Annotated in this window: 44 protein-coding genes; 30 read left to right on the top strand and 14 right to left on the bottom strand. The window is 71.8% G+C overall.

Features of this window, described 5'->3' with window-relative positions:
* Positions 1 to 172: 172 nt before the first annotated feature.
* From ACZ7HT_RS31620 to ACZ7HT_RS31610, 3 genes are read right to left on the bottom strand one after another with little or no spacing between them, the layout of a single operon-like run.
* Positions 173 to 781, bottom strand: a complete 609-nt coding sequence (locus ACZ7HT_RS31620; RefSeq protein WP_471172095.1) for a TetR/AcrR family transcriptional regulator — start codon at positions 779 to 781, stop codon at positions 173 to 175.
* 19 nt (positions 782 to 800) lie between these two features.
* Positions 801 to 2,909, bottom strand: coding sequence for a YhgE/Pip family protein (locus tag ACZ7HT_RS31615; RefSeq protein WP_471172093.1), 2,109 nt, complete (start codon positions 2,907 to 2,909; stop codon positions 801 to 803).
* Positions 2,881 to 3,837 carry an ATP-binding cassette domain-containing protein gene (locus ACZ7HT_RS31610; RefSeq protein ID WP_471172091.1) on the bottom strand — a complete coding sequence of 319 codons (957 nt, stop codon included), beginning with the start codon at positions 3,835 to 3,837 and terminating at the stop codon, positions 2,881 to 2,883. The genes ACZ7HT_RS31615 and ACZ7HT_RS31610 overlap by 29 nt, the downstream gene beginning before the upstream one ends.
* Before the next feature lie 147 nt (positions 3,838 to 3,984).
* On the opposite strand from ACZ7HT_RS31610, the gene ACZ7HT_RS31605 reads away from it, so the two are divergent.
* The 3 genes from ACZ7HT_RS31605 to ACZ7HT_RS31595 all read left to right on the top strand — a co-directional run bounded on the left by ACZ7HT_RS31605 (position 3,985) and on the right by ACZ7HT_RS31595 (position 6,028).
* Positions 3,985 to 4,503: an SAV_6107 family HEPN domain-containing protein gene (locus ACZ7HT_RS31605; protein WP_471172089.1), complete on the top strand. Its 519-nt coding sequence runs from the start codon at positions 3,985 to 3,987 to the stop codon at positions 4,501 to 4,503.
* A 68-nt stretch (positions 4,504 to 4,571) separates the two neighbouring features.
* Positions 4,572 to 5,360: a class I SAM-dependent methyltransferase gene (locus ACZ7HT_RS31600; protein ID WP_471172087.1), complete on the top strand. Its 789-nt coding sequence runs from the start codon at positions 4,572 to 4,574 to the stop codon at positions 5,358 to 5,360.
* 269 nt (positions 5,361 to 5,629) lie between these two features.
* The gene (locus ACZ7HT_RS31595) at positions 5,630 to 6,028 is read left to right on the top strand and encodes a DUF3040 domain-containing protein (protein ID WP_471172085.1); all 399 of its coding nucleotides are present in this window, start codon (positions 5,630 to 5,632) and stop codon (positions 6,026 to 6,028) included.
* 117 nt (positions 6,029 to 6,145) lie between these two features.
* On the opposite strand, the gene ACZ7HT_RS31590 is transcribed toward ACZ7HT_RS31595, so the two are convergent.
* From ACZ7HT_RS31590 to ACZ7HT_RS31575, 4 genes are all read right to left on the bottom strand, one after another.
* Positions 6,146 to 8,542, bottom strand: a complete 2,397-nt coding sequence (locus tag ACZ7HT_RS31590) for a transglutaminase TgpA family protein (protein ID WP_471172083.1) — start codon at positions 8,540 to 8,542, stop codon at positions 6,146 to 6,148.
* The gene (locus ACZ7HT_RS31585) at positions 8,539 to 9,894 is read right to left on the bottom strand and encodes a DUF58 domain-containing protein (protein ID WP_471172081.1); all 1,356 of its coding nucleotides are present in this window, start codon (positions 9,892 to 9,894) and stop codon (positions 8,539 to 8,541) included. Before ACZ7HT_RS31585 ends, ACZ7HT_RS31590 begins: the two co-directional genes overlap by 4 nt.
* A complete protein-coding gene (locus ACZ7HT_RS31580) occupies positions 9,894 to 10,913 on the bottom strand; it encodes an AAA family ATPase (RefSeq protein ID WP_471172079.1) in 1,020 nt (339 codons plus the stop codon). Before ACZ7HT_RS31580 ends, ACZ7HT_RS31585 begins: the two co-directional genes overlap by 1 nt.
* Before the next feature lie 111 nt (positions 10,914 to 11,024).
* A complete protein-coding gene (locus ACZ7HT_RS31575) occupies positions 11,025 to 11,564 on the bottom strand; it encodes a beta-class carbonic anhydrase (protein ID WP_471172078.1) in 540 nt (179 codons plus the stop codon).
* A gap of 280 nt (positions 11,565 to 11,844) precedes the next feature.
* Between ACZ7HT_RS31575 and rsmH the strand changes: the two genes are divergently transcribed.
* The 16 genes from rsmH to ACZ7HT_RS31495 all read left to right on the top strand — a co-directional run bounded on the left by rsmH (position 11,845) and on the right by ACZ7HT_RS31495 (position 29,481).
* Positions 11,845 to 12,801: a 16S rRNA (cytosine(1402)-N(4))-methyltransferase RsmH gene (gene rsmH, locus ACZ7HT_RS31570; protein WP_471172075.1), complete on the top strand. Its 957-nt coding sequence runs from the start codon at positions 11,845 to 11,847 to the stop codon at positions 12,799 to 12,801.
* Positions 12,798 to 13,310: a cell division protein FtsL gene (gene ftsL / locus ACZ7HT_RS31565; RefSeq protein ID WP_471172072.1), complete on the top strand. Its 513-nt coding sequence runs from the start codon at positions 12,798 to 12,800 to the stop codon at positions 13,308 to 13,310. Before rsmH ends, ftsL begins: the two co-directional genes overlap by 4 nt.
* A gap of 5 nt (positions 13,311 to 13,315) precedes the next feature.
* Positions 13,316 to 15,310, top strand: a complete 1,995-nt coding sequence (locus tag ACZ7HT_RS31560) for a peptidoglycan D,D-transpeptidase FtsI family protein (protein ID WP_471172218.1) — start codon at positions 13,316 to 13,318, stop codon at positions 15,308 to 15,310.
* A 16-nt stretch (positions 15,311 to 15,326) separates the two neighbouring features.
* The gene (locus tag ACZ7HT_RS31555) at positions 15,327 to 17,000 is read left to right on the top strand and encodes a UDP-N-acetylmuramoyl-L-alanyl-D-glutamate--2,6-diaminopimelate ligase (RefSeq protein ID WP_471172067.1); all 1,674 of its coding nucleotides are present in this window, start codon (positions 15,327 to 15,329) and stop codon (positions 16,998 to 17,000) included.
* A gap of 4 nt (positions 17,001 to 17,004) precedes the next feature.
* Positions 17,005 to 18,429: a UDP-N-acetylmuramoyl-tripeptide--D-alanyl-D-alanine ligase gene (locus ACZ7HT_RS31550; RefSeq protein ID WP_471172065.1), complete on the top strand. Its 1,425-nt coding sequence runs from the start codon at positions 17,005 to 17,007 to the stop codon at positions 18,427 to 18,429.
* Positions 18,426 to 19,496, top strand: a complete 1,071-nt coding sequence (gene mraY / locus ACZ7HT_RS31545) for a phospho-N-acetylmuramoyl-pentapeptide-transferase (RefSeq protein ID WP_471172063.1) — start codon at positions 18,426 to 18,428, stop codon at positions 19,494 to 19,496. The genes ACZ7HT_RS31550 and mraY overlap by 4 nt, the downstream gene beginning before the upstream one ends.
* Positions 19,478 to 20,917 (top strand): UDP-N-acetylmuramoyl-L-alanine--D-glutamate ligase, encoded by a 1,440-nt coding sequence (gene murD, locus ACZ7HT_RS31540; RefSeq protein ID WP_471172061.1) that lies wholly within the window; start codon positions 19,478 to 19,480, stop codon positions 20,915 to 20,917. Before mraY ends, murD begins: the two co-directional genes overlap by 19 nt.
* Before the next feature lie 55 nt (positions 20,918 to 20,972).
* Complete coding sequence (ftsW, locus tag ACZ7HT_RS31535; RefSeq protein ID WP_471172059.1) at positions 20,973 to 22,313, top strand: putative lipid II flippase FtsW; 1,341 nt, start codon at positions 20,973 to 20,975, stop codon at positions 22,311 to 22,313.
* 6 nt (positions 22,314 to 22,319) lie between these two features.
* A complete protein-coding gene (gene murG / locus ACZ7HT_RS31530) occupies positions 22,320 to 23,405 on the top strand; it encodes an undecaprenyldiphospho-muramoylpentapeptide beta-N-acetylglucosaminyltransferase (RefSeq protein ID WP_471172058.1) in 1,086 nt (361 codons plus the stop codon).
* A gap of 36 nt (positions 23,406 to 23,441) precedes the next feature.
* The gene (locus tag ACZ7HT_RS31525; RefSeq protein ID WP_471172057.1) at positions 23,442 to 24,245 is read left to right on the top strand and encodes a cell division protein FtsQ/DivIB; all 804 of its coding nucleotides are present in this window, start codon (positions 23,442 to 23,444) and stop codon (positions 24,243 to 24,245) included.
* Between the two features lie 277 nt (positions 24,246 to 24,522).
* Positions 24,523 to 25,737: a cell division protein FtsZ gene (gene ftsZ / locus ACZ7HT_RS31520; RefSeq protein WP_471172056.1), complete on the top strand. Its 1,215-nt coding sequence runs from the start codon at positions 24,523 to 24,525 to the stop codon at positions 25,735 to 25,737.
* Positions 25,734 to 26,474: a peptidoglycan editing factor PgeF gene (gene pgeF / locus ACZ7HT_RS31515; RefSeq protein WP_471172053.1), complete on the top strand. Its 741-nt coding sequence runs from the start codon at positions 25,734 to 25,736 to the stop codon at positions 26,472 to 26,474. Before ftsZ ends, pgeF begins: the two co-directional genes overlap by 4 nt.
* Positions 26,471 to 27,190, top strand: a complete 720-nt coding sequence (locus tag ACZ7HT_RS31510) for a YggS family pyridoxal phosphate-dependent enzyme (RefSeq protein ID WP_471172051.1) — start codon at positions 26,471 to 26,473, stop codon at positions 27,188 to 27,190. The genes pgeF and ACZ7HT_RS31510 overlap by 4 nt, the downstream gene beginning before the upstream one ends.
* Before the next feature lie 122 nt (positions 27,191 to 27,312).
* Positions 27,313 to 27,933 (top strand): cell division protein SepF, encoded by a 621-nt coding sequence (locus tag ACZ7HT_RS31505; protein WP_471172049.1) that lies wholly within the window; start codon positions 27,313 to 27,315, stop codon positions 27,931 to 27,933.
* Positions 27,934 to 28,013: 80 nt separating this feature from the next.
* Positions 28,014 to 28,304, top strand: coding sequence for a YggT family protein (locus ACZ7HT_RS31500; protein WP_017238790.1), 291 nt, complete (start codon positions 28,014 to 28,016; stop codon positions 28,302 to 28,304).
* Between the two features lie 67 nt (positions 28,305 to 28,371).
* Positions 28,372 to 29,481: a DivIVA domain-containing protein gene (locus ACZ7HT_RS31495; protein ID WP_471172047.1), complete on the top strand. Its 1,110-nt coding sequence runs from the start codon at positions 28,372 to 28,374 to the stop codon at positions 29,479 to 29,481.
* A gap of 206 nt (positions 29,482 to 29,687) precedes the next feature.
* Here ACZ7HT_RS31495 and ileS read toward each other — a convergent pair whose 3' ends face one another.
* Positions 29,688 to 32,822 (bottom strand): isoleucine--tRNA ligase, encoded by a 3,135-nt coding sequence (gene ileS, locus ACZ7HT_RS31490; RefSeq protein ID WP_471172046.1) that lies wholly within the window; start codon positions 32,820 to 32,822, stop codon positions 29,688 to 29,690.
* 541 nt (positions 32,823 to 33,363) lie between these two features.
* Here ileS and ACZ7HT_RS31485 point away from each other — a divergent pair.
* The 6 genes from ACZ7HT_RS31485 (at position 33,364) to ACZ7HT_RS31460 (ending at position 38,612) form a co-directional block, all read left to right on the top strand.
* Complete coding sequence (locus ACZ7HT_RS31485; RefSeq protein WP_471172045.1) at positions 33,364 to 34,197, top strand: TraR/DksA family transcriptional regulator; 834 nt, start codon at positions 33,364 to 33,366, stop codon at positions 34,195 to 34,197.
* 80 nt (positions 34,198 to 34,277) lie between these two features.
* The gene (lspA, locus tag ACZ7HT_RS31480) at positions 34,278 to 34,934 is read left to right on the top strand and encodes a signal peptidase II (RefSeq protein ID WP_471172044.1); all 657 of its coding nucleotides are present in this window, start codon (positions 34,278 to 34,280) and stop codon (positions 34,932 to 34,934) included.
* Between the two features lie 17 nt (positions 34,935 to 34,951).
* On the top strand, positions 34,952 to 35,893 hold the full coding sequence (locus tag ACZ7HT_RS31475) for an RluA family pseudouridine synthase (protein WP_471172043.1): 942 nt from the start codon (positions 34,952 to 34,954) through the stop codon (positions 35,891 to 35,893).
* Complete coding sequence (locus ACZ7HT_RS31470) at positions 35,890 to 36,357, top strand: GNAT family N-acetyltransferase (RefSeq protein WP_471172042.1); 468 nt, start codon at positions 35,890 to 35,892, stop codon at positions 36,355 to 36,357. Before ACZ7HT_RS31475 ends, ACZ7HT_RS31470 begins: the two co-directional genes overlap by 4 nt.
* Before the next feature lie 55 nt (positions 36,358 to 36,412).
* Entirely contained in the window at positions 36,413 to 37,999 is a 1,587-nt protein-coding gene (locus ACZ7HT_RS31465; RefSeq protein ID WP_471172041.1) for a Na+/H+ antiporter, read from the top strand.
* Between the two features lie 43 nt (positions 38,000 to 38,042).
* The gene (locus ACZ7HT_RS31460) at positions 38,043 to 38,612 is read left to right on the top strand and encodes a dienelactone hydrolase family protein (protein ID WP_471172040.1); all 570 of its coding nucleotides are present in this window, start codon (positions 38,043 to 38,045) and stop codon (positions 38,610 to 38,612) included.
* Positions 38,613 to 38,687: 75 nt separating this feature from the next.
* On the opposite strand, the gene ACZ7HT_RS31455 is transcribed toward ACZ7HT_RS31460, so the two are convergent.
* The 5 genes from ACZ7HT_RS31455 to ACZ7HT_RS31435 all read right to left on the bottom strand — a co-directional run bounded on the left by ACZ7HT_RS31455 (position 38,688) and on the right by ACZ7HT_RS31435 (position 44,781).
* Positions 38,688 to 39,647: a zinc metalloprotease gene (locus ACZ7HT_RS31455; RefSeq protein WP_471172038.1), complete on the bottom strand. Its 960-nt coding sequence runs from the start codon at positions 39,645 to 39,647 to the stop codon at positions 38,688 to 38,690.
* 326 nt (positions 39,648 to 39,973) lie between these two features.
* Positions 39,974 to 41,623: an alkaline phosphatase D family protein gene (locus ACZ7HT_RS31450; RefSeq protein WP_471172037.1), complete on the bottom strand. Its 1,650-nt coding sequence runs from the start codon at positions 41,621 to 41,623 to the stop codon at positions 39,974 to 39,976.
* 218 nt (positions 41,624 to 41,841) lie between these two features.
* Positions 41,842 to 42,657 carry a thioredoxin domain-containing protein gene (locus ACZ7HT_RS31445; RefSeq protein WP_471172035.1) on the bottom strand — a complete coding sequence of 272 codons (816 nt, stop codon included), beginning with the start codon at positions 42,655 to 42,657 and terminating at the stop codon, positions 41,842 to 41,844.
* A 51-nt stretch (positions 42,658 to 42,708) separates the two neighbouring features.
* Entirely contained in the window at positions 42,709 to 43,395 is a 687-nt protein-coding gene (locus ACZ7HT_RS31440; protein WP_471172033.1) for a hypothetical protein, read from the bottom strand.
* Between the two features lie 60 nt (positions 43,396 to 43,455).
* Entirely contained in the window at positions 43,456 to 44,781 is a 1,326-nt protein-coding gene (locus ACZ7HT_RS31435) for a DUF2252 domain-containing protein (RefSeq protein ID WP_471172031.1), read from the bottom strand.
* A 157-nt stretch (positions 44,782 to 44,938) separates the two neighbouring features.
* Between ACZ7HT_RS31435 and dnaE the strand changes: the two genes are divergently transcribed.
* Entirely contained in the window at positions 44,939 to 48,478 is a 3,540-nt protein-coding gene (gene dnaE, locus ACZ7HT_RS31430) for a DNA polymerase III subunit alpha (RefSeq protein ID WP_471172030.1), read from the top strand.
* A gap of 69 nt (positions 48,479 to 48,547) precedes the next feature.
* Here the strand turns inward: dnaE and ACZ7HT_RS31425 are convergent, their stop codons facing one another.
* Positions 48,548 to 48,721 carry a hypothetical protein gene (locus tag ACZ7HT_RS31425; protein ID WP_471172029.1) on the bottom strand — a complete coding sequence of 58 codons (174 nt, stop codon included), beginning with the start codon at positions 48,719 to 48,721 and terminating at the stop codon, positions 48,548 to 48,550.
* 226 nt (positions 48,722 to 48,947) lie between these two features.
* Here ACZ7HT_RS31425 and ACZ7HT_RS31420 point away from each other — a divergent pair, with 226 nt between their 5' ends.
* Genes ACZ7HT_RS31420 through ACZ7HT_RS31405 form a run of 4 tightly spaced genes read left to right on the top strand, consistent with a single transcriptional unit; the run spans position 48,948 to position 52,806 of the window.
* Positions 48,948 to 50,273, top strand: coding sequence for an NYN domain-containing protein (locus tag ACZ7HT_RS31420; protein WP_471172027.1), 1,326 nt, complete (start codon positions 48,948 to 48,950; stop codon positions 50,271 to 50,273).
* Between the two features lie 11 nt (positions 50,274 to 50,284).
* Positions 50,285 to 51,265 carry an ABC transporter ATP-binding protein gene (locus tag ACZ7HT_RS31415; protein WP_471172026.1) on the top strand — a complete coding sequence of 327 codons (981 nt, stop codon included), beginning with the start codon at positions 50,285 to 50,287 and terminating at the stop codon, positions 51,263 to 51,265.
* A gap of 49 nt (positions 51,266 to 51,314) precedes the next feature.
* On the top strand, positions 51,315 to 52,133 hold the full coding sequence (locus tag ACZ7HT_RS31410; protein ID WP_471172215.1) for an ABC transporter permease: 819 nt from the start codon (positions 51,315 to 51,317) through the stop codon (positions 52,131 to 52,133).
* A 34-nt stretch (positions 52,134 to 52,167) separates the two neighbouring features.
* Positions 52,168 to 52,806: a DUF2567 domain-containing protein gene (locus ACZ7HT_RS31405; RefSeq protein WP_471172024.1), complete on the top strand. Its 639-nt coding sequence runs from the start codon at positions 52,168 to 52,170 to the stop codon at positions 52,804 to 52,806.
* Positions 52,807 to 52,917 lie beyond the last annotated feature (111 nt).

Below are 52,917 nucleotides of genomic sequence, written 5' to 3'. Positions count from 1 at the left end.
AAAAGGCGCCGCCAGACCCAACAAAACACACCCACCCCCCCCCCCCCCCCCCCCCCCCCCCCCCCCCCCCCCCCCCCCCCCCCCCCACCGGCCTTTCGTGCGTGCGCTTCGGCGGCCTTTCGCGCGCGTGCCACCGGCCTTTCGCCTGTGCGCCGGTCTTTCGTACGACCCGTCAGCGGCCGCCCACGCGCCCGTGCAGCAGTCGCGAGAGCGCCGCGTGCACGTCGTCGAGCGAGCGCTCGCTCTGGAAGGCCTGCCAGTCGAGCGCCGCCACGAGCACCATCCCGACGAGCGCGGACGCCGTCAGCTGGACGTCGATCTCGTCGCTCAGCTCGCCGGCCGCCACCCCCTCGCGGAGGACGCCCTCCACCACGGCGACGGCCTCCTGGCGGACCACCAGGAGGGTGGAGTTCCAGGCGCGTCCGGTGCGCCACAGCTCGGCCACGTACAGCTGGGTGAAGGCCGGGTAGCGGTCGATGAAGACGAGGCCCGCGCGGATCATCGCGTCCAGCGCCTCGACCCGGGTCCCGCCGCGCTCGGCGGTCTCCTCGGCCGCCGAGCGCAGGGAGGTGGTGAGCATCGACACCCCGTGGCGCAGCAGCTCCTCGAAGAGCTCGGTCTTGCTCTTGAAGTTGTAGTAGACCGTGCCCTTGGCCACGCCGGCCCGCTCGGCGATCTCGTCGACCGTCGTCGCGGAGAAGCCCTGCTCCGCGATGAGGGTGACGGCCGCCTCGTAGAGCTTCGTGCGCGTGGCCTGGCGTCGGGTGCTGCTGCTGTCCATGGCGTCGATTCTCACAGGTTCAGAGCGACAGTTCGGGGTGGAGGCGGTCGAGCGTCCACACCTGCTTCTGCCGCGCCGAGACGGCGGTCAGGGCCAGGGCGCCGACGGTGAAGGCCGCCAGGACCGCGCAGGCCTGCCAGACCGGTCCGAGCCCGCCGCCCGTGATCAGTCGGCGCAGCGCCTCGACCACGTGACTCATCGGCAGGAAGGGGTGGACGGCGTTGAAGAAGGCCGGGCTGGTCTGGACGGGATACGTGCCGCCCGCCGAGGTCAGCTGGAGCATCAGGAACGCGAGCACCAGGATCCGGCCCGCCGCGCCGAAGCGGGCGTTGAGCCACTGGATGATCGCGGCGAAGCAGCAGGTGACGAGGGCGAGGAAGCCGATCGTGCCGGCGGCCCGGGTCATCTGGAGGCCGAGGCCCCAGTGCAGCACCGACATCAGGGCCGCGACCTGGAGGACGCCGATGGCCGCCACCGGGAGCCAGCCCGCGAGCGCGATCCGCCAGGCGGAGCCGCCGGCGGCGAGGGCGCGCCGGTTGAGCGGCTGGATGATCATGTACGCGACCATCGCGCCGACCCAGAGGGAGAGCGGGATGAAGTACGGGGCGAAACCCGTGCCGTAGTTGGGCGCCTTGTGCAGGGACTGCGAGGCCAGCTTGACCGGGTCGGCCATGACCTCCGTACGCCGGTCGCGGTCCTGCCGGTCGTAGTCCGGGATCTGGTCGACGCCGTCCTTGAGGCCGGTGGCGAGCGTGCCCGAGCCGTCGGCCAGCTTGAACAGGCCGCCGTCCAGGTCGCCCGCGCCCTTCCTCAGCTTGCCGACACCCGTGTCCAGGCTGACCGAACCGGCCTTCGCCTGGGTGATGCCGGTGTGCAGCCGGTCCGCGCCCGCCGCGACCTTCTTGGCGCCGGTGTTGAGCTCGTTGATCTTCCGGATGGCGCCCTCGACGTCCTCGTCGAGGTGCGGGGCGCGGGCGGCCAGCTCGTCGGCCTGCTTCTGGAGCTTCTTCAGGCGCGCGTCGAGGGTCTTCAGGTCGTCGCTGTTGTCCTTGGTGAGCGTGTGGACGTCGTCGGCGATCGTGGCCACGTCGTCGGCGGACTGCGCGGCCTTCTTGAGCTCCGTGCAGATCCTCGGGTCGAGGGCGGGAGCGCCGGGGGCGGGCGCGGGGGCGTCCACGCAGATCTCGCGGTGGAGTTTCGCGAGACCGTCGTCCGCCTTGTGGGCGGCCGAGCGGACCAGGGGCGCGCGGCGCACCAGGTCGCCCAGGTTGTTGCGGGCGGCCGCGGCGGAGTCGGAGACGAGCCGGGCGGTGTCGCGGATCGACCTGCCGTTGTTCGCCAGGTACGGGCGGACCTGGTCGGCGGTGCCGTTCACCTTGTCGGCGAGGGTCTGCGTGCCGTTCGCGACCTTGCGGGAGCCGCTCTCCAGGTCCTTGGCGCCCTTGTCGAGCTTCTTCAGGCCGGCGGCGAGGTCGCCGCTGCCCGCCTTGGCGTCCGTGAGGCCGTCCGAGAGGCTCTTGGAGCCCTTCTTCGCCTTGTCCACGCCCGTCTTGAGGTCGGCCGCGCCCTTGGCGGCCTTCGCGGTGGCGTCGTGGATGTCGGAGAAGGAGATGAAGATCTTGTCGAGGAAGCCGCGCGAGGACTTCGTGGAGGCCGCGCTGCGCACCTCGGCGAAGACCGTCCGGGAGATCGAGCCGACGATGTAGTTGTTGGCGTCGTTCGTCCGCACCTGGAGCGCACCGGTCTCGGGGGAGTCGCCGGAGCTGGAGGCGATGCGGGTGCTGAAGTCGCCGGGCATGGTCAGGGACAGGTAGTACGTCCCGTCCTCCACGCCCTCGCGCGCCTCGGCGTCGCTCACCTGGTGCCACTCGAAGGTCTTGCTCTCCAGGAGCCTCTCGGTGATGTCGTCACCGGCGTTGATCTTCTTGCCGCCGGCGCTGGCGCCCCGGTCCTCGTTGACGAGGGCGACGGGGATCTTGTCGAGCCTGCTGTACGGGTCCCAGAACGAGTACAGGTACAGGGCGCCGTACAGCAGGGGCAGCAGCAGGATCGCGACGAGCGCGGCGCGCGGCAGCTTTCCCCTGCCGAAGCGCTTCAGTTCAAGCGCGGCCAGTTTCGGCGAGCGCATCGGCCGCCCCCTCCTCGGTCGTGGCATCGGTGGTGTCGTCGCCCGCGGTCTCCCCGACGGCGGGCGTGGTGTCCTGAGCGGCGGTCGCGGCCTGCGGGGCGTCGGTCCGCGTGGCGGGGGCCGCGTCTTCGGCGGCCTCCTCGGCGGTCTTCGCGGCGCGGGTCTTCGCGGCGGGCTCCTCGGCGGCCTTCGCGGTCGTCTCGCCGGAGCGCGTCGTGATGCGCAGGGCGTCCTCGGGGGCCTCGCTGCAGACGGCGAGGACCGTCGTCCCGGACGCGGCCAGGGAGCGCAGCAGCGCCCAGGCCTCGGCGCGGTCGGCGTCCGAGAGCTTCAGGTCCGTGTCGTCCACGGCGAGCAGCCGGGGACGGGCGATCAGGGCGAGGGCGATCGACAGCCGCAGCGCCTCGAGCCGCTCCAGATCCCGTACGGAGGTCCGCTCGCCCTTCGGCAGGGCGCCGAGGTCCAGGCCCGCGGCCGCCACGGCCTCGTCGATCCGGGCTCTCGTCGTCGCGGCCCGCTCGGCGGGGCGCCGCAGCAGCGCCCGTACGGAACCGTCGAAGCGGCGCTGGAGCAGCGCCCGCTCGCGCAGGTGCTCGGCGACCGTGAAGGCCGGGTCGAGCTCGCTGACGCCCGGGACCTGGCCGAGCGCGCTGATCCGGCGCACGGCGGCCATCTTCCGGGGCAGGGTGAGGCCGCCGACCTCGGCGTGGCCCTCCTTGGCCTTCATCCGGCCGGTGAGCGCGAGCAGCAGACAGGTGCGGCCCGAGCCCGAAGGGCCCTCGATGGCCACCAGCGCGCCGGGCTCGGCGCGGAAGGAGACCTCCCGGAACGCCCAGCCGCGCGGTCCCTTCAGTCCGAAGCCGTCCGCGACGACGGCGGCGCCGTGCGGCTGCTCCTCGGTTTCCGTGCCCACGGACTCACCCCCCATTCCCCTTTTTGAACTGACCAGTCAGTTCAAAAGTTACCCCTCGGTTGGGTTTCAGGCAAAACCCCAGGTCAGCGCGATTGTCAGTGGGGCACGGCACGATGAACACATACGGCCACCGCGCCGTCACGCGACGACAGGAGGCTCGTCATGGCCGGCCCATCCGCAGCAGCCACGCCCCGCCGCCGTCCGGCCGCCGGAGAGGCGGGACCCGGATCCGACATCCACCCCGTCCCGCGCCGCTCCGCCGCCCCGCCCGCCGCCCTCGACCTCCTCGCCAAGTCCCGCGCCGGACTTGCCGAGGCCGCCGTCCTCGACCGCCCCCACGAGCGGTACGCCACCGCCCACCTCGCCGCCCTGCGTGCCGCGGCCGCCGTGCTCGCCGCCCGGGCCAGACCCGACACCCGGCCCCGCCACCGGCAGCGGATAAGGAGCGCCTGGGAGCTCCTCCCCGACCTCGCCCCCGAGCTGACCGAATGGAGCGCCCTCTTCGCGGCCGGCGCCGGCCGCCGGGCCCGCGCCGAGGCCGGCATCGCCGCCGCGGCCACCCGCCGCGAGGCCGACGACCTGCTCAGGGACGCCGCACACTTCCTGCGCCTGGTCGAGCGCCTGCTCGCTATCCCGTCGACACTGCCCCGCCGGCCCGGGGCCGACGAGGCGGGAGGCTGATCCGAAAGCCGGGGGTGAGGCCATAGGGTGGGGGAGCGTCCACACCCGCCACCGAGGAGTCAACAGCCGTGCCGGACACTTCCCCTGTCTTCGGTCGAGAGGCGTCATCGCGCCCGTCGCGCGCCTCCCTGCGTACCGCCGTCGTCTGGGACGTCCTCAAAGACGCCCTCGACCGCCGGGTCGAAGCCACCGGGAAGGACAGCCTCGACGTCCTCGACACGGGCGGCGGCTCCGGGAAGTTCGCCGTGCCGGTGGCCGGCCTCGGTCACCGGGTGACCGTCGTCGACCCCAGCCCCAACGCGCTCTTCGCGCTGGAGCGCCGGGCCGCCGAGGCCGGAGTCGCCGACCTCGTCACCGGCGTCCAGGGCGACATCCGCGGCCTCTTCGACGTGGTCGGACGCGAGGAGTACGACGCCGTGCTCTGCCACGGCGTCCTGGAGTACGTCGACGACCCCGCCGAGGGCGTGCGGAACGCCGTCGCGGCCCTCCGCCCCGGCGGCAGCCTCAGCCTGCTCGCCGCAGGGGTCGGCGGCGCCGTCCTGGCCCGCGCCCTCGCCGGCCACTTCACCGAGGCCCGGCACGCGCTCGGCGACCCCGAGGGCCGCTGGGGCGCCGGCGACCCCGTACCCCGGCGCTTCACCGCCGAGCAGCTCACCGAACTGGCCGGCGCGGCGGGACTCGCGGTCAGTGCCGTGCACGGCGTCCGGGTCTTCGCCGACCTGGTCCCCGGCGTCCTCGTCGACACCGAGCCCGGCGCCGCCGAGGCCCTGCTCAAGCTGGAGGCGGCCGCCGCGGAGCTGCCCTCCTTCCACGCCATCGCGACCCAGCTGCACGTTCTCGGCGAGAAGCGGGGCTGAGCGGGACGGCCGCCCGTTCGGCGGTACGGGCCGGGGCGCCCATGGAGTACGCCACAGCCCGCCCGATATGGGGCTCAGCCCCGTATGATCGGGGGACACCATCCGGCATGACGGACAGGGGGCTGGGGAATCAACGCCTCAGCAACCGATCCGCATGGCGGCCCGGATTGGCTATCGGTATGGAGGCGGGTTTCACGGGGGCGATTCCCTGCCTATCCTGAAAGGGCCGCAAACCGGTCGCCCCCGCGACCGACGACTAGGAGGACTCCGTGCCGCTCTCGGAGCACGAGCAGCGAATGCTCGAGCAGATGGAGCGAGCGCTGTACGCCGAAGATCCCAAGTTCGCGACAGCGCTCGAGGGAAGCGGACTGCGTACGTACACCCGGCGACGGGTCTACCAGGCAGTCGCCGGCTTCCTGGTGGGTATCGCGCTCCTCATGACCGGACTGGTTTATTTCGAGGACGGCCTGATCTGGATCAGCATTGTCGGATTCCTCGTCATGCTGGGCTGCGCGGCCCTGGCGGTCACCGGATGGCGCAAGGCGCCGAAGCCCGGTGAGCAGCGGGCGGCAGGAGGCCGTCAGGCTCGGCCGCGACGCTCCATGATGGACCGGATCGAAGCGCGGTGGCAGCGCCGCCGCGACGAGCAGCAGGGCGGCGGCCACTGACGGCCCCCGCGCGGTAGCCCCGCCCCCCAACCGACCGAGCCCCGCAGGGCCGGCGCCCTCCAGCGCCACCCCTGCGGGGCTCGTTCCCGTTCCGGCCCACCCCCGTGTGGACAGGCCCTAGCTCGCCTCGCGCGGCCCCCGGCGGAAGGCCGATGCCGCTCGGGTCCTCAGCGCAGCCCGGCGGGTCGACCACCGCGCCGTCGTCGTCGCCCAGCGGGACGACCAGGACCAGCGGAGGCGGGCCGACGAGCGGGGGGCGAGGAGGGCGCGGAGGCGGGTGCGGCGGTCGGCGGCCGTGTGGAAGCCGGACCGGACCAGCGCCGCCGAGGCCGCGAGGCCCGCGACCGGCTGCGGCCGGGGCGCGTACAGCATCTCCTCGACCGCCGACGCCACCCGGTGCACCGCCTCCGCCGGCTCGCCCCGCAGCTCACCGAGGTGGACGATCCGCTCCGCGGACTTCCGGGGCGTCAGGGAGTCGGAAGGCTCCACCCCGTAGTCCCAGGCCGTGTCGTTGATCTCCTCCCAGACCGCCAGCGTGTCCGCGCCCGAACCGAGCCGCCGGGCTCTGGTCCGGGTCCGCCAGAAGAGGGGGAGGAAGGGGACGGCGAGTACCAGGACCGCCGCCAACGACAGCAGCGTCACCTTCAGCGGGTCCGGGCCCGAACCGTCCGTGGACGCCCCCGTCACCGCCTCCTCCGGGCCGCAGTCGCCGCGGCGGCGTTCCTGCGGGGTGCAGCTCGCCGAGGCGCTCGGCGCGGCGGACGGCTGTGCCGAGGCGCTCTGCTGCGGCTGCGCGGGCCCGGTGGCCGAGTCCGAGGGGGTGGTCTCCCGGGTGTACGAGGGGGTGGAGCCCCGCGAGGGCGTCGGCTCGAACCGGGTCCACCCGGCGCCCTCGAAGTACAGCTCGGGCCAGGCGTGCGCGTCCCGGATGCCGACGGAGACCGAACCGTCGCTCTGGGGCGTGCCCGGCATGAAGCCCACGGCCACGCGGGCCGGGATGCCGAGCGAGCGGGCCATCGCCGCCATGGAGAAGGAGAAGTGGACGCAGAAGCCCTCCTTGTCCTTCAGGAAGCGGGAGATCGCCTGCACACCGGTGCCGGACACGACGTCGACGTCGTAGCGGAAGCCGCCGTCGTGGGCGAACCAGTCCTGGAGCTTCACCGCCCGCTCGTAGTCGTTCCGCGCGCCCTTGGTGACCGACAGGGCCGTCGCCTTCACGTCGGCGGGCAGCGTCGCGGGCACCTTCGTGTACTCGCGGCGCAGCTTCTCCGGGGCGGGCCCGGCACCGGCCAGCTGCGCGGCCACCGGCTGCACGTCGAGGCTGGCGACCTGGTAGCGGACGCCCCCGGTGGTCTGCTTGTCGTCGCCGACGAGCATCCGGCCGGCCGGCTCGTACCGCCAGCGGCCGTCGATGTCGACCCGGCCGGCCGGGTACGGCATGGGCAGCCACTTCTGCTCGTACGCGTCGGAGGCGACGAAGTTGCTGGTCACCTCGGTGATCTTGACGCTCTGGGAGAGGCCGTCCGGCCAGGGCAGCTGCTTGGGCACGTCCTCGATCGGGCGGACGGAGGACTTCCACGAGGTGCCGTCGAACTGGTCGAGCGCGACGAGCCGCAGGTACATGCCGCTGGTGTCGCGGGCGTTGGTCCGGTAGCGCAGGATCTCCCGGTCCTCCGGCTGGCGGAGGTTGTCCTGCAGGGAGACCAGCGGGTTCACGGCGGAGATCGTGCCGCCCTTGCCCGCGCCGCCACCGCCCTCGCCGCCGCCGAAGAGACCGCCGGAGAAGCCCGGCAGTGCGAACGGCACCACCAGCGCGACGCCCATGGCGACGACGCCGATCCGGCGGCCGGTGCGGGCCGGGACGAAGGCGGGCCCGCCGCCGGCGGCGGCGGCGGAGCCGGGCCGGCCGGAGCGCTGGGCGCCGCCGAAGACCCGTCCCCACTGGGAGAGCCGGTCACGGCCCTCGGCGAGGAGGAGCAGCAGATAGCCGGAGGCCGCGAGGAGGAACCAGAGCCAGCCCGCACCGCCGCCGGAGAGCCCGGCGGCCACGGAGTACAGGGCGAGCAGCGGCAGGCCGGCCGGGGCCGCCTTGCGGAAGGTGACCGCGAGGGCGTCCACCAGGAGCCCGATCGCGACGACCCCGCCGACCAGCATGAGCCGGATGCCCTCGGTGTCGGGCGCGGGGATCGCGTACCGGCCGACGTCCTCGGCGCCCGCCTGGAACAGCTCGACGGCGTGCGTGAGGGCCTGCGGGCCGGGGACCAGCCACAGGAGGGCCTGCTCGCGGGCGAAGCACAGGGTCAGCGCGAGGAGCACGGTGACGGTCTGGGCGATCAGGGTCAGCGGCCGGGCCAGCGGCACCCGCCGGGCCAGCATGCCCACCCCGCTGACCAGCGCGAGGACGAAGGCCGCCGTGAAGATCCAGGTCGCCGGCTTCACCAGGGGGAGCAGCGCCCCGGCGGCCATCAGGGTGGCGCCCCAGGACGCGAGCGTCAGCCGTGTGCGGCCGCTCATGACCATCCTCCGTAGGTGTCGGCGGCGGCGGTCTCCGGACGGAGCCCGGCTGCCTGCTGCCACAGGTCGGCGAGCGAGGCGCCGGGCGGTACGGCGAGCGCCGTCCAGCCCGCCTCGCGCAGCCGGCGCACCCGGTCGTCGACGGCTCCGGCGACCGCGCCGCCGGTGAGCCAGGTGCCGGAGTCCAGGACGAAGGCGACGGCCGCGCCGTTCCGGCCGCGCATCCTGGCGGTGAGGGCGGTCTGGTCCTCGTCGAGGTCGCCGAGGAAGGCGATGAGCATCCCGTCGCCGCCGCCGCGCAGCACGTCGGAGGCGCGGGAGAGCCCGGCGCCCTCGGAGTGGTCGACGACCGCGAGGGTGTCCATCATCAGTCCGGCCGCCTCGGCCGAGTCCTGCGCCGAGTCGGCGAAGCCCTCGGACCCCTCGCCGGGGATCGCGCTGCCGGTGTCGGTGAGCAGCCGGACCGCGTAGCCGCGCTCCAGCATGTGGACGAGGACGGACGCGCTGCCGGAGACCGCCCATTCGAAGGCCGAGTCGGGCCCTCCGCCCTGGAAGGCGATCCGGCGGGTGTCGAGGAGGACCGTGCAGCGGGCCCGCTGGGGCAGCTCCTCGCGGCGGACCATCAGCTCGCCGTAGCGGGCGGTGGAGCGCCAGTGGACCCGGCGCAGGTCGTCGCCGTGGCGGTAGGTCCGCGGGATGACGTCGTCGTCGCCGGCGAGCGCGAGGGACCGCGACTGCCCGTCCCCGTACCCCGAGGCCTCGCCGAAGAGCTTGACCGGCGGGAGGGCCTCGGTCCTGGGCACGACGGTGAGGGTGTCGTACGCGCTGAAGGAACGGGTCAGCTCGCACATCCCGAAGGGGTCGTTGAGCCGCAGCTGGAGCGGGCCCAGCGGGAAGCGGCCGCGCAGGTCGGAGCGGACCCGGTAGGACACCTCGCGCCGCCCGCCGGCCTCGACCCGGTCGAGGACGAAGCGGGGGCGGGGCCCCAGCATGTACGGCACGTGGTCCTGGAGCATCAGGAGGCCGGTGGGCAGCTTGGAGACGTTCTCCATCCGCAGCTGGACCCGTGCCTCGGTGCTGGTCTCCACCCGCTGGGGGGTGAGCCGGCGGGAGGCGGCGACCCGGTAGCGGGTGCGGTGCAGCGTGAGGACGCAGATCAGCGGGAGGGCGGCGAGGAGCAGCCCGACGCGCAGCAGATCGGCCTGGCCGAGGACGTACGCGCAGGCGGCGGCCGCCACTCCGGCGGCGAGGAAGGAGCGGCCGCGGGTGGTGAGACCGCCGAGGGCGGCCCGCAGCCCGCCCCGGTCGTCCTCGTCGCCCCGCGGTCCGTCCGGCACGGCGGCGCCACTCATCACAGCCGCCGGGCGCCGGGCTGCTGCTGGCCGTAGAGCGGTCCGGCGGGCGGGGCCGCGGCCGGGACGGGGGTGCGCTGCAGGATCTCCTGGACGACCTGCTCGGCGGTGCGGCGGTTCAGCTGGGCCTGCGCCGTCGGCAGCAGCCGGTGGGCGAGGACGGGCGCGGCGAGGGCCTGGAGGTCGTCGGGAAGGACGTACTCGCGGCCGCTGAGCGCCGCGGAGGCCTTGGCGGCCCGCACCAGGTGGAGCGTGGCCCGGGGGGAGGCGCCGAGCCGCAGGTCGGGGTGGGTGCGGGTGGCGGCGACGATGTCGACCGCGTACCGGCGCACGGCGTCGGCGACGTGGACCCCGCGCACCGCGTCGATCAGCTTGAGGATGTCGTGGGCGTGGGCGACCGGCTGGAGGTCGTCCAGCGGGGAGACCGCGCCGTGCACGTCGAGCATCTGGAGCTCGGCCTCGGCGCTCGGGTAGCCCATGGAGACGCGGGCCATGAAGCGGTCGCGCTGGGCCTCGGGCAGCGGGTAGGTGCCCTCCATCTCGACCGGGTTCTGGGTGGCGACGACCATGAACGGGCTGGGCAGCTCGTACGTCTGGCCGTCGACCGTGACCTGGCGCTCCTCCATGGACTCCAGGAGCGCGGACTGGGTCTTCGGCGAGGCGCGGTTGATCTCGTCGCCGATCACGATCTGGGCGAAGATCGCGCCCGGCTTGAACTCGAAGTCCCGTCGCTGCTGGTCGAAGATCGACACGCCGGTGACGTCCGAGGGCAGCAGGTCGGGGGTGAACTGGATGCGGCGCACCGAGCAGTCGATGGACCGGGCCAGTGTCTTGGCCAGCATGGTCTTGCCCACGCCGGGGACATCCTCGATGAGGAGGTGCCCCTCGGCGAGCAGCACGGTCAGCGAAAGCCGTACGACCTCGGGCTTGCCCTCGATCACACTCTCCACCGATCGGCGGACTCGCTCCACAGTGGTGGTCAGATCAGCGAGGCTCGCTCGATCGTCATAGGTCGTCACCCCGGCCCTCCTCGGCCTTTCGGAACTGTCGTCCGAGCATTCTTGTTGCCGTGGCCGGGCCCTGTCACTTGCATGCGGACAAGTGCGGGGGAAATGCCGGGATTTGACGGTTTACGCCGGGTCGATCTCGCGCAGCAGACCGGTCGTCACGTCGAAGACGAAGCCGCGGACGTCGTCGGAGTGCGGCAGGAAGGGGGAGGTCCGCACCCGCTGCATCGACTGCCGGACGTCCTGGTCGACGTCGCGGAAGGCCTCGACCGCCCAGGCCGGGCGCTGGCCGACCTCGTCCTCCAGCTCGTGCCGGAAGTCCTCGGTGAGCGATTCGAGACCGCAGTTCGTGTGGTGCACCAGCATCACGCTGCGGGTGCCGAGGGCGCGCTGGCTGATGGTGAGCGAGCGGATCACGTCGTCGGTGACCACGCCGCCCGCGTTGCGGATGGTGTGGCAGTCGCCGAGTTCGAGGCCGAGGGCCGCGTGCAGGTCGAGACGGGCGTCCATGCAGGCGACGACGGCGACGCGCAGCACGGGACGCGCGTCCATTCCCGGGTCGCTGAAGTCGGCGGCGTACTGGGCGTTGGCCTCGACGAGACGGTCGGTGACCGTCGAGCCGGTGCGTATGGCGTCGGCAGAGGGGTGCGCGGAGGTCGACATGGTTCCGACGGTAATGGTCACACGCCTTTCCGGCCCGCTGTGAGAGCGGACAAAGAACATCAATGAGTCTTGTTGTGAGCTAACCCACAGATGGGGGCTCTCCGGGTCGCGCGGCGCGCCAGTCGGTTGATTGACCGGCGCGTCCCGTGGACTAAAGTGACGCGGAGTTCACGGAGACAACGAGCGATATCCGCGGTTTCTCCCCCCGTGTGTGCGGCGGTACCTACGGCTCGGCCTCCTCCCGCGGTACGTGCCTCCGCGCCGGATCTGAGAGGGCGCATTGAGCAACGACCGACACGTCCCGGTGATGCTCCAGCGGTGCCTGGACATGTTGGCCCCCGCACTGCAGCGCCCCGGCGCGGTCGTCGTCGACTGCACCCTGGGCCTCGGCGGCCACAGCGAGGCCCTGCTCACGCGCTTCCCCGAGGTGCGGCTCATCGCCCTCGACCGCGACAAGGAGGCCCTGCGGCTCTCCGGTGAGCGGCTCGCCCCCTTCGGGGACCGGGCCACCCTCGTCCACGCCGTGTACGACGAGCTGCCCGAGGTCCTCGACCGGCTCGGCATCCCCAAGGTGGACGGCGTCCTCTTCGACCTGGGCGTCTCCTCGATGCAGCTGGACGAGGCCGACCGCGGCTTCGCCTACGCACAGGACGCCCCGCTCGACATGCGCATGGACCAGACGACCGGCATCAGCGCCGCCGAGGTCCTCAACACGTACCCGGCGGGCGAGCTGGTCCGCATCCTGCGCGCGTACGGCGAGGAGAAGCAGGCCAAGCGGATCGTCTCCGCGATCGTGCGCGAGCGCGCGAAGGAGCCCTTCACCAACAGCGCCCGGCTCGTCGAGCTCATCCGCGACGCCCTGCCCCAGGCCGCCAAGCGCACCGGCGGCAACCCGGCCAAGCGAACCTTCCAGGCCCTGCGCATCGAGGTCAACCGCGAGCTCGACAGCGTCGAGAAGGCCATCCCGGCGGCCGTGCAGGCCCTCGCCGTCGGCGGCCGGGTCGTCGTCCTCTCGTACCAGTCCCTGGAGGACCGGATCGTCAAGGGCGTCTTCGCGGCCGGCGCGGCGACCACCGCCCCGCCCGGGCTTCCGGTCGTCCCCGAGAAGTACCAGCCCCGGCTCAAGCTGCTCACCCGCGGCGCCGAGCTGCCCACCGAGGAGGAGGTCGCCGAGAACCGGCGCGCCGCCCCCGCCCGGCTCCGGGGCGTCGAGCGCATCCGGGAAGACGTCCGGTGAGTACGGCGAAGGGGCCCCTCAAAGGGCGGGCCGCGCGGCTCGGACGGCTCATGCCGTCGGGGCCCAGCTCAGCCGCCCGCACCCCCTTCGTCCTGCTCGTCTTCGTGCTGCTCGGCGGCGGGCTGATCTCCCTGCTGCTGCTGAACTCGGCCCTCAACGAGGGCTCCTTCAAACTGAACGAGCTCAAGGACAGGACCACCGAGCTCACCGACGAGGAGCAGGCCCTCCAGCGGGACGTGGACGACTACGCGGCCCCCGACGCGCTGGAGCGGCGGGCCCGCGAGCTCGGCATGGTCCCCGGCGGCAGCCCCGCCTTCCTCGGCCCGGACGGCAAGGTCCTCGGCGAACCCTCGGTCGCGGTCGCCCCGAAACCGACCCCGAAGCCCCATCCGAAACCCACGGGCACCCCGAAGCCGCCGCCGAGCACGAGCACCGGCAACAACCCGGGCACCACGAGCAGCGCCACGGCATCGCAAGCGCCCCCTGTGACCCCTACTACCGGCAGGTGAACGCAGTGCCCCCCAAGGAGCCCCCGCGTCGCCGTGTCCCCGGGCCCGCGCGGCCCGCGCGTCCCCGGACCGCCTCCGCCGCCTCCGCCGGGGCCCGCGCGTCCGGAGCGCGCCCGGCCCGGCCCGCCCCGCGCCCGGCCGCGAAGCGGCCACCGGTGCGGCAGCAGCCCCGCACCATCCGGCTCGGCAGCCCCCGGCCCCGGCTGCGGCTCATCTCCCTCGGCCTGACGCTGGTCATGCTGGTCTTCGTGGTCCGGCTGCTCCAGGTCCAGGCCGTCGACGCCAGCGCGTACGCCGCCAAGGCCGACAAGTACCGCTTCCAGGAGTACACGCTCTCCGCCGAGCGCGGCGAGATCACCGACCGCAACGGCATCGCGCTCGCCGACAGCGTCGACGCGTACGACATCACCGCCGACCCCAAGCTCTTCACCCGCGAGGAGTCGAAGACCGCCGACGCCCCCGAGCAGGCGGCCGCGCTCCTCGCCCCCATCCTCGGCAAGAAACCCGCCGAGCTCGCCAGGAAGCTCCGTACCCCCAAGTCCCGCTACACCCTGCTCGCCCGCAAGCAGACCCCGCAGGTCTGGAACCAGATCAAGGACCTCAAGCGGGTCTACGGGCAGAAGGCGCAGGCCGTCGGCGGCAACGGGATCAACCTCCTCGGCGGCATCCTCAGCGAGCCCAGCACCAAGCGCGTGTACCCGAACGGCGAGCTCGCCGCCGGGATACTGGGATACGTCAACGCCGAGGGCCGCGGCGCCGGCGGCCTGGAGTCCATGCTCGACGAGGAGCTCGCCGGCAAGGACGGCAAGATCCGCTTCACCCAGTCCGGCGGCCGCCAGGTGCCCACCGCGGGCTCCCAGGGCACCCCCGCCGTCCCCGGCTCCGACATCGAGCTGACCATCGACCGGGACATCCAGTGGGCCGCCCAGCAGGCCATCACCGAGCAGGTGAAGAAGTCCAGGGCCGACCGCGGCTACGTCGTCGTGCAGAACACCAGGACCGGCGAGGTCCTCGCCATGGCCAACGCCCCCGGCTTCGACCCCAACGACCTCTCCGCCGCCAACGCCGCCGCCATGGGCAACGCCGCCCTCCAGGACGCCTACGAGCCCGGCTCCACCAGCAAGGTCATGTCCATGGCCGCCGTCCTGGAGGAGGGCAAGGCGGCCCCCGACACCCACGTCACCGTCCCCAACCGGCTCCACCGCGGCGACCGGCTCTTCAAGGACGACATCGACCACAAGACCTGGTACCTGACGCTCAACGGCGTCCTCGCCAAGTCCAGCAACATCGGCACCATCCTCGCCACCGGCCGACTCGGCGAGACCCAGGCCGAGTCCAACCGGGTCCTCTACACCTACCTGCGCAAGTTCGGCATCGGCAGCCCCACCGGCCTGCACTACCCGGGCGAGACCCCCGGCATCCTCGCCAAGCCGCAGGACTGGTCCACCTCGCAGCAGTACACGATCCCCTTCGGCCAGGGCCTCTCCGTCAGCGCCATGCAGGCCGCCTCCGTGTACTCGACCATCGCCAACGGCGGCGTACGGATCGAACCGAGCCTCGTGCGCGGCACCAACGGTCCCGACGGGCGCTTCGCCGCGGCCCCGGCGCCCAAGGAGTCCCGGGTGATCAGCGAGAAGACGGCCAAGACCCTGGCGCGGATGCTGGAGTCCGTCGTCAAGGACCGGGAGGGCACCGGCACCAGGGCCGCCATCCCCGGCTACCGCGTCGCCGGCAAGACCGGCACCGCCAACCGCGTCGACCCCGAGCTCGGCTACTACAAGGGCTACACCGCCTCCTTCGCCGGCTTCGCCCCCGCCGACGACCCGCAGATCACCGTCTACTGCGCGATCCAGAACCCCACCAAGGGCAGCTACTTCGGCGGCCAGATCTGCGGCCCCATCTACAAGAAGGTCATGGAGTTCGCCCTCAAGACCCTCCACGTCGCCCCCACGGGCAGCGCCCCCGCCCGACTGCCGGTCGACTTCGAACCCACCCCGTGACACTCCGGGAGCACCAGTGACAACGATCACCCCACATTCCGGGAACCGGAAATCGAACTTCGGCGAGGCCCAGGGCTCTTTTGGCCCCGCACAGGGTGCGCCCGGTACGCTCACCGCCGTGCCACACGCTGATCAGTACCGAAACACCCCACCCCGGCCGGAGCAGGCCCGCCCGACACCCCTGGGCGACCTGGCCGCGCAGCTCGGGGCCGACGTCGCGGGGAGTGCCGACATCTCGGGCATCACGCACGACTCGCGGGCCGTGCGCCCCGGGGACGTGTACGCGGCCCTGCCCGGTGCCCGCGCCCACGGCGCGGACTTCGTCGCCCAGGCCGCCGGACTCGGCGCCGCCGCGATCCTCACCGACCCGGCCGGCGCCGAGCGCGCCGCCGCGACCGGCCTCCCGGTCCTCGTCGTGGAGAACCCGCGCGGCCGGATGGGCGAACTCGCCGCCGCGATCTACGGGCGCCCCGGCGAGGACCTCCTCCAGATCGGCATCACCGGCACCTCCGGCAAGACCACCACGGCCTACCTCGTCGAGGGAGGACTGCGCGGCTCCGGGCGGAAGACCGGACTCGTCGGCACCGTCGAGATGCGGATCGGCGACGAGCGCATCAAGTCCGAGCGCACCACTCCCGAGGCCACCGACCTCCAGGCCCTCTTCGCCGTCATGCGCGAGCGGGGCGTCGAGGCCGTCGCCATGGAGGTCTCCAGCCACGCCCTCGTGCTCGGCCGGGTCGACGGCTGCGTCTTCGACGTCGCCGTCTTCAACAACCTCAGCCCGGAGCACATGGAGTTCCACTCCGACATGGAGGACTACTTCCAGGCCAAGGCCGGGCTCTTCACGCCCGGGCGCAGCCGCCTGGGCGTGGTCAACCTCGACGACGCGTACGGTCGCAGGCTCGCCACGGAGGCGACCGTCCCGGTCGTCACCTTCTCCGCCGAGGGCCGCGCCGAGGCCGACTGGCGCGCCGAGGACCTCGTCCTCGGCTCCCACGACTCGACCTTCACCGCCGTCGGCCCCGAGGGAGAGCGGATTTCGGCCACGGCCCCGCTGCCGGGCCCGTTCAACGTCGCCAACACCCTCGCCGCGATCGCCACCCTCGCCGCCGCCGGCCTCGACCCGAAGGCCGCCGCCGAGGGCGTCGCCGCCGTGCCCGGCGTCCCAGGCCGTCTGGAGCGGGTCGACGCCGGCCAGCCGTACCTCGCGGTCGTCGACTACGCGCACAAGACGGACGCCGTCGAATCGGTCCTGCGCTCCCTGCGCGAGGTCACCGAGGGCCGGCTGCACGTGGTCATCGGCTGCGGCGGCGACCGGGACACCACCAAGCGCGGCCCGATGGGCGCCGCCGCCGCCCGGCTCGCCGACACCGCCGTCCTGACCTCCGACAACCCCCGTTCCGAGGACCCCCTGGTGATCCTCAGCGCCATGCTCGCGGGCGCCGCCGAGGTGCCGGCGGGGGAGCGCGGCGACGTCCTGGTCGAGCCCGACCGGGCCGCCGCCATCGCCGCCGCCGTCGCCCGCTCGCGGCCCGGCGACACCGTCCTGGTCGCCGGCAAGGGCCACGAGCAGGGCCAGGAGATCGCCGGGGTCGTCCGCCCCTTCGACGACCGTCAGGTCCTGCGCGAGGCGATTCTCAGTCAGCAGAAGCAGCAGGACGCACACCGTCACGAGAACAGTCAGGGATGAAGCAGTGATCGCCCTCTCCCTCGCCGAGATCGCCGAAATCGTCGGCGGGCAGGCGCACGACATACCGGATCCGGCCATCCGGATCACCGGGCCCGTCGTCATCGACTCCCGCGAGGTGCGGGCCGGCAGCCTGTTCGCGGCCTTCGCCGGTGAGCACGTCGACGGCCACGACTACGCGGAGCGCGCCGTCGCCGCGGGAGCGGCGGCCGTGCTCGCCGCCCGCCCCGTCGGCGTCCCCGCCATCGTCGTCGACGACGTCCAGACCGCGCTCGGGGCCCTCGCCCGAGTCGTGGTCGAACGGCTCGGCACCGATGTCGTCGCCCTGACCGGATCGGCCGGCAAGACCTCCACCAAGGACCTGATCGCCCAGGTCCTCGACCGGCACGCGCCCACCGTGTGGACGCCCGGCTCCCTCAACAACGAGATCGGCCTGCCGCTCACGGCGCTCCGCGCGAGCGACGAGACCCGGCACCTGGTCCTGGAGATGGGCGCCCGCGGCATCGGCCACATCCGCTACCTCGCGGGCCTCACCCCGCCCCGTATCGGCCTCGTCCTGAACGTGGGCACCGCCCACATCGGCGAGTTCGGCGGCCGGGAGCAGATCGCCGAGGCGAAGGGCGAGCTCGTCGAGGTCCTGCCGTCCGCCGAGGACGGCGGCATCGCGGTCCTCAACGCCGACGATCCGCTCGTCCGCGCGATGGCGGCCCGCACCAAGGCCCGCGTGACCCTGTTCGGAGAAGCGGACGAAGCGGCCGTACGGGCCGAGAACGTCCGCCTCACAGAGACCGGACAGCCTTCTTTCAGGCTTCACACACCCACCGGGTGCAGTGACGTGACCTTGCGCCTGTACGGTGAGCACCACGTGTCGAACGCGCTCGCAGCGGCCGCCGTCGCGCACGAGTTGGGCATGCCTGTCGAAGAGATCGCCACCGCGCTCTCCGAGGCCGGCACCCTGTCGCGCTGGCGCATGGAGGTCACCGAGCGTCCGGACGGCGTGACGATCGTCAACGACGCCTACAACGCGAATCCCGAGTCCATGCGAGCCGCCCTGCGCGCGCTCGCGGCCATGGGCAGGGCCGCACAGGCCCGAGGGGCTCGTACGTGGGCGGTGCTCGGCATGATGGCCGAGCTCGGTGACGCATCGCTCGTCGAGCACGACGCGGTCGGACGGCTCGCCGTCCGGCTCAACGTCAGCAAGCTCGTGGCGGTCGGGGACAGGGAAGCGTCCTGGCTGCAACTGGGCGCATATAACGAGGGTTCGTGGGGTGAGGAGTCGGTGCACGTGTCCGACGCGCAGGCGGCTGTCGACCTGTTGCGCAGGGAGCTGCGTCCGGGGGACGTCGTCCTTGTGAAGGCTTCCAGGTCGGTCGGTCTCGAACAGGTCGCGCTGGCGCTCCTCGACACCGAGGGCGAGGTCACCGGCCGATGAGGCAGATTCTGTTCGCCGGGGCCATCGGGCTCTTCCTGAGCCTGGTCGGCACCCCGCTGCTCATCAAGCTGCTCGCCCGCAAGGGATACGGCCAGTTCATCCGCGACGACGGCCCGCGCAGCCACGCCGCGAAGAAGGGCACGCCCACGATGGGCGGCATCGCCTTCATCCTGGCCACCCTCGTCGCGTACGCCCTGACCAAGGTCATCACCAGCGAGGACCCGACGTACTCCGGCGTCCTGGTGCTGTTCCTGATGGCCGGCATGGGCCTGGTCGGCTTCGTCGACGACTACATCAAGATCGTCAAGGAGCGCTCGCTCGGCCTGCGGGCCAAGGCGAAGATGGCCGGCCAGCTGATCGTCGGCATCACCTTCGCCGTGCTCTCGCTGCAGTTCGCCGACCTGCGCGGCAACACCCCGGCCTCCACGAAGCTGTCCTTCATCACCGACTTCGGCTGGGCCATCGGCCCGGTGCTCTTCGTGGTCTGGGCGCTCTTCATGATCCTCGCCATCTCCAACGGCGTGAACCTGACGGACGGTCTGGACGGTCTGGCCACCGGCGCCTCGGTGATGGTCTTCGGCGCGTACACCTTCATCGGGCTCTGGCAGTTCCAGGAGTCCTGTGCCAACGCGGTGACGCTGACCAACCCCAACGCCTGCTTCGAGGTCCGCGACCCGCTCGACCTGGCGGTCGTCGCCTCCGCCCTGATGGGTGCCTGCTTCGGCTTCCTGTGGTGGAACACCTCGCCGGCCAAGGTCTTCATGGGTGACACCGGCTCGCTGGCCCTCGGCGGCGCGCTCGCCGGTCTCGCCATCTGCTCCCGTACGGAGTTCCTGCTCGCCGTGCTCGGCGGCCTCTTCGTGCTGATCACGATGTCCGTGGTCATCCAGGTCGGCGCCTTCAAGATGACGGGCAAGCGCGTCTTCCGGATCGCCCCCCTCCATCACCACTTCGAACACAAGGGGTGGTCCGAGGTCCTGGTCGTCGTCCGTTTCTGGATCATCCAGGGCATGTGCGTGATCGTGGGCCTGGGCCTCTTCTACGCGGGATGGGCATCGGAAAAGTGACAGAACAGCTCGACTGGAACGGCAAGAAGGTCACCGTCGCGGGGCTCGGGATCTCCGGCATCCCGGCCGCCCGCGTCCTGCACGCCCGCGGCGCGCTCGTGACCGTCGTCAACGACAGCGACGACGAGCGCTCCCGGGCGCAGGCCGCCGAGCTCGAAGCGGAGGGCATCACCGTCCGCCTCGGCGACGGGGCCACCCTGCCGGCCGGCACCGAGCTGATCGTCACCACCCCCGGCTGGCGGCCCGACAAGCCCCTCTTCACGGCCGCCGCCGAGGCGGGCGTGGAGATCTGGGGCGACGTCGAGCTCGCCTGGCGCCTGCGCGGCCCGGACTCGGCCCCCTGGCTCGCGGTCACCGGCACCAACGGCAAGACCACGACCGTGCGGATGCTCGCCTCCATCCTGGAGGCGGCCGGCCTGAAGACGGCCGCCGTCGGCAACATCGGGGTCTCGCTCCTCGACGCCGTCCTCGGCGAGGAGCGCTACGACGTCCTCGCCGTCGAGCTCTCCAGCTACCAGCTGCACTGGGCGCCCTCCGTCCGCGCCCACTCGGCCGCCGTGCTCAACCTGGCGCCCGACCACCTCGACTGGCACGGCACCATGGAGGCGTACGCCGCCGACAAGGGCCGCATCTACGAGGGCAACAAGGTCGCCTGCGTGTACAACGTCGCCGACAAGGTCACCGAGGACCTGGTGCGCGAGGCCGACGTCGAGGAGGGCTGCCGGGCCATCGGCTTCACCCTCGGCACCCCCGGCCCCTCCCAGCTCGGCGTCGTCGAGGGCATCCTCGTCGACCGGGCCTTCGTCGAGAACCGGCAGAAGAACGCCCAGGAGCTCGCCGAGGTCGCCGACGTCCAGCCGCCGGCCCCGCACAACATCGCCAACGCCCTCGCCGCCGCCGCCCTCGCGCGCGCCTTCGGCGTCGAGCCGAAGGCCGTACGGGACGGTCTCAAGGCCTTCCGGCCCGACCCGCACCGCATCGAACTGGTCGAGGAGGTCCAGGGAGTCACGTACGTCGACGACTCCAAGGCCACCAACACCCACGCCGCCGAAGCCTCGTTGGCCGCCTACGACCCGATCGTCTGGATCGCCGGCGGCCTCGCCAAGGGCGCGACCTTCGACGAGCTCGTCCAGCGCTCGGCGAAGCGGCTGCGCGGGGCCGTCCTGATCGGCGCCGACCGCGCCCTGATCCGCGAAGCCCTGGCGCGACACGCCCCGGAGGTCCCGGTGGTGGACCTCGACCGGACCGACACTGGGGCGATGTCCGAGGCGGTCCGCGAGGCGGCCCGGCTCGCCCACCCGGGGGACACGGTGCTGCTCGCCCCGGCCTGCGCCTCGATGGACATGTTCACCAACTACAACAAGCGGGGCGAGGCCTTCGCGGACGCCGTCCGCGCCCTCGCCGCCACCGGGGACGCCTGACCCGACCAGCGGGAGGGTCCGGCCGGACCGGGCACGACTGGAGGGGACAGCGACCATGCCGAGCAAGATCGCCGGGACACGCCGGCCTTCCGCCGTACGCGGCGGAGGGCGGGCCCCCGCGACCCCGCGGCGGCCGCGCGGCGGAGGCGTACGGGGGCTGTACGAGCGGCTCCGCAAGGCCTGGGACCGCCCTCTCACGGCGTACTACGTGATCATCGGCGCGGGGCTGCTCATCACCACGCTCGGCCTCGTGATGGTCTACTCCGCCTCGATGATCACGGCGCTCCGCTACGACCTGGTGCCCTCCTACTTCTTCCGGAAGCAGTTCGTCGCCGCGCTCCTCGGCACCGGACTGCTCCTGATCGCCTCCCGGATGCCGGTCAAGCTGCACCGGGCGCTCGCCTACCCGATCCTGGCCGGCGCGGTCTTCCTCATGGTGCTCGTGCAGATCCCCGGGATAGGGCACGCGGTCAACGGCAACCGGAACTGGATCTCGCTCGGCGGCCCCTTCCAGCTCCAGCCCAGCGAGTTCGGCAAGCTGGGTCTCATCCTGTGGGGGGCCGACCTGCTCGCCCGCAAACAGGACATGCGGCTCCTGACCCAGTGGAAGCACATGCTGGTGCCGCTGGTCCCCGGCGCGTTCATGCTGCTCGGGCTCATCATGCTCGGCGGCGACATGGGCACCTCGATCATCCTCGCGGCCATCCTCTTCGGCCTGCTGTGGACGGCCGGAGCGCCCACCCGGCTCTTCGTCGGGGTGCTCACGGTGGCCGGTGCGATCGGCGTGCTGCTCATCAAGACGAGCGCGAACCGGATGAAGCGCTTCGACTGCATCGGCGCGACCGACCCCGGCGGCGAGGGAGCCCCCTGTCTGCAGGCCGCGCACGGAATCTATGCTCTGGCCTCGGGCGGATGGTTCGGTTCCGGGCTCGGTGCGAGCGTCGAGAAATGGGGCCAACTGCCCGAGGCGCACACCGACTTCATCTTCGCGGTCACCGGTGAGGAACTGGGTCTCGCGGGGACGCTGTCGGTACTCGCCCTGTTCGCGGCTCTAGGCTATGCGGGTATCCGCGTGGCCGGAGGCACGGAGGACCCCTTCGTGAGGTTCGCCGCGGGAGGTGTGACCACCTGGATCACGGCTCAGGCCGTGATCAACATCGGTGCGGTGCTCGGCCTGTTGCCGATCGCCGGTGTCCCGCTCCCGCTGTTCTCCTACGGAGGGTCGGCCCTGCTGCCGACCATGTTCGCCGTCGGGCTCCTCATCGCCTTCGCGCGACAGGAACCCGCCGCGAAAGCGGCCCTGGCCATGCGCCGCCCCGGCTGGGGCAAGCGGGCCGGGAAGAGATGGAAGTCGATGCGACGGCGCGTCAAGAAGCGCCCGTCCGGAGAGCGGTGAATTTCGGTGCATGTCGTACTCGCCGGTGGGGGGACCGCCGGCCACATCGAGCCCGCGCTCGCCCTCGCGGACGCCCTGCGCAGGCAGGACCCCAGCGTGGGGATCACGGCGCTCGGCACGGAGAAGGGTCTGGAGACCCGGCTCGTGCCCGAGCGGGGCTACGAGCTGGCGCTCATCCCCGCCGTACCGCTGCCCCGCAAGCCCACCCCCGAGCTGATCACCGTCCCCGGGCGGCTGCGCGGCACGATCAAGGCGGCCGAGCAGGTCCTGGAGCGCACCAAGGCGGACTGCGTGGTCGGCTTCGGCGGCTACGTGGCCCTGCCCGGCTATCTGGCGGCCAAGCGCCTCGGGGTGCCCATCGTGGTCCACGAGGCCAACGCCCGGCCCGGCCTCGCCAACAAGATCGGTTCGCGGTACGCGGCCGGGGTCGGCGTCGCCACCCCGGACAGCAAGCTGCGCAACGCCCGCTACATCGGCATCCCGCTGCGGCACACCATCGCGACCCTCGACCGGGCGCGGGTGCGGCCCGAGGCGCGCGCCGCCTTCGGCCTCGACCCGAACCTGCCGACGCTGCTGGTCTCCGGCGGCTCCCAGGGCGCCCGCCGGCTCAACGAGGTGGTCCAGCAGATCGCCCCGGTGCTCCAGCGCTCCGGCATCCAGATCCTGCACGCGGTCGGCCCGAAGAACGAGCTGCCGCGCGTCGACAACATGCCCGGAATGCCGCCGTACGTGCCGGTACCGTACGTGGACCGGATGGATCTCGCGTACGCCGCGGCCGACATGATGCTCTGCCGCGCGGGCGCGATGACCGTCGCCGAGCTCTCCGCCGTCGGGCTGCCCGCCGCGTACGTCCCGCTGCCCATCGGCAACGGCGAACAGCGGCTCAACGCCCAGCCGGTGGTCAAGGCCGGCGGTGGACTCCTCGTCGACGACGCGGAACTGACGCCGCAGTGGGTGCAGGGCAACGTGCTGCCCGTACTGGCCGATCCGCACCGTTTGTACGAGATGTCCCGCGCCGCCGCCGAGTTCGGCCGCCGGGACGCCGACGACCTGCTCGTCGGCATGGTGTACGAGGCGATCGCCTCCCGCTAGCAGGCGCGGCGGGGCACTGAGGGCAGGAGGCGCCGGGTGGCAGCCGGACCGACGACCGCGGAGAAGAGCGGTACCAGCAAGTCGAAGGGGTCGTCGGGGCGGCCGTCCGGTGCCAACACCCGGAACCGTCGGTTCCGGGTGCCCGCCCCCCGGGTGCTCCTCGTGGCCCTCGGCCTCGTGGCGCTCGTGGCCGGCGGGGTCTGGGCGCTCTACGGCTCGACCTGGTTCCGTGTGGAACGTGTGAAGACTTCCGGCACCCGGGTCCTGACCCCGGCCGAGGTCGAGGCGGTCGCCGCCGTCCCGATGGGCGCCCCGCTCGTCACCGTCGACACCGACGTGATCGCGGCCCGGCTCCGGCAGAGGCTGCCGCGGATCGAGTCGATCGACGTCGTACGGTCATGGCCGCACGGAATCGGGCTGAAAGTGACGGAACGGCAGCCCGTTCTTCTGGTGGAAAAGGGCGGAAAGTTCACCGAAGTGGACGCGACGGGGCTGCGGTTCGCCACCGTCGACACCGCCCCCCGCGGCGTCCCCCGGCTCGTCCTCGACAGCGCCTCCTCGCCGAGCCTGCGCCGCTTCGGCGCCGACCGGTTGCTCCAGGAGGCGGTCCGCGTCCGGGGTGAACTCCCGGCGCGAATCGCCCGGGACACTCGTGTCGTGCGCATCACCTCGTACGACTCCGTCACTCTGGAGCTGACCGGGGGCCGAACGGTCTTCTGGGGCAGCGGTGAGCACGGCCCGGTCAAGGCCCGGGTGCTGACCGCCCTCATGAAGGCGAGCCCCAAAGCGGGGCACTTCGACGTAAGTGCCCCCACGGCGCCCGCTTCGTCCGGGAGTTGACGGTCATCTCCGCTGGCCAGCACCCTGGTTGGCCAGCGCTACGGGTGATCACATAGGGTGAAAAGAAAAACGGGAGGTTCGGCGTGTTCGTTGAACGTGCGCCACTTGTCGACTTAGTGTCCTGTTCGGAAGAGTCCAGCGAACAGCGACACTGGTAACCCTAAACTTCAACGTTAGGGTTCGGGTCGGCGTTCGGACCGTCCCAATCGGCATCCGTCGGAGCGGCGCGACCAACCGCGCAGCGACGACACGTAACTCGAGGCGAGAGGCCTTCGACGTGGCAGCACCGCAGAACTACCTCGCAGTCATCAAGGTCATCGGTGTCGGCGGCGGTGGTGTCAATGCCATCAACCGAATGATCGAGGTCGGCCTCAAGGGCGTCGAGTTCATCGCGATCAACACCGACGCGCAAGCGCTGTTGATGAGCGACGCCGACGTCAAGCTCGACGTCGGCCGTGAACTCACCCGCGGCCTCGGGGCCGGGGCCAACCCGGCCGTCGGTCGCAAGGCGGCAGAGGACCACCGTGAGGAGATCGAGGAGGTCCTCAAGGGGGCCGACATGGTCTTCGTCACCGCAGGCGAAGGCGGCGGCACCGGCACCGGCGGCGCGCCCGTCGTCGCCAACATCGCGCGCTCGCTCGGCGCCCTGACGATCGGTGTGGTCACCCGGCCGTTCACCTTCGAGGGCCGCCGTCGCGCCAACCAGGCGGAGGACGGCATCGCCGAGCTCCGTGAAGAGGTCGACACCCTCATCGTCATCCCCAACGACCGACTGCTGTCGATCTCGGACCGCCAGGTCTCCGTGCTCGACGCCTTCAAGTCGGCCGACCAGGTCCTCCTGAGCGGTGTCCAGGGCATCACCGACCTCATCACCACCCCGGGTCTGATCAACCTCGACTTCGCCGACGTCAAGTCGGTCATGTCCGAGGCCGGTTCGGCACTCATGGGCATCGGCTCCGCCCGCGGCGACGACCGCGCGGTGGCGGCGGCCGAGATGGCGATCTCCTCGCCGCTCCTGGAGGCCTCCATCGACGGCGCCCGCGGCGTGCTGCTCTCCATCTCCGGCGGCAGCGACCTCGGCCTCTTCGAGATCAACGAGGCGGCCCAGCTGGTCAGCGAGGCGGCCCACCCCGAGGCCAACATCATCTTCGGCGCCGTCATCGACGACGCCCTCGGCGACGAGGTCCGGGTCACCGTCATCGCGGCCGGCTTCGACGGCGGCCAGCCGCCGGCCCGCCGGGACAACATCATCGGCTCCGTGTCGGCCAAGCGCGAGGAGCCGGCCCCGGCGCCGCGCATCACCGAGTCCCCCCGCCCGCTGGGCGGCCTCGGCACCGTCGCCCCGCGCGAGGAGCCGGTCTCGATCCCGGTCGAGCCCGCCCCGGCCCTCAACGAGACCCCGCTGACGCCGGCCCCGCCGGTCGTCCCCCCGGCCCGTCCGTACGCGGACAGCCAGGCCGAGGAGCTGGACGTCCCGGACTTCCTGAAGTGATAGGACACCGCTTCGACGCGAACGGCGCCCACTTCGCCTTCACCGACCGGTGGGGCGGGGTGAGCGCCGTTCCGTACGAGGAGCTCAACCTCGGCGGAGCGGTCGGGGACGACCCCGCGGCCGTCCTCGCCAACCGGGCCGCCGCCGCCGGAGCCCTCGGGCTCGACCCGGCGCGGGTGGTCTGGATGAACCAGGTGCACGGCGCCGACGTCGTCGAGGTCGACGGGCCCTGGGGCGACGCGGACATCCCGTCCGTCGACGCCCTCGTCACCGCCCGGCCGGGACTCGCCCTCGCGGTGCTCACCGCGGACTGCGTCCCCGTCCTCCTCGCCGATCCGGTCGCCGGAGTCGCGGCCGCCGCCCACGCCGGGCGGCCCGGGATGGTCGCCGGAGTCGTCCCCGCCACCGTCGCGGCGATGACGGAGCTCGGCGCCGACCCCGCCCGGATCGTCGCCCGCACCGGACCCGCCGTCTGCGGCCGGTGCTACGAAGTGCCCGAGGCGATGCGCGCCGAGGTCGCGGCCGTCGAACCCGCCGCGCACGCGGAGACCTCCTGGGGAACCCCGGCCGTGGACGTCGCCGCCGGAGTGCGCGCGCAGTTGGCGCGGCTCGGGGTCCGGGACGTCGGGGACGCCGGGGTCTGCACCCTCGAATCGCGCGACCACTACTCGTACCGCCGCGATCGCACCACAGGGCGACTCGCGGGATATGTCTGGTTGAACCGAGAAGAGACATGACGGATCGAAAGTCGGAACTCGCCGCGAACCTCGCCGCCGTGGAGGAGCGCATCGCCGCCGCGTGCGCCGCGGCCGGGCGCGCGCGGGGGGAGGTGACCCTGATCGTGGTCACCAAGACCTACCCCGCGAGCGACGTCAGACTCCTGCACGAGCTCGGGGTCCGGCACGTCGCCGAGAACCGGGACCAGGACGCCGCGCCCAAGGCGGCCGCCTGTGCCGACCTCGACCTGACCTGGCACTTCGTGGGCCAGTTGCAGACCAACAAGGTCAGATCTGTGGTGGGTTATGCCGATGTGGTGCAGTCCGTCGACCGTTTGAAGCTCGTTTCCTCGCTCTCCGCGGCCGCGGAGAAGGAGGGCCGCGAGCTCGGCTGCCTGATCCAGGTCGCGCTCGACGCCGAGTCCGGCGAGCGGGGCGACCGCGGCGGCGTCGCGCCCGACGGGATCGAGGACTTGGCCGCGGCCGTGGACGCCGCGCCCGGACTGCGGATCGCCGGACTCATGACCGTCGCCCCGCTCGCCGGGGAGTACGCGGGACGGCAACGCGCGGCCTTCGACCGGCTGATGGATTTGTCGACTGCCCTGCGCGCGACCCGTCCGGCTGCGAACATGGTGTCAGCAGGGATGAGTGCGGACCTCGAAGAGGCCGTCGCTGCCGGGGCGACACACGTACGCGTCGGTACGGCGGTACTCGGAGTCCGCCCGAAGCTCGGGTAACGTCGCGAAGCAAGTCGGACCACAGCAGAAAATATGGTCATTCCGCAGAACGGCGGGACGGCCCGTGGATCGCCGGCCCTTGGTGACAAGGCCGATCCACCACAGAGCGGAGGACTCAGAGCATGGCCGGCGCGATGCGCAAGATGGCGGTCTACCTCGGCCTCGTGGAGGACGATGGGTACGACGGCCGGGGCTTCGACCCCGACGACGACTTCGAACCCGAGCTGGAGCCGGAGCCCGAGCGCGACCGGCGCCACACCCCCCCGCGTCAGGTGGAACGCGAGGAGCCGGTACGAGTGGTGCAGCCCCCGGCCCCCCGGGAGCCGATCTCTCATTCTGTCCCGGTACTCGCCGAAAGCGGACGTCCGGCCCGAATTGCCCCCGTGGCATCCATCACACCCGAACGTCCGAGCCTGGAGAAGAACGCACCGGTGATCATGCCCAAGGTCGTGTCCGAGCGGGAGCCGTACCGCATCACCACGCTGCACCCGCGGACCTACAACGAGGCCCGTACCATCGGGGAACACTTCCGTGAGGGCACCCCGGTGATCATGAACCTCACCGAGATGGACGACACGGACGCGAAGCGACTTGTCGACTTTGCCGCCGGACTCGTCTTCGGGCTCCATGGCAGCATTGAGCGCGTGACGCAGAAGGTGTTCCTGTTGTCGCCTGCTAACGTCGATGTCACGGCGGAGGACAAGGCCCGGATCGCAGAGGGCGGATTCTTCAACCAGAGCTGAGAACACGAGAACCGGACGGACCGGTCGCCTAGCGGCCGGACAAGCGAGAGCACGAAAGCCAGGGGAGAGGGAAACGCGGGATGGGCGTCGCACTACAGGTGGTCTACATCGTGCTGATGTGCTTCCTCGTCCTCCTGATCGTCCGGCTTGTCATGGACTACGTCTTCCAGTTCGCCCGTTCATGGCAACCCGGTAAGGCGATGGTGGTCGTTCTTGAGGCCACCTACACTGTCACCGATCCACCGCTCAAGCTTCTGCGGCGACTCATCCCGCCGCTGCGTCTCGGGGGCGTGGCACTCGACCTGTCCTTCTTCGTTCTGATGATCATCGTTTACATCCTGATCTCCATCGTGAGCAGCTTCGCGAGGTGATGGTGGAGGAACAAGTGGACGATACGGTCTTGCCGACTGCCGACGACTACGTAGAGGTGAAGAAGAGATGCCGCTGACTCCCGAGGACGTGCGGAACAAGCAGTTCACGACCGTCCGCCTTCGAGAAGGCTATGACGAGGACGAGGTCGATGCCTTCCTCGACGAGGTCGAAGCCGAACTGACCCGCCTGCTCCGCGAGAACGAGGACCTGCGCGCCAAGCTGGCCGCCGCGACGCGTGCCGCCGCGCAGAACCAGCAGCAGGCCATGCGCAAGCCCCCGGAGCCGCAGGATCGTCCCGTCGGTCCCGGCGCGCCCGTGCCCGCCGCCATATCCGGACCGCCGGCCCAGCAGCAGCCGCAGATGGGCCCGCCGCAGCTGCCGTCCGGTGCCCCCGCGCTTCCCCCCGGCCCCATGCAGGGCGGCCCCATGCAGGGCGGGCCCATGGGCCCCGGCCCGATGCAGGGTGGCCCCATGCAGGGCGGCCCGATGGGTCCCGGCCCGATGCAGGGCGGTCCCATGGGCCACCCCCAGCAGCAGCAGATGCAGCCGCCGCAGATGCAGCAGCCGCAGCAGGGTCCCGGTGGCGACAGCGCCGCGCGTGTCCTCTCGCTCGCCCAGCAGACCGCCGACCAGGCGATCGCCGAGGCGCGCTCCGAGGCCAACAAGATCGTCGGCGAGGCGCGCTCCCGCGCCGAGGGCCTGGAGCGGGACGCCCGCGCCAAGGCGGACGCTCTTGAGCGGGACGCGCAGGAGAAGCACCGCGTCGCGATGGGCTCCCTGGAGTCCGCCCGCGCCACGCTGGAGCGCAAGGTCGAGGACCTGCGCGGCTTCGAGCGCGAGTACCGCACGCGTCTGAAGTCCTACCTGGAGTCGCAGCTGCGTCAGCTGGAGACCCAGGCGGACGACTCGCTGGCTCCGCCGCGCACCCCGGCCACGGCCTCGCTGCCGCCGGCCCCGTCCATGGCCTCGGCCGGCGCGGGCGCGCCGTCCTACGGCGGCAACGGCGGGATGGGCGGTGCGCCGTCCATGGGTGGCGCGCCCTCCTACGGCGGCCAGCAGCAGATGTCCCCGGCGATGACCCAGCCCATGGCTCCGGTCCGGCCGCAGGCACCGCAGCCGATGCAGCAGGCGCCAGCGCCGATGCGGGGCTTTCTGATCGACGAGGACGACAACTGAGGCGGCGGGTGCCCGCGCCCTGAGCGCGTAGCCGTCGGCAGCCTGAAGGGCCGGTTCCCCACCCGGGGAACCGGCCCTTCGGCGTACCCCCACACCGCGGGCCCGCGCCTCCGCCCGGGGCGGGCTGCGCCCGCGTGGGCCCGCGCGCGCGTGGGGTATGGCGAAGGGCCCGGCACCGAAGTGGTGCCGGGCCCTTCGTCGTGGGCTTACGCCTTGCGGAGGCGGAAGGTGAGGGCCAGGCCCTCGTCTTCGAAGGCCGGGCCGTACGTGGCGTCCGCCTCGCCCCGCGCGTAGTCCGTCGACAGGACCTCGTCCGCGATCAGGGACGCGTGGGCCGTCAGGGCCTCGACCGTCTCCGGGGAGCCGGAGGTCCACCGCAGCGCGATGCGGTCCGCGACGTCCAGGCCGCTGTTCTTGCGGGCCTCCTGGATCAGCCGGATCGCGTCACGGGCCAGGCCCGCGCGCCGGAGCTCGGGCGTGATCTCCAGGTCGAGCGCGACCGTCGCGCCCGCGTCGGAGGCCACCGACCAGCCCTCACGGGGGGTCTCCGTGATGATGATCTCCTCCGGGGTGACGGTGATGTCCTCGCCGTTCACCGAGAGCGTCGCCTCGCCGGAGCGCAGCGCCAGCGAGAGGGCCGCCGCGTCGGCCGCCGTCACCGCCTTCGCCACGTCCTGGACGCCCTTGCCGAAGCGCTTGCCGAGGGCCCGGAAGTTCGCCTTCGCCGTGGTGTCGACGAGCGAGCCGCCGACCTCCGACAGGGAGGCGAGCGAGGAGACGTTCAGCTCCTCCGTGATCTGGGCCTGGAGCTCCGGCGACAGGGCCGGGAAGCCCGTGGCCGCGACCAGCGCGCGGGACAGCGGCTGGCGGGTCTTCACGCCCGACTCGGCGCGCGTCGCCCGGCCCAGCTCGACCAGGCGGCGGACCAGGAGCATCTGCTCGGAGAGCGTCGGGTCGATCAGGGCGGCGTCCGCCTCCGGCCAGGTCGCCAGGTGGACGGACTCCGGGGCGTCCGGCGTCACCGGCACCACGAGGTCCTGCCAGACCCGCTCCGTGATGAAGGGGGTCAGCGGGGCCATGAGCCGGGTGACCGTCTCGATGACGTCGTGCAGGGTGCGGAGCGCGGCGGCGTCGCCCTGCCAGAAGCGGCGGCGCGAGCGGCGCACGTACCAGTTGGAGAGGTCGTCGACGAAGGCCGAGATCAGCTTGCCGGTGCGCTGGGTGTCGTACGACTCCATCGCCTCGGTCGTCTGGGCGACGAGCGTGTTCAGCTCGGAGAGCAGCCAGCGGTCGAGGACCGTGCGGTCGGCCGGCGCCGGGTCCGCGGCGGACGGCGCCCAGCCGGACGTACGGGCGTACAGCGCCTGGAAGGCGACCGTGTTCCAGTACGTGAGGAGGGTCTTGCGCACGACCTCCTGGATGGTGCCGTGGCCCACGCGGCGGGCCGCCCACGGCGAGCCGCCGGCCGCCATGAACCAGCGGACGGCGTCGGCGCCGTGCTGGTCCATCAGCGGGATCGGCTGGAGGATGTTGCCCAGGTGCTTGGACATCTTGCGGCCGTCCTCGGCGAGGATGTGGCCGAGGCAGACCACGTTCTCGTAGGACGACTTGTCGAAGACCAGGGTGCCGACGGCCATCAGCGTGTAGAACCAGCCGCGCGTCTGGTCGATGGCCTCGGAGATGAACTGCGCCGGGTAGCGGGACTCGAACAGTTCCTTGTTCTTGTAGGGGTAGCCGTACTGCGCGAACGGCATGGAGCCCGAGTCGTACCAGGCGTCGATGACCTCCGGCACGCGCGTGGCGGTCTTCGAGCAGCTGGGGCACGGGAAGGTGACCGCGTCGATGTACGGGCGGTGCGGGTCGAGCTCCGACTGGTCGGTGCCCGTCAGCTCGGTGAGCTGCGCGCGGGAGCCCACGCAGGTCAGGTGGCCGTCCTCGCAGCGCCAGATCGGCAGCGGGGTGCCCCAGTAGCGGTTCCGCGAGAGGGCCCAGTCGACGTTGTTCGTCAGCCAGTCGCCGAAGCGGCCGTGCTTGACCGACTCCGGGAACCAGTTGGTCTGCTCGTTCTCCTGGAGCAGCCGGTCCTTGACGGCGGTCGTACGGATGTACCAGGACGGCTGCGCGTAGTAGAGCAGGGCCGTGTGGCAGCGCCAGCAGTGCGGGTAGCTGTGCTCGTACGCGATGTGCTTGAAGAGCAGCCCGCGCGCGTCCAGGTCGGCGGTGAGCGCCTCGTCGGCCTTCTTGAAGAAGGCGCCGCCGACCAGCGGCACGTCCTCCTCGAAGGTGCCGTCGGGGCGGACCGGGTTCACGACCGGCAGGCCGTACGCCTTGCAGACCTTGAGGTCGTCCTCACCGAAGGCGGGGGACTGGTGGACCAGACCCGTGCCGTCCTCGGTCGTCACGTACTCGGCGTTGACCACGTAGTGGGCTTCCGCCGGGAACTCGACGAGCTCGAAGGGGCGCTGGTACGTCCAGCGCTCCATCTCCGCGCCCGTGAAGGACTCGCCCGTGGTGACCCAGCCCTCGCCGAGCGCCTTCTCGACCAGCGGCTGGGCGACGACGACGCGCTCGTCGCCGTCCGTGGCGACCACGTAGGTCACCTCGGGGTGCGCGGCGACCGCCGTGTTGGACACCAGGGTCCAGGGGGTCGTCGTCCAGACCAGGAGCGCCGCCTTGCCCGCGAGCGGGCCGGACGTGAGCGGGAAGCGCACGTACACGGAGGGGTCGACGACCGTCTCGTACCCCTGCGCCAGCTCGTGGTCGGAGAGGCCGGTGCCGCAGCGGGGGCACCAGGGGGCGACGCGGTGGTCCTGGACGAGCAGGCCCTTGTCGAAGATCTGCTGGAGCGACCACCAGACCGACTCGATGTACGAGGGGTCCATGGTCCGGTACGCGTCGTCGAGGTCGACCCAGTAGCCCATACGGGTCGTGAGCTCGGCGAACGCGTCGGTGTGACGGGTCACCGATTCACGGCACTTCGCGTTGAACTCCGCGATGCCGTATTCCTCGATGTCCCTTTTGCCGGAGAAGCCGAGCTCCTTCTCGACGGCGAGCTCGACCGGCAGGCCGTGGCAGTCCCAGCCGGCCTTGCGGGCCACGTGGTAGCCGCGCATGGTCCGGAAGCGGGGGAACACGTCCTTGAAGACGCGGGCCTCGATGTGGTGGGCGCCGGGCATGCCGTTGGCGGTCGGCGGGCCCTCGTAGAACACCCACTCGGGGCGCCCCTCGGACTGCTCGAGGGTCTTGGCGAAGACCTTGTTGTCGCGCCAGAAGTCGAGCACGGCGTGCTCGAGGGCGGACAGGTCTACCTGGGCGGGTACCTGGCGGTACTGCGAAGACATCGATCTTCCTCCGGCGGATGTTCCTCGTTCCGTCCGGAGGGACGAGAGCACTGCTCCCGCGGTACCACCCTCCTTGGCCCCGGGCGGACGCCCTGAGCCCCCTCATTGGGGTCGCGACGCCGGGTCTAGTCACCGCGCTGTCGTGCGGCTTTCTTCCGACGGCTCCGGGGTGATGCTTCACATCGGGCTCGCCCCCGGGCTCTCACCGTCCCCGGGTCGCTCATGGCTGCTTGCGACGCTACTCGTCCCCATCCAAGCCTTTCGCTCCCGCCAGTGTACGGGGCGGAGCGCAGGGTGGCAGACCGGATTTCGCGTGACCCGAATGGCCACACGGGGCGGGCCGGAGTTCCGCTGCGGCCATGTGGGGGAGGGGCGGGACGGATAACCGGGCGGGGAGCTGGGCACAACGGAGGCAGGCCCGCCCCGCGGGGAGCGGGGGCGGGTGGGAACGGCGGCGTGCCCCGTTGCCGCGGGCCTTGGGCCGATTTATCGTCCCAGCACGATTCGCGAGCAAGATCACAAAATGTGAAGGGGCCGCGACATGGTGGCGAAGAAGACCGCCGCGAAGAAGACCTCGGCCGCCGGTTCCACCGGTGCGGCCGGGGTCGCCAAGGACGTGGCCGGCAAGAAGTCGACGGTCGACGGGAAGGCGCCGGCCAAGAGGACGGCCGCGAAATCGGCCGCGAAATCGGCAGCGAAATCGGTCGCGAAATCGGTCGCGAAGAAGACGCCGGCCAGGAAGGCCGCGGCCCGCAGCACGGCCACGGGTGACACGGCCGCCCCGAAGGGCGGCGTCGCCGAGGAGGCGGCCTCGGAGGACGCCGCGGCGCCCGCCGGGAAGGCCGTGGCGAAGAAGGCGGCAGCCAGGAAGGCGTCCGCCGCGAAGAAGCAGACAGGAGCCAGGACGGTGGCAGGGAAGAAGACCGCGGGCGGCGTCACGACCGTCGGCGACGAGGCGGCGGTGCCCCCGGCGCGGGCCGGTGAGCTCGCGGTGCGTCCCGGCGAGGACCCCTGGACGCCGGAGGAGGTCGCCGAGGCCCGCAGCGCGCTCCAGGCGGAGGTGCTGCGGCTCGGCAGCGAGCTGGTCCACTCCCGGGAGGAGCTGACCGGTCTGATGCGGGACTCGGGCGACGGCGCCGGCGACGACCAGGCCGACACCGGCAGCAAGAACATCACGCGCGAGCACGAGCTGGCCCTGGCCGCGAACGCCCGGGAGATGCTGGAGCAGACCGAGCACGCCCTGGAGCGGCTCGACGCGGGCACGTACGGCCTGTGCGAGGTGTGCGGGAAGCCGATCGGCAAGGCGCGGATGCAGGCCTTCCCGCGGGCCACGCTCTGCGTCGAGGACAAACAGCGACAGGAGCGGCGCGGCTGACGATCTCGGCTGCCGGTCTCGTACGCCTGTGCCGTACCCTCGGTGCACGGTCAGGCATCGAGGTCGAGGGACTCACTCACGTGGCAGAGGCGGAGCGCATCATCGGTACGCCGGATTCAGCAGGGGCCGACGAGACGGCCGCCTCCGACGCGTCGGCGGCCCGCGAGGAGACCGCGGCCGCGAGCGGCACGCCGGACCACGACGGCACGCCGGCCCCCGACGGCCAGGCCGCTCCCGAGGAGCGGCCGAAGGGCAGGCGCAGGATCGTCGCCCTCTTCGTCGTGGCCGTGCTCGCCTACCTGCTCGACCTCGGCAGCAAGATGCTGGTGGTCGCCAAGCTGGAGGGCCACGAGCCGATCGACCTGGTCGGCGACCTGCTGCGGCTCGACGCCATCCGCAACCCGGGCGCCGCCTTCGGCATGGGCGAGGCCTTCACGATCATCTTCACCTGCATCGCGGCCGCCGTGATCGTCGTGATCATCCGGCTGGCCCGCAAGCTCTACAGCCTGCCCTGGGCGATCGCGCTCGGCCTGCTGCTCGGCGGCGCGCTCGGCAACCTCACGGACCGGATCTTCCGCTCGCCGGGCGTCTTCGAGGGCGCGGTCGTGGACTTCATCGCCCCCGCGCACTTCGCCGTCTTCAACCTCGCCGACTCGGCGATCGTCTGCGGCGGCATCCTGATCGTCATCCTGTCGTTCCGGGGTCTGGACCCCGACGGCACCGTCCACAAGGACTGACAAGGCATACTCGACGGGTGAGCACGAGTCCCGAGATCCGCACCCTGCCCGTTCCCGATGGCCTGGAGGGCGAGCGCGTCGACGCCGCCATCGCCCGAATGTTCGGGTTCTCCCGTACGAAGGCGGCCGAGCTGGCCGCCGCAGGGAAGGTCCAGGTCGACGGCTCCGTCGTCGGCAAGTCCGAGCGGGTCAGCGGCGGCGCGTGGCTCGAGGTCGAGATGCCCGGCGCGGCCGCGCCCGTGCAGATCGTCGCCGAGCCCGTCGAGGGCATGGAGATCGTCCACGACGACGACGACATCGTCGTGATCATGAAGCCGGTCGGCGTCGCCGCGCACCCCAGCCCCGGCTGGACCGGCACCACGGTCATCGGCGGCCTCGCCGCCGCCGGGTACCGCATCTCCACCTCCGGCGCCGCCGAGCGCCAGGGCATCGTGCACCGCCTCGACGTCGGCACCTCCGGCCTGATGGTGGTCGCCAAGTCCGAGTACGCGTACACCTCGCTCAAGCGCCAGTTCAAGGAGCGCGTGGTCGACAAGCGCTACAACGCGCTCGTCCAGGGCCACCCGGACCCGATGAGCGGCACCATCGACGCGCCGATCGGCCGGCACCCGAACCACGACTACAAGTGGGCGGTCACCGCCGACGGCAAGGCCTCGGTCACGCACTACGACCTCATCGAGGCGTACCGCTCGGCCTCGCTGCTCGACATCAAGCTGGAGACGGGCCGCACCCACCAGATCCGGGTGCACATGTCCGCCCACCGCCACCCCTGCGTCGGCGACCTCACCTACGGCGCCGACCCGACGCTCGCCAAGCGCCTCGGTCTGACCCGGCAGTGGCTGCACGCCGTCCGCCTCGGCTTCGAGCACCCGGGCGACGGCTCCTGGGTCGAGTTCGAGAGCGGCTACCCCGCGGACCTGCAGAAGGCCCTCGACCGGATCGCCTCGGAGAGCCAGTGACCGCGGCGTACACCGTCAGGGAGGCCGTGGGCCACGACGACCGGGACGCCTGCTTCGCGGTGCGCCGGGAGGTCTTCGTCGAGGAGCAGGGCGTCCCGCGGGAGATCGAGTACGACACGTACGACGAGACCGCGGTGCACGTCCTCGCCGTCCGCGCGGACGGGCTGCCGCTCGGCACCGGGCGCCTGCTGCACGGGGCGGACGCGGTCGGCAAGACCGGCGCCGACGCCTCGGTCGGCTCCCTCGGCCGGCTCGCCGTCTCCCAGGCCGCGCGCGGCCTCGGGGTGGGCGCCGCCCTGGTCCGCGCCATCGAGGACGCGGCGCGGGAGCGCGGTCTGAGCGCCGTCGACCTGCACGCGCAGACCCACGCGCTCGGCTTCTACGAGCGGCTCGGCTACGAGGCGTACGGCCCCGAGTTCCCCGACGCGGACATGCCGCACCGGGCCATGCGGCGCGCGCTGTAAAACGTCCAGTGGGGGTGAATGCCTCCAAAACGGGCGTACGTGACAGGGTGGGGCCGTGGATCAATTGGCCCTGCTCTTCCTGCTGCTCCTCGGCGCCCTGCTCACCGTGCCCCTCGGCGAGCGGCTCGGACTGCCCGCGCCCGTCCTGATGACCCTCGTCGGGATCGTGCTGGCCCTGCTGCCCTTCGTGCCGAACGTCGAGGTCCCGCCGGAGTTCATCCTCCCGCTGGTGCTGCCGCCCCTGCTGTACGCCTCCGTGCAGCGGACCTCCTGGCGGCAGTTCGCGGCCAACAGACGGCCCATCTTCCTGCTCGCGGTCGCCCTGGTCTTCGTCACCACGGCCGCCGTCGGCGCGGTCGCGCACTCGCTCGTGCCCGGCCTTCCGCTGGCCGCGGCCCTCGCGCTCGGCGCCCTCGTCGCACCGCCCGACCCGGTCGCCGCCACCGCCGTGGCCGGCTCGCTCGGGCTGCCCCGCCGGCTCGTGTCGATCCTGGAGGGCGAGGGTCTCTTCAACGACGTCACCGCGATCGTGCTCTACCACGTGGCGATCTCCGCCGTCGTCAGCGGCTCCTTCTCCTGGCCCGAGGCGCTCGGCCAGTTCGTCCTGTCCGCCGTCGTCGCCGTCGTCGTCGGCCTGGTGCTCGGCTGGCTCGCGAACAAGCTCATCGGACTCCTCGGCGACGCCACCCTGCAGACCGGCCTCACCCTCCTCGTCCCCTTCGTGAGCTACGTCATCGCCGAGGAACTGCACGGCTCCGGCGTCCTCGCCGTCCTGCTCACCGCGCTCTTCCTCGCCGAGCACGCCGCCGACGCCGACGACGTCATGGGCCGGCTCGCCGGACAGACCTTCTGGCAGATCGTCGACACCCTCGTCACCGGCATCGCCTTCGGCCTCATCGGCCTGGAGCTCATCCACGTCTTCGGGGTGGCCAAGGGACACGGCGCGCAGATGCTCGGCTGGGGCGCCGCCGTCGTCGGCGTGGTCGTCGGGGTCCGGCTCCTCTGGCTGCTCCCCGCCACCTGGCTGGCGAAGCGGCTGCACACGCTCCGGGACGTCGACGAGGAGATCCCGATGAGCTGGCGGGAGACCGTCGTCATGTGGTGGGCGGGGATGCGCGGCGTGGCCTCGGTCGCCCTCGCGCTCGCCATCCCGCTCCGTACCGACGACGGCTCGCCCTTCCCCGGCCGCGACGAGATCGTCTTCATCGCCTTCTGTGTGATCATCGCCACCCTCGTCGTCCAGGGCCTCACCCTGCCCTGGCTGGTCAGGCGGCTCGGCGTGCGGGCCGACACGGACGTCGAGCGCGCCCTGGAGCGGGACCTCGCGATCCGGGCCGCGAAGGCCGCCAAGCGCAGGCTGAAGGAGATCGAGGAGGTCGAGGAGCTGCCCGAGGAGGTCCAGGAGCGGCTCCTGCGCGGGGCGTACGACATCGGGGCGCGGATCAGCCCCGACATGGTGGACGACGAGCGGCGGGCCGCCTTCATGGAGCGGTCGCAGCGCTTCAAGGCGGTCCAGCGGATCCAGCGGGAACTGATGTCGGCCGCGCGGCACGAGGTCCTCGCGGCCCGCAGCGAACCCGGCGCCGACCCCGAGGTGGTGGACCGGGTGCTGCGCCACCTGGACGTGCGCAGCATGCGCTGACGCCTGAGCCTGCCGGTCCGTGGCGGGTGGCAGGATGGGACGCATGGACATCATGCTCTTCCACTCGGCCTACGGGCTGACCCCTTCCGTCGAGGCGGCCGCCGAGCGGCTCCGGGCCGCCGGGCACCAGGTCTGGACGCCGGACCTCTACGACGGCAGGACGGTCGGGACGGTCGAGGAGGGCGTGGTGCTCCGGGACGAGATCGGCAAGGACGAGCTGCTGAAGCGCGCGGTCCTGGCCGCCGCCCCCTACTCCGAGCGGGGCCTGGTCTACATGGGCCTCTCCCTCGGCGCCTCGATCGCGCAGACGCTGGCGCTCGGCGACGAGAAGGCGCGCGGGCTGCTGCTGTTCCACGGCACCTCGGACATCGCGGAGTCCGCCTCGGTGGACGAGCTTCCGGTCCAGCTGCACGTGGCCGAGCCCGACCCGTTCGAGACGGACGACTGGCTGTCCTCCTGGTACCTCCAGATGCGCAAGGCCGGGGCGGACGTGGAGGTCTACCGCTACCGGGGCGCGGGCCACATCTACACGGACCCGGAGCTGCCCGACTTCGACGAGGAGGCGGCGGAGCGGACCTGGTCGGTGGCGCTGTCCTTCCTCGACAGCCTGTAGGTCTCTCTTGCCGAGAGGGGTGTGGCCCCCGGGGAGCTTCCCCGGGGGCCACACCCTTGTCCTTCGGACGGTCCGTCAGCCGCGGTACGCGACCCAGGCGTCGTTCATGCGGGTCACCTGGCCCGAGGTGAACTGGTACATGCAGGAGTCGTACGTGTAGTCCATGAAGTTGTGGATCGGGTCCACACCGGCCTTCGAGGTGCAGGAGTCACGGCCGGTCGGGCACTGGTACGCGGGGCTCTTCTCGGCCGGGGTGTCGGAGACGTAGTCGCCGTTGCCCGTGCAGCCGCCCTGGAAGGTGTGGTACAGGCCCATCCAGTGGCCGACCTCGTGGGTGGCGGTGTCGCCCTCGTTGTAGTTGGCCGCGGAGCCGCCCGGGAGCGAGGCGTCGAGGATGACGACGCCGTCCATGTTCGGGGCGCTCTTGTACGAGGACGGGAAGGTCGCCCAGCCGAGCAGGCCGCCGCCGAGGTTGGCGGTGTAGACGTTCAGCGCGTTGGCGCCGCCCTTGCGCAGGGCGGTCTTCATGTCCTTCTCGGCCTGGGTGCCGTCGGTGATGTTGTACCAGGTGGCGTTGTCCGTGTAGTCGGTGCCGGCCAGCGAGAACTGGAAGCCCGTGTTCACGTTGCCGGTGCCCTGGCCCGCGTAGGCGGCGTTGAGGACGGCCATCTGGTTGTTGATGGCCGTGGCGCTGAGCTTGCCCGTCGTGCCGCTGTGGATGACGTGGAAGTAGACGGGGATGGTGGCGCCGGCGGTGGCGTTGGCGGCGCTCAGGCGGCCGGAGGTCCGGGCGGCGGAGACCTTCTTCTTCAGGTCGTCGTCCATGGCCTTGGCCTGGGCGGCGCTGACGGCGTTGGGCTCGGCCTTGGTGGAGCTGCCCTTGGCCTTGCGGGCGCCGGACAGGGCCGTGGCGCCGTCCGCGCACTTCTCGGCCGAGGCCAGCGTGGTGGTCGACGGGGTGGCCGCCGGGGCGGACAGCGGGGCCATGGCCAGGGTTCCGGCCATCACGGCGGTGCCGAGCACACGACGTGACATACGCGGCGATATACGGACAAGAGCACGCACGGGTGACTCCTCGCGGGGGGTGGTGGGAGGAACTTCCTCGCCACGCCGGGGAGATTACGCGTCCATGTCAGAGGTCGTTGAGCATCGATCAGGCCCAATCATTCATGGGGCAATTGGGGTCATCGGGAAGAAAAACTTGCGCCGCTTCCAGGGTTTGAGACGCGGACGTAACGAACGACGTGACGGAGGCGGGTGGTGTGTCCGGATTCGATCTCCGGAACCCACCACCCGCCGTAGCGATGTGATCTCCCGTTAACAGGAGAGATCATGGCTGAAAATCGCCGTAGAGCAGTCGGTTACAGCACCGGTTGGTACACCCGCTCGACACGCTGCGTTCCGCTCAGCGTCGGGTACGAGCGCGCCCAGGACGCCGTCGCCGCCGGGTCCCTCTTGTCGGAGACCGTGTAGTAGTCCATCTGCGAGCGCGCGGCGGTCACGTCGAGGACGCCGTACCCGTGATGGTCCATGTCCACCCACTTCACATGGCGGTTGGCGGCCTTCACGGCGCCCGCGGCCACCACCGACAGCGTGCCCGGCGCCACGTGCAGCAGGTCGTCCAGGTTGTCCGAGGTCACCGAGGTGACCACGAACTCGGTCGCCGCCGAGGCCGACAGCGGATACGTCGCGGCCTTCACCGGCACGTCGTTGGCCCAGGCCATGTGGATGTCACCGGTCAGGAAGACCGTGTTCCGGATCGCCCGCTCGGTCAGGTGCCCGAGCAGCTCCCTGCGGTCGTCCGTGTAGCCGTCCCACTGGTCGACGTTGACCGCGAGCCCCTCCTTCGGCAGGCCGAGCAGCCCGGCGAGCGGCTCCAGGAGGTACGCCGGAAGCGAGCCGAAGGCGACCGGCGAGATCATCACCGAGGTGCCGACCAGCTGCCAGGTCGCGTCCGAACCGGACAGGCCGGCCTTCAGCCAGTCCAGCTGCGCGCGGCCGGTGATGGACCGCTCGGGGTCGTCGACCGTGCCGCTGCCCGCCTTCGCCGGCGCGGACCGGAACGACCGCAGGTCGAGCAGATGCAGATCGGCCAGCTTGCCGAAGCGCAGCCGCCGGAAGACCGTGCCCTCCGTGGAGGTGCGGACCGGCATCCACTCGAAGTACGCCTGCTTCGCGGCGGTCACCCGGGCCGCCCAGTCGCCCTCGGTGCCCGGGGTGTGGTTCTCGGCGCCGCCCGACCAGGCGTCGTTGGCGAACTCGTGGTCGTCCCAGATCGCGACGATCGGGTGCGCCGCGTGCATCGCCTGGAGGTCGGCGTCCGTCTTGTACTTCCCGTGCCGGGTGCGGTAGTCGGCCAGCGTGAGGATCTCGTGGCGCGGCTCGTGCTGCCGGACGACGTACTTCGCCTCGGGGTAGGCGCCGGTGGCGTACTCGTAGATGTAGTCGCCGAGGTGGAGCACCGCGTCCAGGTCGGAGCGGGCCGCGAGGTGGCGGTACGCGGAGAAGTGGCCGGACTCCCAGTTCGCGCAGGAGACCACGCCGAAGCGGACGCCGGGCGCGGCGGAGTCGGCGGCCGGCGCGGTGCGGGTGCGGGCGGTCGGGGAGACGGCGCCGTCCGCGGTGAAGCGGAACCAGTAGGCGGTGGCCGGGCGCAGGCCCCGGACGTCGGCCTTCACCGTGTGGTCGGAGGCGGCGCTCGCGGTGGTGGTGCCGGAGGCGACGACCCGGGTGAAGGAGCGGTCCTCGGCGAGCTCCCAGCCGACCTGGACGTCGGGGCCGAGGCCGGATCCGGGCGCGGCCTCGGGGGTGGGGGTGACGCGCGTCCAGAGCAGGACGCCGTCGGGCAGCGGGTCGCCGGAGGCGACGCCGTGGAGGAAGGCGGGTGCCTCGGTGGCCGCGAGCGCCGGGGTGGCCGAGCCCAGGAGGGCGGGTGCGACGACGGCGGTGGCGGCGGCGGCCTTGACGACCGTGCGACGGGTGGGGGCAGGGGATATGAAACGACTGGTCACGGGCAGTCAGATTACTGACGAGTACGCCTCAAGGGCAGACCCGCGACAGAAGTTCGCCGACTCGTCGTCGGGCGTACGCCTGGGGCATGCCTCGGCCCCGTAATGCCAACGCCTCGTAAGGCCAACGCCTCTTAAAGCCAACGCCTCGTAAGGCCTCGGCCCCGTCATGCCTCGACCCCGGACCAGGGGTCCGGGGCCGAGGCGGTGCTGTGGGGGCGTCAGGCCTTGAGGGCCGCGTCGATCGCCGTGTTGAACTGGGCCACCGTGAGGGGCGGGTTGGCCGTGCCCTGGACCGTGACCGGCTTGCCGTCCATCTTCAGCGTCGGGGTGCCCTGCACCCCGCTGGCGTCGAAGGCCTTCGACATCTTCATCGCCCACGCGTCGAACGTGCCGTCCTCGACGTTCTTCTTGAACTCGGCGTTGCCCTTGAGGGCCGGGACCGTGTTCGCCACCTCCAGGAGGTAGGAGTCCTTGGCGAACTTGTCGTTCTTCTCCTCCGGGTGGAACTTCGCGGAGTACAGGGCGGCCTTGTACTTCAGGAAGGCCTCCGGGCTGACGTTCAGCGCGGCGCCCAACGCCGAGAGGGCGTTCTTCGAGCCCTCGCCCGGGATGCCGTTGTCGATGAAGGTGGCGCCGACGTACCGGATCTTGTACTTGCCGGCCTCGACGTCCTTCTCGACCGTGGAGCCCACGGCCTGCTCGAAATCCGCGCAGATCGGGCAGCGCGAGTCCTCGTACAGCTCCAGGGTCTTCTTCGCGGAGTCCTTGCCGATGACGACGGTCGTGCCGTCCGTGCCCGTGGTGTTCTTCGGGGCCGTCACGGACTTCGCGTCGGCCGCCGCCTCCCAGTGGGAGGGCTTGTTGGACTTGACGACCGCGTAGCCGATGCCGCCGGCGACGGCCAGGACGGCCACGGCGGAGACGCCGACGATCACCTGACGGCGCGCCCGGTCCTTCTTCGCCTGGCGCTCGCGCTCCTCGCGCAGTCGCTCCCGGGCGGCGGCCTTGTTGGCGTGGCTGTTGCGTGCACTCATGATTCTGATCTCCGTGAAAGGTGGGAAGGCAGGGGGACGCGCGGGACCCGCTCAGACGAGAGCGAGCACCGGACGCGGCGGCCCCCGCCGCCCCACGGAGTGCACGAGAAGCCGGGCCCGGGAGGACCGGGGACGCTCGACGGGCCGGCCGGCCCGCAGCGGCGCCGGACCCGCCGCCCGGAAGAAGGCCACCACCAGCAGCAGCGGCCGGAACGCGAAGGCCTCCACCGCACGCAGCAGCCGGGCGAGCGCCCGCTCGCCGCCACGCAGCCAGCACGCCGCCGAGAGCCCCACGCCCACATGGGCCAGGAGCAGCAGCCAGGGCAGCGCGGGATCGGGGGAGGAGAGCAGGGCGGCCGCGCTCCCGCTCTCCGGGGTCACCACGCCGGGCAGCGGCGTGCCCACGGCGCCGCCGCAGAACACCTCCACGCCCACCGAGCGCAGCGAACCGGCGACCGGCCCGCCGGCGGGGCCGTAACAGACCGCCTGACCGCTGGTGAAGAGGGTGTCGGCGGCCAGCTCCAGCGGGACGAGGAGCCCGGCGATCGGGCCGAGGCCGCGCTCGCGGCCGGCCAGCGCGTACGCCACGGCGAAGACGGCGACCGCGACCGGGGCGACCGTCCCGAGCGGCAGCGGCACGCGGGAGAGCAGCACGTGGGACGCCACGGACAGCGTCACGACCAGTGTCGTGAAGAACGCCGCCCGCAGCGCCCTCAGCTGCGTCCCTGCCATGTCCATCGTGGGGGAGTGTCCCATGTCGGCCCGTAAGAGGTCCTTAAGGACAAGCTGTGCGTCCTGCTAGAGGCCCGGGATCCGGCCATTGCGGAAGAGGTCCACGAAGATCTGGTGGTCCGACCGCGCCCGCGCCCCGTACGCGTGGGCGAAGTCGACCAGGAGCTCGGCGAAGCCCTCCTCGTCGGCCGCGATCGCCGCGTCGATGGCCCGCTCCGTCGAGAACGGCACCAGGGAGTGCCCGCTGGAGTCGTCCGCCGCCGCGTGCATCGTGGCGGTCGCCCGGCCCAGGTCGGCGACGGTGGCCGCGATCTCCTGCGGGTCGTCGATGTCCGACCAGTCCAGGTCCACCGCGTACGGCGACACCTCGGCGACCAGCTGGCCGGCCCCGTCCAGCTCCGTCCAGCCGAGCCACGGGTCGGCGTGCGCCTGGAGCGCCCGCTGCGAGATCACGGTGCGGTGGCCCTCGTGCTGGAAGTACGCCCGTACCGCCGCGTCCGTGACGTGCCGCGAGACCGCGGGGGTCTGCGCCTGCTTCATGTAGATCACGACGTCGTTCTCCAGGGCGTCGCTGTTGCCCTCCAGGAGGATGTTGTACGAGGGGAGGCCGGCCGAGCCGATGCCGATCCCGCGCCGCCCGACGACGTCCTTCACGCGGTACGAGTCGGGGCGGGCGAGGGAGGACTCCGGCAGGGTCTCCAGGTAGCCGTCGAAGGCCGCGAGGACCTTGTACCGGGTGGCCGCGTCCAGCTCGATCGAGCCGCCGCCCCCGGTGAAGCGCCGCTCGAAGTCGCGGATCTCGGTCATCGAGTCGAGCAGCTCGAAGCGGGTCAGGGCCCTGGCCTCGCGCAGGGCGCCGAGCAGCGCCCCGTCGGCGGTCTCCAGGGTGAAGGAGGGGACCTCGTCCCCCTTGGCGCCGGTCGCGAGGGCGTGGATCCGCTCCCGGTACGCGCCCGCGTAGATCCGGACGAGCTCGGTGATCTGCTCGTCGCTGAGCGCCTTCGCGTAGCCGATCAGCGCGAGGGAGGCGGACAGCCGCTTGAGGTCCCAGGTGAAGGGGCCGACGTAGGCCTCGTCGAAGTCGTTGACGTTGAAGACGAGGCGCCCGTTGGCGTCCATGTACGTGCCGAAGTTCTCGGCGTGGAGGTCGCCGTGGATCCAGACCCGGCCGGTCTGCTCGTCCAGGTACGGGCCACCGTGGGCCTCGCGCTCCAGGTCCGAGTAGAACAGGCAGGCCGTGCCCCGGTAGAACGCGAAGGCGGATCCGGCCATCTTCCGGAACTTCACGCGGAAGGCCGCCGGGTCGGCGGCGAGGAGCTCGCCGAAGGCGGTGTCGAAGACGGCGAGGATGTGCTCACCGCGCTCGGCTGCGGTGTGCTGCGGGACCGACATCGAGGGTGCCTCCTGGTGCAAGACTGCTCATGACAAATGGGACAGGTGTTCCCGGTCTCCCAACGCCCGACGGTACCGGCGAGTGCCCGGTCGTTGTCAGTCGGGCGACGTAGACTTCCACGCTGTCCCCCCAGAAATTCAGTCGGAGGCCTCCCCCGTGACCAAGCCGCCCTTCACGCACCTCCACGTCCACACCCAGTACTCGCTGCTGGACGGTGCCGCGCGGCTGAAGGACATGTTCAACGCGTGCAACGAGATGGGCATGACCCATATCGCCATGTCCGACCACGGCAACCTGCACGGGGCGTACGACTTCTTCCACACGGCCAAGAAGGCCGGTGTGACGCCGATCATCGGCATCGAGGCGTACGTGGCGCCCGAGTCCCGGCGCAACAAGCGGAAGATCCAGTGGGGCCAGCCGCACCAGAAGCGGGACGACGTCTCCGGTTCCGGCGGTTACACGCACAAGACGATCTGGGCGGCGAACGCCACCGGACTCCACAACCTCTTCAAGCTCTCCTCCGACGCGTACGCAGAGGGCTGGCTGCAGAAGTGGCCCCGGATGGACAAGGAGACCATCTCCCAGTGGTCCGAGGGCCTGATCGCCTCCACCGGCTGCCCCTCCGGCGAACTGCAGACCCGGCTCCGCCTCGGCCAGTTCGACGAGGCCCTCAAGGCCGCCTCCGAGTACCAGGACATCTTCGGCAAGGACCGGTACTTCCTGGAGCTGATGGACCACGGCATCGAGATCGAGCACCGGGTCCGTGACGGGCTCCTGGAGATCGGCAAGAAGCTCGGCATCCCGCCGCTGGTGACGAACGACTCGCACTACACGTACGCGCACGAGTCGACCGCGCACGACGCCCTGCTCTGCATCCAGACCGGCAAGAACCTCTCCGACCCGGACCGCTTCCGCTTCGACGGCACCGGCTACTACCTCAAGTCCACGGACGAGATGTACGCCATCGACTCCTCGGACGCCTGGCAGGAGGGCTGTCGCAACACCCTCCTCGTCGCGGAGCAGATCGACACCTCCGGCATGTTCGAGGCGAAGAACCTCATGCCGAAGTTCGACATCCCCGAGGGCTACACCGAGGTCACCTGGTTCCGCGAGGAGACCATGCGCGGCATGGCCCGCCGCTTCCCGGGAGGCATCCCGGACGACCGCATGAAGCAGGTCGAGTACGAGATGGACACCATCATCTCGATGGGCTTCCCGGGCTACTTCCTCGTGGTCGCCGACTTCATCATGTGGGCGAAGAGCCAGGGCATCGCCGTGGGCCCCGGCCGAGGCTCCGCGGCCGGCTCGATCGTCGCGTACGCCATGGGCATCACCGACCTCGACCCGATCCCGCACGGTCTGATCTTCGAGCGCTTCCTCAACCCCGAGCGGATCTCGATGCCCGATGTCGACATCGACTTCGACGAGCGCCGGCGCGTCGAGGTGATCCGGTACGTGACCGAGAAGTACGGCTCCGACAAGGTCGCCATGATCGGCACGTACGGCAAGATCAAGGCGAAGAACGCCATCAAGGACTCCGCGCGCGTCCTCGGCTACCCGTACGCCATGGGCGACCGGCTCACCAAGGCCATGCCCGCCGACGTCCTCGGCAAGGGCATCGACCTCAACGGCATCACCGACCCCTCGCACCCGCGCTACAGCGAGGCCGGCGAGATCCGCGCGATGTACGAGAACGAGCCGGACGTCAAGAAGGTCATCGACACCGCCCGCGGCGTCGAGGGCCTGGTCCGCCAGATGGGCGTGCACGCCGCCGGCGTGATCATGTCCAGCGAGCCGATCGTCGACCACGCCCCGATCTGGGTGCGGCACACCGACGGCGTCACCATCACGCAGTGGGACTACCCGCAGTGCGAGTCGCTCGGCCTGCTGAAGATGGACTTCCTCGGCCTGCGCAACCTCACGATCATGGACGACGCCGTCAAGATGGTGAAGTCCAACAAGGGGATCGACATCGATCTCCTGGCGCTGCCGCTCGACGACGCGAAGACCTTCGAACTGCTCCAGCGCGGTGACACCCTCGGCGTCTTCCAGTTCGACGGCGGGCCGATGCGCTCGCTGCTGCGGCTGATGAAGCCCGACAACTTCGAAGACATCTCCGCCGTGTCCGCCCTGTACAGGCCGGGCCCGATGGGCATGAACTCGCACACGAACTACGCCCTGCGCAAGAACGCGCAGCAGGAGATCACCCCGATCCACCCCGAGCTGGAGAAGCCGCTCGAAGAGGTGCTCGCGGTCACCTACGGCCTCATCGTGTACCAGGAGCAGGTGCAGAAGGCCGCCCAGATCATCGCCGGGTACTCGCTCGGCGAGGCCGACATCCTCCGCCGCGTCATGGGCAAGAAGAAGCCCGACGAGCTGGCGAAGAACTTCACCATCTTCCAGGCCGGAGCCAAGAAGAACGGCTACAGCGACGAGGCCATCCAGGCCCTCTGGGACGTCCTGGTCCCCTTCGCCGGCTACGCCTTCAACAAGGCGCACTCCGCCGCGTACGGCCTGGTCTCCTACTGGACCGCCTACCTCAAGGCGAACCACCCCGCCGAGTACATGGCGGGACTGCTCACCTCGGTCAAGGACGACAAGGACAAGTCCGCGGTCTACCTCAACGAGTGCCGCCGCATGGGCATCAAGGTCCTCCCGCCGAACGTGAACGAGTCCGAGTCGAACTTCGCTGCCCAGGGCGACGACGTCATCCTCTTCGGCCTCACCGCCGTCCGGAACGTCGGCGCCAACGTCGTCGAGTCGATCATCAAATCGCGCAAGGCCAAGGGGAAGTACTCCTCCTTCCCCGACTTCCTCGACAAGGTCGAGGCCGTCGTCTGCAACAAGCGGACCATCGAGTCGCTGATCAAGGCCGGCGCCTTCGACGAGATGGGCCACACCCGCAAGGGCCTGGTCGCCCACCACGAACCCATGATCGACAACGTGGTGGCGGTCAAGCGCAAGGAGGCCGAGGGACAGTTCGACCTCTTCGGCGGGATGGGCGACGAGGCGAGCGACGAGCCCGGCTTCGGCCTGGACGTCGAGTTCTCCGACGTCGAGTGGGAGAAGTCCTACCTGCTCGCCCAGGAGCGCGAGATGCTCGGCCTGTACGTCTCCGACCACCCGCTCTTCGGCATCGAGCACGTCCTGTCCGACAAGACGGACGCGGCGATCTCCCAGCTCACCGGCGGCGAGCACGGCGACGGCGCGGTCGTCACCATCGGCGGCATCATCTCGGGCCTCCAGCGCAAGATGACCAAGCAGGGCAACGCCTGGGCGATCGCCACCGTCGAGGACCTGGCCGGCTCCATCGAGTGCATGTTCTTCCCGGCCACCTACCAGCTGGTCTCCACCCAGCTCGTCGAGGACACGGTCGTCTTCGTCAAGGGACGCCTCGACAAGCGCGAGGACATCCCCCGCCTCGTCGCCATGGAGCTGATGGTCCCCGACCTGTCGAACGCCGGGACCAACGCGCCGGTGGTCCTCACCATCCCGACGGTGAAGGTGACCCCGCCGATGGTCAGCAGGCTCGGCGAGATCCTCAAGCACCACAAGGGCAACACCGAGGTGCGGATCAAGCTCCAGGGCCCGCGGAAGACCACCGTGCTCCGGCTCGACCGGCACCGGGTGACCGCCGACCCGGCGCTCTTCGGCGACCTGAAGGTGCTGCTCGGCCCGTCCTGCCTGGCCGGCTGACCTCCGTACGCACGCGCAAGGGGCGCGCCCGTCGTCACGGGCGCGCCCCTTTGCCGTAGGCGAAAGGCGTCAGTTGTGGCCGAAGCGCTTCTGACGACCCTTGCGGGCCATGTCACCGGGTGTGACCTGGCTCGCGCGCTGTTCGGCCTGCGATTCCATCGAGGACTGCTGCGCCTGCTGCGAGCCGCGCTCGGCGGGCGACTGCTGCTTCTGACTGCGGTTCTGATTGCGGTTCTTGGCCATGGGGTGTGCCTCCTCAAAGGGACCTAGGGGCCAGGGCCGCTGTCAGACTCACATATGGTACGAACCGCCGCATGTTGGATCATTACGGAGTGTGAGGGCGGGTTCGGCGTGATACTCGCCACGCCGATGATCCAGTTCCGGACGTCAAGCCCCTGGCGGTCGGGCAGACTCGAAGGAACCCGAAGCACCCTTTCGAATCCGAGGCTCCCGAAAGAGGGTGAAACACATGGACCGCTGCGTAGTCCTGGTGGACGCCGGCTACCTGCTGGGCGCCGCCGCCAGCCTCCTCGCCGGGGAACCGGCCCGCTCCCGCATCACCGTCGACCACGCAGGGCTGATCCAGCAGCTGCGGCAGCGCGCCGAGGCCGAGACCGCCCTGCCGCTCCTGCGGATCTACTGGTTCGACGGCGCGCCCGACCGGGTGCCCCAGCCCGAGCACCGCAGACTGCGCGTGATGCCCCGCGTCACCGTCCGGCTCGGCGCCCTGACCAGGAGCGACGGGCGCTGGGCGCAGAAGGGCGTCGACGCGGCCATGCACACCGAGCTGACCGAGCTCGCCAGGAACAGGGCCTGCTCCGACATCGTGCTCGTCACCGGCGACGGCGACCTGCTGCCCGGCCTCATGTCGGCCAAGGAGCACGGCGTCGCCGTCCACCTGTGGGCCGTCCAGGCCGCCGACGGCGACTACAACCAGTCCGAAGACCTGGTCGCCGAGGCCGACGAGCGGCGGGTCCTCGACCGGGCCTGGATCACCCGTGCCGTCCGCGCCAAGGACCTCACCGGCATGTGTACGCCGCCGCCCGCCCCGCGCCCGGAGATCGCCGCCATCCTCTCCGCGCCGCTGCCCGAGGCCGCCCTCGCCGCCTCCGCCGAACGGGCGGCCGAGGCGGCCGCCGCCGCGGCCGCCCGGAACGGCGCCCCGGCCCCCGCGGAGCCGGGCGGCATCGGCGGCCACGAGCACGTCCACACCAACGGCCACGTCCGCGAGGACCAGGAGCTCCACGGCCCCGGGGTGCCCTCCCCGGCGAACGGCAAGGGCGTCCCCACCCCCAAGGACCTCGCCGGACTGCGCGGACCCGCCGTCCCCGGCGGCCCGGTCCCGCAGGGCGCGAGCGCGCTCCGCTGGTCCTCCGACCGGGGCTGGATCGACCGCCCCGCCACCGCGCTCGGCGAGCCGGCCGAGACCGCCACCCTGCCCACCCTCGCGTCGCTCACCAGCGCGGAGCAGCGCTGGGCGGACCGCGAGGAGGACATCACCACCGTCGGCGGCGACCCGTTCGAAGTCGGACAGGTGTTCGCTCGCCGCTGGATGGAGCGACTCCCCGAACAGAGCCACGTACAGAAACTCTCCACCCTCTACCCGCGCATCCCGCACCGCATCGACGGCGAACTCCTCCGCTACGCCGCGCGATTCGGACTTCTCGCCCACAAGGACGACCAGATCGACGAGCACGACCGGTACGCGATCCGGGCCGGATTCTGGCGCGAGATCGACGTCCGGGCCGCCGCCGAACCCGCCCCCGCGCCCGGAGCGGGCCCGGCGACCCCGTAACCTCTTACTCCGTGAGTACGGTGTGCGTGGTGCGGGATCTGGTCAAGACGTACCCCGCCACGCGCGGCAGGCGCGGCGCGCCCGCGACCCCCGAGGTGCGGGCCACCGACGGGATCAGCCTCAACGTGCGCGGCGGCGAGATCTTCGGCCTGCTCGGACCCAACGGCGCCGGCAAGTCCACCCTCGTCCGCCAGCTCACCGGCCTCATGCGCCCCGACTCCGGCACCGTCGAACTCCTCGGCCACGACCTCGTGCGCCACCCCGAGCGGGCGGCCCGGCTCCTCGCCTACCTCGGCCAGGAGTCCACCGCCCTCGACGAGCTGACCGTCTCCCTCGCCGCCGAGACCACCGGACGCCTGCGCGGCCTGACCGCCCACGACGCCCGCGCCGAGCGCGACGCCGTCCTGGACGAGCTCGGCCTCGGCGGGATCGCCGCCCGCCCCCTCAAGAAGCTCTCCGGCGGACAGCGGCGCCTCGCCTGCTTCGCCGCCGCGCTCGTCGGCCGCCGCCCCGTCCTCGTCCTCGACGAACCCACCACCGGCATGGACCCCGTCGCCCGGCGCGCCGTCTGGGCCGCCGTCGACCGGCGCCGCGCCGAACACGGCACCACCGTGCTCCTCGTCACCCACAACGTCATCGAGGCCGAGACCGTCCTCGACCGGGTCGCCGTCATCGACCACGGCCGGGTCATCGCCTGCGACACCCCCGCCGGCCTCAAGGAGCGGGTCGCCGGCGAGGTCCGCGTCGAACTGGTCTGGCGCGACGCCCCGCCGGTCCACCTGCCCGAGGTCGCCGCCCTGCGCGCGCTCGCCCAGGAGACCGGACGCCGCTGGCAGCTCCGGCTCGCCCCCGACGCCGCCCGCGCGGCCGTCGCCACCGTCACCGGCGGAGCCGCGTTCGCCGCGCTCGACGACTTCACCCTGGCCACGCCCAGCCTGGAGGACGTGTACCTCTCGCTGGGCGGCGCGACCGAGGGACTGGTGAAGGCGTGACCCCTTCCGTACCGCACGTCACCCTCAGGAGCCGCACGCAGTGAGCACCCTGCCCGCCGAGGTCCTGCCACCCGGCACGCTCCCCGTCACGAGCCGGGACGCCGCCGACGGCGCCGCGCCGCTCGCCCCGCGCGCCCGGCTCCTTCCGGCCCTGGCCGCCGTCTACCGCGCCCAGCTCTCCCGCGCCCGCGTGGCCCGCATCCCGCTGCTCTTCGTCGCCACCTTCCAGTCGATCGGGATCATGGTCCTGATGCGCGGGGTCGTCGACGGCGGCTCCGAGGCCCGCGCCGTCGTGGCCGGCTCCACCGTCCTCGTCGTCGCCTTCGTCGCGCTCAACCTGCTCGCCCAGTACTTCGGGCAGCTGCGGGCCGGCGGCGGCCTCGACCACTACGCCACCCTGCCCGTGCCGCCCGCCGCCGTCGTGCTCGGCGCCGCCGGGGCGTACGCCTCCTTCACCGTGCCCGGGACCGCCGTCACCGCCGTCGCCGGCTCCGTGCTCTTCGGGCTGCCCCTCGGCCACCTGTGGATCCTCGGCGCCGTCGTCCCGCTCGCCGGGGCGGCGCTCGCCGGGCTCGGCGCGGCCCTCGGGCTCCTCGCGCCCCGCCAGGAGCTGGCCACCCTCCTGGGCCAGCTCGGCATGTCGGCGGCCCTGCTCCTCGGGGTCCTGCCCGCCGAGCGGCTGCCGGGACCGATCGGCTGGGCGCGGGACCTGCTGCCGTCGACGTACGGCGTGGAGGCCCTCGCCCGCACCTTCGGCCCGCACCCCGACTGGGCCGCCGTCACCGTCGACCTCGGTGTGTGCGCGGCGGTCGGCGTGGGCTCGCTCGCCGTCGCCACCTGGGCCTACCGGCGGGCCGCCGTCCGCTGAGGCGGGCCACAGGGACACCTGGCACGATGGCGGGGTGACCGCACCTCTGACTCCGCCTCACCAGCCGTCGAACGACCCCGACTGGCCCCCGCCGCCCCCGCCGCCGCACGGCCCGGCCGGCGACCCCATCACGGCGGCCGAGGTCGTGCAGGGCGTGGTGGTGACCCTCGCCTCCGCGGTCGCGGGGGCCCTGCTCGGAGTGCTGTGGCTGAACCTGGCCCCCCGTGTCCTGCTCATCTCCGACGGCAAGGGTGTCTACCTCCGGAACTCCGAGGGGGAGCAGGCCATCGGCGCCGACGGAACGTTCGTGCTCCTCGCGCTGGCCTTCGGCGCGGTCGCCGCACTCGTCGTCTTCCTGCTGCGCCGCAAGGGCGGGGTCCCGCTCGTGCTCGGCCTGGCCCTCGGCGGCGGCCTGGGCTCGCTGATCGCCTGGTGGTTCGGGACGCACTTCGGACCCACCGGCGACGTCGTCGCCCACGCGAAGGCCGTCGGCCCGAACGTCACCTTCGAGGCTCCGCTCGAACTCGGCTTCGCGGCCGCCGGGATGCTGGCCTGGCCGCTCGCCGCGATGATCGTGCACCTGGCCCTCACGGCCGTCTTCGGCCCCCGCGACCCGGAACCGGAGCCCTGGGGACAGCCGAAGGCGTACACCCAGGGCCCGGGCACGCACTGACGGCGCCTCCGACGCCCCCTAGCTTGATCTTTAACATCTGGGCCGTTGGTCAGCTGCTGAACCGGGCCGAGGTGACCTCAGGCTGCGTGGGACCATTTCGGCATGCGCCTG

Source organism: Streptomyces sp. NPDC037410, from assembly GCF_055602235.1.
Note: the sequence above shows the minus strand (reverse complement) of the source record. Positions and strands in the feature narration are given on the sequence as shown.

Bases quoted from the DNA above. Each gene is read 5' to 3' on its own strand.
- ACZ7HT_RS31620 (WP_471172095.1), bottom strand. From the start codon at position 781: ATGGACAGCAGCAGCACCCGACGCCAGGCCACGCGCACGAAGCTCTAC.
- ACZ7HT_RS31615 (WP_471172093.1), bottom strand. From the start codon at position 2,909: ATGCGCTCGCCGAAACTGGCCGCGCTTGAACTGAAGCGCTTCGGCAGG.
- ACZ7HT_RS31610 (WP_471172091.1), bottom strand. From the start codon at position 3,837: ATGGGGGGTGAGTCCGTGGGCACGGAAACCGAGGAGCAGCCGCACGGC.
- ACZ7HT_RS31605 (WP_471172089.1), top strand. From the start codon at position 3,985: ATGGCCGGCCCATCCGCAGCAGCCACGCCCCGCCGCCGTCCGGCCGCC.
- ACZ7HT_RS31590 (WP_471172083.1), bottom strand. From the start codon at position 8,542: ATGAGCGGCCGCACACGGCTGACGCTCGCGTCCTGGGGCGCCACCCTG.
- ACZ7HT_RS31585 (WP_471172081.1), bottom strand. From the start codon at position 9,894: ATGAGTGGCGCCGCCGTGCCGGACGGACCGCGGGGCGACGAGGACGAC.
- ACZ7HT_RS31575 (WP_471172078.1), bottom strand. From the start codon at position 11,564: ATGTCGACCTCCGCGCACCCCTCTGCCGACGCCATACGCACCGGCTCG.
- mraY (WP_471172063.1), top strand. From the start codon at position 18,426: ATGAGGCAGATTCTGTTCGCCGGGGCCATCGGGCTCTTCCTGAGCCTG.
- murD (WP_471172061.1), top strand. From the start codon at position 19,478: ATGGGCATCGGAAAAGTGACAGAACAGCTCGACTGGAACGGCAAGAAG.
- ftsW (WP_471172059.1), top strand. From the start codon at position 20,973: ATGCCGAGCAAGATCGCCGGGACACGCCGGCCTTCCGCCGTACGCGGC.
- ACZ7HT_RS31510 (WP_471172051.1), top strand. From the start codon at position 26,471: ATGACGGATCGAAAGTCGGAACTCGCCGCGAACCTCGCCGCCGTGGAG.
- ACZ7HT_RS31505 (WP_471172049.1), top strand. From the start codon at position 27,313: ATGGCCGGCGCGATGCGCAAGATGGCGGTCTACCTCGGCCTCGTGGAG.
- ACZ7HT_RS31500 (WP_017238790.1), top strand. From the start codon at position 28,014: ATGGGCGTCGCACTACAGGTGGTCTACATCGTGCTGATGTGCTTCCTC.
- ACZ7HT_RS31495 (WP_471172047.1), top strand. From the start codon at position 28,372: ATGCCGCTGACTCCCGAGGACGTGCGGAACAAGCAGTTCACGACCGTC.
- ileS (WP_471172046.1), bottom strand. From the start codon at position 32,822: ATGTCTTCGCAGTACCGCCAGGTACCCGCCCAGGTAGACCTGTCCGCC.
- ACZ7HT_RS31485 (WP_471172045.1), top strand. From the start codon at position 33,364: ATGGTGGCGAAGAAGACCGCCGCGAAGAAGACCTCGGCCGCCGGTTCC.
- ACZ7HT_RS31460 (WP_471172040.1), top strand. From the start codon at position 38,043: ATGGACATCATGCTCTTCCACTCGGCCTACGGGCTGACCCCTTCCGTC.
- ACZ7HT_RS31455 (WP_471172038.1), bottom strand. From the start codon at position 39,647: ATGTCACGTCGTGTGCTCGGCACCGCCGTGATGGCCGGAACCCTGGCC.
- ACZ7HT_RS31445 (WP_471172035.1), bottom strand. From the start codon at position 42,657: ATGAGTGCACGCAACAGCCACGCCAACAAGGCCGCCGCCCGGGAGCGA.
- ACZ7HT_RS31440 (WP_471172033.1), bottom strand. From the start codon at position 43,395: ATGGACATGGCAGGGACGCAGCTGAGGGCGCTGCGGGCGGCGTTCTTC.
- ACZ7HT_RS31435 (WP_471172031.1), bottom strand. From the start codon at position 44,781: ATGTCGGTCCCGCAGCACACCGCAGCCGAGCGCGGTGAGCACATCCTC.
- ACZ7HT_RS31425 (WP_471172029.1), bottom strand. From the start codon at position 48,721: ATGGCCAAGAACCGCAATCAGAACCGCAGTCAGAAGCAGCAGTCGCCC.
- ACZ7HT_RS31420 (WP_471172027.1), top strand. From the start codon at position 48,948: ATGGACCGCTGCGTAGTCCTGGTGGACGCCGGCTACCTGCTGGGCGCC.